Source organism: Nocardia flavorosea NBRC 108225 (assembly GCF_001613385.1).
Lineage (GTDB): Bacteria > Actinomycetota > Actinomycetes > Mycobacteriales > Mycobacteriaceae > Nocardia > Nocardia flavorosea.
Genome location: NZ_BDCG01000012.1, coordinates 286,231 through 343,901, shown reverse-complemented (window position 1 = coordinate 343,901; position 57,671 = coordinate 286,231). Strand labels below are relative to the sequence as shown.

Here is a 57,671-nt window from a genome sequence, read left to right as displayed (position 1 = left end):
GCCCAGCCGGTGATCTCGATACCGGCGGCATGATCCACCGACAACCACCCCGGGCCCAGAATGCCCATGACCACGCAGACCACGCCGAGGACCAGCACGTATTCGTAGCCGTCGCGCATCACGAAGAATCCGTTCTTCCGGTGCGCCAGCAGGGCGGCCACCAGCATCACCGAAATCACCGCCGCGGCGGCCAGCGGGGTGAGCAATCCGAGGATCAGCAGCACACCGGCCCCGATCTCGGTGATCACGCTCAGCCAAGCCTGCAGCACACCGTTGCGCAGCCCGAGGCTGCTGAACCAGCGCGCGGTGCCGGCGATCTTGCCGCCCCCGATCCAGTGGTTGACCCCGTGCGCGATCATGGTCGCACCCACGACCAGCCGCAGCAGCAACAATGCGATATCGGTGACGTCCATGTGTTACCTTTCCGGCGCCGCGGCGCCGCCGTCGAATTGCAGGGTGGGCCCGGAGAAATCGCCGGCCTGCCGCGCGAGGAGACATTCCTCGGCGAATGCGAGCACAGACAGATGGTAGGCCGGTGCCGTCCGGCCGAGGCTGATGTTGTGCCCGGTATTCGGCTGCCGGTTCACCACCACCCGGCCGGCGGCGGTGAACAGCGCCCCTACCGCCGCCATTTCCGCCGGATCATTACGCCAGACGCGTTCGTGTTCGCCGAGGGTGTAGCGCACCGGGATACGGATATCCGGTGCGAGCCCGAGGAATTCCCGGGCGGCCCACTCGTTGAGAGCGGTCACTTCGAGGGCCGATCCACGCGCGGAGACGCTCCCCCCGCCGAGGACGTCCGTGGCGTAGAGCCGCGACGGACTCCAGATCAGTTCCCCGACTCCCGGCGGTCGTCTACTGGGTTCACGACGGGCACCCCAGAGCAGTTCGTGGGCCACCGGCTGGTGCTGCCGCCCGGTCCCGGCCAGCTCCAGACCCAGCAGGTCGGCGCCACGGCCGGCTGCCGCCATCCGGACGGCCAGCTCGCAACCGGCCGAATGCGCGAGCAGGAAAACCCCCGCGCCACGCGGTGATCCGCCGAGCAGCGTATCGATCGCGCCATACATCAGATCCACCCGCCGGCGCGGATCCGCCAGCCGGTCGGCATAGGGCCCGGAGCTCCGGAAACCAGGCCGGTCCAGTGCGAGCATGGTGTAACCGAGTCGCTGCCCGGTGCGCAGCAGGGAGAACTCCGGATGCCCCGGGCAGTCGAAATACCGGGAGTCGACCGCACCCCCGTGCAGGGCGACCACCACCGCTCGCGGTGTACTCGCCTCGGCCAGCAGCCCGGACACCGGAATTCCGTTGACCTGCGGCACTTGCGCGACCACCGGGAGCGGGCCGGCGGCATCTGCGGGGGCGAGATCGGAATCGGTCAGGGTCATCGCGTACTCCGCGGCGTGGTCGCCGGATACCGGACGATCGAGTTCACCGGAGATACCGGCGCGATGAGGTGTTCACCGGCCGGTACCAGGTGTTCGGGGAGCGGCGTCCGGCGTTCGGCGGGCGGCGTCGGCGAATGCCTCGCGCGGTGGCTCCCCGGATATCCGGCCCCATCGTCGCCGGGGTGGTGTTCGTGCCGCCGTGCCTCGAGCGCTGAGTGCCGGCATCGGCCGGGTGGTATGTCCTCACGCGGTGCCTCGCGCATCCCGACTGTGCTGCCTATCGGGGTAGCGCTCGGTTCCGGCGCCCGGGTGCCGCGGGAGTGCGTCCGAATTCCCGTCGCGGTCGGACCGATCGTGGTCATCAGGATGGGCTCCGCAACAACATGGCACCACCCGGAGTCAACCCGCCACTGGAGACAACCGCCACCCGCGCATCCCGGACCTGCCGCTGCCCGGCGGCGCCGCGCAACTGCACGATCGCCTCGTGTAGCAGCCCCATCCCGTGGGTGCGGCCGTGTGACAGTTGCCCGCCGTGGGTGTTCAACGGCAGGATCCCGTCGCGGGCGATGTTCGTCCCGCCGTCCAGGAAATCCTTGGCCTCGCCGATCTTGCAGAAACCCAGTGCCTCGATCCAGGACACGCAGTTGATGGTGAACCCGTCGTACAGTTCGGCCACATCGACATCGTCGGGTCGCAGATCGGTGCGGGTCCACAGGTGCGCGGCCGGGCCGAGTACCTGCGGTTCGTGGGTGAGGGTGCTCTGATCCCATTCGATCCGCTCGATGATCTGGGTGCCCACGGCCTCCACCTCGATCCCGGGCACCGGCAGGTCCGCGGCGGCGTCGCGGGCCGAGACGATCACCGCGACCGCGCCGTCGCACGGCACATCACAGTCGTAGAGTCCGAACGGCGTGGTGATCGGCCGGGCGCCGAGGTAGTCGTCCATGGTCATCGGATCGCGGTAGACCGCGCTCGGATTCAGTGCGGCGTTCGCCCGCTGGTTCAACGCGACCCAGCCCAAGGTTTCGCGGGTGGTGCCGTAATCGTGGAAATGCCGCTGTGCCTTCTGCGCCAGCGTATGCGCGGCGGAGGTGGACCCGAACGGATGCATCCAGCTGGAAGTGCGGCCGCCACCGGATACAGGGATGGTGCCGCGTTTCATCAGCTCGTTGAAGGTGGCCTCCCATACCGTGCGGTAACACAGCACATGGGTGGCCAGACCGGCGTGCACGGCGAGCATGGCCGCGATCACCGAACCGCCGGGCCCGAAGGTCTCGATTCCACCGTTGTGCCAAGTGGGCCGGATACCCAGCGCCGATTCCAGTGCGGTGACCCCACCCTCGCCGAAACCGCCCAGATTGCCGCCACCCGGATACGAGGACAAGCCGTCGATATCGTCGAGGGTCAGCCCGGCATCGGCCACCGCCCGTTCGCAGGCGTCGACGGTGAGCTCGAGAGGCGGCCGCATCAGCCGCCGCCCGATATCCGACATCCCGATTCCGGTGAGAACGACACTGTCCTCGAACTTGTCGCGGCGCAGCATCGGCGTCGCCCGCTGACCGAATTCGGCCGGTGCGATCTCGTCGACCGGCAGCGGCGCCGGTTCCGGCGGCTGCCCGGTGGGACGGAACAGCGGCAGCCATACATCGTCGTCCTGCTGGAATACCACTTCGAGCCGCATACCGAGGTGAAGTTCGCCGGGGTCGCATTCCACGATATTGGTGGTGAGCCGGACCCGGGGGTCGTCTTCGAGTGCCACCGTTGCCACCACATACGGAGGCGGCAGACCTGGCACCGCGAACCGGTGGTTGACCGTGAAGGAAGCCAGTATCGCCACGCCGGAGACCACACGCGGCGCGAGTTCGCGACCCCGGCAGTACCGGCAGATCGGCTGAGGTGGGTGGATCAGCGCCGAACAGGCCCGGCACTCCTGGATCCGTAGCCGGCCGTCGGCGCCGGAGGTCCAGAAGAACTCGGTGTCCAGGGACAGCAGCGGGAGCGGCCGCCCCGAACGCGGTGCCGGATCGTCCCCGTTCGTCGATGCCATATCGCCTCCTCGTATCACCGGTGCGCGGCGCTTCCGGCCGGTGATCTCCTCGTGGTGCCGTGACCGTGCCACCCGACGCGGTCACGGAGAGTCCGTGGTGGTGCCTACGGTGCTCTAGATCTGCGCGGCGTCCTTCCGGACGGTGACGGGTTCGGCGAGTCGTTGTTCATCGCAGACCGTCTGCAACTTCTCCAGCGTTTCCGCCAGACCCGGACCGAGTGGCTCACCGGGAGTGAACGTGGCCGGAAGGTGACGCATGCCCTGAATGACCGCGATCGTCTCGTAGTGCACGGTTTCCTCCGGGATACAGCGGAAATCCGGTATCCGGTCCAGCACCGCCAGCAGCATTCGCTTGTACACCGCGCGGGCTACATTGGACCCGATGCACCGGTGGATCCCGAGTCCGAAACTGAAGTGCCGATTACCCTTTCGGTCCAGTACGACGGTATCGGGTTGTTCGAATACCGCCGGATCGCGGTTGGCCATCGCCCAGGACAGCCACAACCGTTCCCCTTCGGCGAACCGGGCCCCGGCCAGTTCGATATCGGTAGTGAGGGTCCGGCCGTCTCCCGGTGCCGGGGTGAAGTAGCGCAGGAACTCCTCGGTCGCCGAATCGAGCAGTTCATCCCGTTCCCGGCTGAGGGTTTCGCGCTCGGCGGGATGTTCGGACAACCATTCCAGCGAATGTGCGGTGAGCGCGGTGGTCGTGTCGAAACCGCCGCCGATCAGCAGCCCGAGCATGCCCAGGATCTCGATATCGGGCAGGGGTTCGCCGCCGAGGGTTGCTTCGGTGGCCAGCGCGTGGACGAGGCCGGGCCGGGGGTGCTCCCGGATCTCGACCAGGTTGGTGTACATATCCAGGCCCATTTCCTGGTGTAACCGGTGCACCCGCTCGTATTCCGGGGAGTCGGGCGGGGTGTAGACCGTCGCGTGTGCGGGCTCGCTGTACACCGCCCAGTTGCGGAGCGGGATGCCCAGCATCGCCAGGGTCAGAACCGCGGGCACGATATTGGCCAGGTCGTCGACGAAATCGATACGCCCGGTGGCGATCTTCTCGTCGAGCGCGGCCCGCACGAGTTCGTCGACGAACGGGATCCAGCGCTGGACAGCGGCGGGGGAGAGATACGGGTTGAGCACCGACCGTAATTCGCGATGTTCGGGATCGTCCATCTCGAGGATACCGTTGCGGATGGCGGACTCGTTGGCCGACGGGATCGTGATGCCCTGGTACCCGCGGCGCACGCCCTCGATATCGCGGTCGTTGGAGACATGCGGGCAGCGGGCGAGCTCGAAGACTTCCCGATTGCCTGCTGCCACCCAGTAACCGTCGTGGTTGTCGGTCCAGGCGATCGGGCAGTGCTGATGCATATGCTCGGTGATCGCCTGGAACGACTCCCGGTAGCCGGGTGCGTAGCGGTCGAAAGGGAAATGGGGCCGGCGACGGCCGGTGGATTCGGTGGCGGACATCGGATGTCCCCTTGTCCTGCGCGGTCTACTCGGTGAGCGTGATGGCGCGCTCGGGGCAGGAGTGCACTGCTTCGCGCACCTGCTCCTCTTGATCGTCGGCGACATTCTCGTCCACCGGCGACGAGTGGCCGTCGATTTCGCTGAGTTCGAACGCTTTCGGCGCGATCATCGCGCAGAGAGTATGTCCCTGGCAGCGTTCCTGATCGACATGGACCTTCACGGTGTCACTTCCCTTCGAGTGCGGTCGGCGGATTCCGAGGGCTGATTCAGGTGTTGCGTCCGCCGTTGACGCCGATGATCTGGCCGGTGATGTAACCGGCCTCTTCGGAGATAAGGAAAGCGCAGGTGGCGGCGATATCCTCGGGTTTACCGATGCGTCGCACGGGAGTGCGCTGAATATGGTCCTCGACCGTGCCGCCGAGCAGCCCGCGCTCCTCGGAGCCGCGCAGCATCGGGGTGTCGATGAATCCTGGAGGGACCGCGTTGACGGTGATACCGGACGGGCCGAGCTCCAGCGCCAGCGATTTGGTGAGCCCGTTGACCGCGGATTTCGACGAGACATAGTGGGTCATGAACGGCTGCCCCGAATGTGCGCTGGAGGAGGAGATGTTCACGATCCGGCCCCAGCCGGCCTCGATCATATCCGGCAGCACCGCTTGGATCGTATGGAAGACGCCGTGCAGGTTGACTTCGATGACCCGCTGCCATTCGGCGAAATCGATGTTCTGAAAACGTTTGAAACCGTCCACACCGGCCGCGTTCACCAGGACGGTGACGGGTCCCAGTTTCTCGCGGATGGCGCCCAGCGCTTCGGCCAGGCTGCCGGGGTCGGTGACATCGGCCCGGTAGGCGGAATCGTCGTCGGCGGAGGCATTGCGGTCCAGGGCCGCCACGTGGAAGCCGTCGCTGCGGAGCCGCTGCGCGATGGCCAGTCCGATGCCCGAGGCACCGCCGGTGACAACTGCGGTTTTCACGCTGGCCTCTCCTCTCTCGCGCCCAGCGGCGCAAGAACATGCATTCCGAATACGAGAACCGTACTCTCGGAAAGATCGACTGCGCAAGATCCGGGCGATCCGCGCCATCCGGTTGCCGGTCGGTTGTGTGCGGGATATCTCCAGCTCATCGAATCGACCGCGCGAGCCTATTGTCAAATGTACTATTCTCCTGAAACGAGAATGCTATTTCCACAAACTTCGAGGAGGCGGGATGTCAACGCAGGAAGAGGCGGTGACTGCCACCCAACGGCTGCTCATCGACGGGCAGCTGATCGAGACCGGGCGCACCCTGGCCTCGCTCAATCCCGCGAACGGTGAGGTGGTCGGCCATGCGCCCGAAGCCGGTGTGGCCGAGGTCGACGCCGCTGTCGCCGCCGCCCGCCGCGCTTTCGACACCACCGACTGGTCGACGAATCACGAATTCCGCGCGCGCTGCCTGGAACAGCTGTATCAGGCGTTGCAGGACAACGTGGAGGAACTGCGCGCCCTGATGATCGCCGAGGTCGGTGCGAGCTACATCCTCACCAAGGGCAACCAGCTCGAAACCCCGTTCGAGATCGTCAAATACTACGCGGGGCTGCTGAAGGACTACGCCTGGACCGAGGACCTCGGTCCGGTCGAGATCCGTGGCGCACAGCATCAGCGCTGGGTGGAGAAGGAAGGCGCCGGGGTCGTCGCGGCCATCGCCGCCTACAACTACCCCTACCAGCTGGCGTTCGCGAAACTCGCGCCGGCGCTGGCCGCGGGCTGCACCGTCGTACTGAAGGGCGCACCCGATACGCCGCTGATCACCCTCGCGCTCGGCGAACTCATCGCGCAGCACACCGATATCCCGGCCGGTGTGGTGAATATCCTGGCCGGCTCCGAAGTGGCCGTCGGCGAACGGATGACCACGCACCCCGACGTCGACGTCGTATCGTTCACCGGATCCACTCCGGTCGGCCGCAAGATCATGGCCGCCGCCAGTGCCACCCTGAAGAAGGTGTTCCTCGAGCTCGGCGGGAAATCCGCGGCGATTCTGCTCGACGATGCCGACTACAACCTGGGCGCCATGTTCGCCGCATTCAGTATCTGCTCGCACGCAGGCCAGGGCTGCGCCATCACCACCCGGCTGCTGGTACCGCGCGCCGACCACGACAAGGTCGCCGAACTGGTCGCCGCGAACCTCGCGAACATCACCTACGGTGATCCGGCCGACCCGAAGAACTATATGGGCCCGCTGATCAGCGAACGCCAGCGTGACAAGGTGCACGGTCTGGTGGAACGCGCGGTCGCGGCCGGTGCCACTCTCGTGGCCGGTGGCGAGAAGGTCGACCCGGGCTACTTCTACACGCCGACCCTGCTGGCGAATGTGGATCCGGACAGCGAGATCGCGCAGGAAGAAGTGTTCGGCCCGGTGCTGGCGCTGATCCCGTACGACGATATCGACGATGCCGTCGCGATCGCCAACAACTCGATCTACGGCCTGTCCGGCGGTGTTTTCGGTGCCGACGCCGAACGCGCCCGTGCGGTGGCGCGGCGGATCCGCACCGGAACCTTCAGCATCAACGGTGGCAACTACTTCCACCCCGACGCGCCGTTCGGCGGTTACAAACAGTCCGGTGTCGGCCGCGAAATGGGCGTCGTCGGGATGGAGGAATTCATGGAACGCAAGACCTTTGCCGAGGTGCCGGCATGACGGAGGCGGTCGCGCAGCGTAGCCACGTAGGCCCCTCGCCCATGCCGGAAGGAGGCGCCGCATGAGCAAACCGCTGGAGGGGATCACGGTCCTCGAGGTCGCCATGTACGGGTTCGTGCCGTCGGCGGGCGCGGTGCTCTCCGACTGGGGCGCGAACGTGATCAAGGTCGAGCATGCGGTCACCGGCGACCCGCAGCGCGGGCTACGGCAGATCGGCAAGTTCAAGGTCGAGGGCGACCTCAATCCGAATATCGAGCACGCCAACCGCGGGAAACGCAGTATCGGTGTCGATATGTCGGTCGCGGGCGGGCGCGAGGTGATCTACGAGCTGGCGAAGCAAGCGGATGTTTTCCTCACCAGTTTCCTGCCGTCGGCGCGCACCAAGTTCGGTATCGACGTCGACGATATCCGCGCCGTGAATCCGCAGATCGTCTATGCCCGGGGCAGCGCGCTGGGTCCGCGCGGCCCGGAAGCCGACCGTGGTGGCTACGATATGACGGCCTTCTGGTGCCGCGGCGGTGTCGCCGCCACCATCACCCCCGAGGGCACCGACGGAATGATCTCCCCGCCGGGCCCCGCGTTCGGCGACACCATCTCGGGTACGAATCTGGCCGGCGGTATCGCCGCGGCGCTGCTGAAACGAGAACGCACCGGCGAACCCTCGATCGTCGATGTCTCCCTACTGGGCAGCGGTTTGTGGTCGTTGGGTCACACAGTGGCCCTGTCCGCGTATCAGGGTGAGCCGATGATCGCACCGCCGCCCGGTGCGCACGGCGCCATGGCGAATCCACTGTCCGGACTGTACAAAACCGCCGACGACAGGTATCTGTCGTTCGTCATGTTGCAACCCGGCAAGTTCTGGGCCGATGTCTGCCACCACATCGACAGACCGGATATGGCCGACGATCCGCGGTTCGCCGACGCCGCGCAGATCGCGGCCAACACCGCCGCCGGCGTCGATATCCTGCGCGAGGCCATCGCGGGCCGAACACTCGCCGAATGGACGAAGAAGTTCGCGACCCTGAAAGGTCCTTGGGCGCCGGTCCAGGACTCCCATCAGGTCGGTGCGGATCACCAGATCCGCGGTAACGAATACATTCTCCCCGCCGGCGAACTGGAGCTGGTGTCCAGTCCGGTGCAGTTCGACGTCACGGCACCTGAGTTGCGACCGGGCCCCGAATTCGCGGCCCAGACCGAGGAGGTCCTGCTCGAACTCGGCTGGGACTGGGACCGCATCATCGAGTTGAAAACCAGTGGAGCCGTAGCCTGATCCGGCAACGGGACGATGACGTGGTGCCGGACGTGTATCCGGTACCACGTCGGTCCGCCGGATCACTCCGGGGCGTGTTCCGGCGCCAGTGCGGGGCCGCTGATCGCGCACTGCGGTAGGCATTCGACGGAGTCCAGGTCGGGTGCGTGCCGGGCCGGGCGTAGCAGCACTGCCGCCAGGAGTGCGCCGGTGAGCAGCAACCCGGCGCAGATCCACAGGGCAACCGCGAACCCCGAATCGAAGGCCGCGGGATCGTCCAGCGCACCGGAGAGGCCGGCCAGACCGGGCAACGCCGCCACGGCGAGCAGTTGCGCCGTCCGGGCGACCGCGTTGTTCACGCCGGAGGCGATACCCGCCTCGCTCGTCGATACCGCCCCGAGCACTGCCCCGGTCAGTGGCGCGACCAGTACCGAGAGCCCCAGGCCGAAAACGAGCACTCCGGGCAGGATGTCCACCACGTAGGCCGCGTCCGGGCCGATCCGCAGTAGCAACACCAGTCCGGCTGCCGCGATGAGCGGCCCGAGTGTCATGGGCAGACGTGGCCCGTGGCGCTGGGACCATCGGCCGGCCGGCGCCGACAGCAGCAACATCAGGAGGGTCACCGGAACGGTGGCGGCACCCGACAGCAGCGGTGAGTATCCCGCCACCAGTTGCAGCTGGAGGACCAGCAGGAAGAACACCCCGCCGAGCGCGGCATAGACAGCAAGCGTGACGAGGTTGGCCACGGTGAACACACGCGAGGCGAACAGCGCGGGCGGGACGAGCGGGTGATCGCTGCGGACCTCGATCGCAACGAACGCCGCCAGCAGCAGCCCACCGGCGCCCACCAGCAGCGGGGCAGTGTCGATCAGCCCGAGGGTCAGCGCGCCGAGCGCGGCCGCGATCACCACAGCGCCGGGGATGTCCAGCCTTGTCGCCGCGTCCGGGTCGCGGCTCTCCGGCACATGCCGCAGCGAGACCAGAACCACCACCAGTACCAGTGGCACGTTGATGAAGAAGATCGACCGCCAGCCCGCCGCATCGATCAGCCAGCCACCGAGAAAGGGGCCGAGCGCGCCCGCCACCCCGCCGAACCCCGACCACAGCCCGATCGCCGCGCCCCGATCGCGATCGTCGATGGAAGCGGAGATCAGCGCGAGACTGCCCGGTGTGAGCATTGCGCCTGCCACGCCCTGTAGTACCCGGGCGGCCACCAGCATCTCGACCGTCACCGCTGCGCCGCACAGCAGCGACGCCAGCGCGAAACCCACGGCGCCGGCCACGAATACCTTGCGCCGGCCGAACCGGTCGCCGAAGGAACCGCCGAGCAGGATGAACGAGGCCAGCGTGAGGGTGTAACCGTTCAACGTCCACTGGAGTCCGGCGATATCGGTCTCCAGCGCCTCGCCGATGCGGGGCAGGGCGATATTGACGACCGTCGCGTCCAGTGACGCCACCGAAGAGCCGAGAACGGTGGCCAGCACGATCCAGCGACCGGACGACGACCGGAGTCGGGGCAGCTCAGCGGGGATCATCCCAGTGAAGATAGGCGGTCGTACGGGTCGGGCCCGTTCGACACTCGGCGCTGCGGTCGAGGCCTGGAGAGAGCCCTGCCCCGTCTGCCTAGGCTGCCTGGTGGGCGGTTTTCCGGCGCCGCACAGGCTGCCGCGGCCGGGCGACGAGGGCGCTGCTCAACGGTGTGCGCAAGGCGACCTCTACCACCAAGAGGCTGGCGGCCAGCACGATGAGCGTGAGAATCGCCGATCGCAAGCGCGGGATGGGGTCGAGCATCCAGTCCACCGGCAGTACCCGGTACACCACGTCGATCATCATCGGATGCACCGCGAACACACCGAATGCGCGTAGTGCGCCATAGCTGACGATCCGCCCGACCGGGCCGTTGCCGCTCCCGCGGCGATCGTTCCACGCCATCCCCACCAGGTACAGCAGGACCAGGGCTCCGACGAACAGTGGCAGGAACTGGGGGTTCCACGGCGAGGAGTGGCGTGTGGAGTCGATACCGGCATCCGCATCCCGCAGATGCCCCACCAGGCCGTACGCGCAACCGAGCACGGCCACTCCGACGACGACGGGCATATTCGCGCGGACCCAAGCGTCGATACGCTCGAAATGTACCGCGAGCAGGGCGCCGATCACCGCGAACAATGCGTACATCGGGAAGGCTTTCCACAGGTGCAGCTGGGGACTCCAGCCGAGCACCGCGGTCGCGCCGGGCCAGTCGAAGAACATGAATATGCCCAGTTGCAGCGTGACGGCAGCGGCCAGCAGTTCCAGATGATGGCCGGCGGTGCGGTGGATCAGCCACTGGAGCGCCGGGAACAGTAGATAGATCTGCATGGAGATGAGCAGGAAGTACAGGTGATACCGGCCGTCGCCGGTGAGGATGCTGCCCACCGAATCGCGGGCCAGCTCCCCGGCGCCGGGCATCGGGGTGGAATCGTCCCACCAGACCAGGAAGACCGTGTAGAGCACCGACCACACCAGATACGGCAGGACGACCTGACCGAAGCGCCGTCGCCAGAAGACACCGGGCGAGACTTTGCGACCGGAATAGCCCAGGAACAGGACGAAAACGGTGATCGCGACGAACCCGTACCGAGTGGTGTGCCCCACAGTGGCCAGCAATCCGCTGCCACCGGCGACATCGGGAGTGGTGCCGTGCGTATGCGTGGCGACCACCAGGGTGAAAAGCGCAACCCGCATGAAATCGGCGGTGTGATTGTACGGGCGGGTTGTCGGTGGCGATGCCTGCGTTGTGTGTGCGTCCGTCCTTGCGAGCGTGTCGACCACGAAAAACCCTTACCCATGCTTATGAAACGCGACCTGTCTACCGCATCGGTGTACCCACCGACAAACCCGGCCCGCCCCCCGGAACGGTGCCCGTCGAGTTCCATGGTGCCTGCCGGGCCGCTCGCCCCGGAGGGAGTCGCGCACCACCCGGGATACCGTGCCCGTCGGTGAGGGGCGTCCCTACTGTGTTTCGCGCCCGAGAGGGAGTGCTCACGGGATGCCCGCCGACACCTCCGGTGGCGGCACTGTCGGGGCAGCGGCGTGGTGCCGACGACCTGCGCAGGGTTCCGGGCCCGTTGTCGGTGTCCGATACAGTGGAGAACAGGTGAGACAGGGAGGGCACACGGTCGGCGGACGGCAGGGCCTGGCCGCCGCCGAGGCGGGGGCCCCGGCCGCGGGACGGACCGATCGGCTCCACACGGGTAAGGGAACGGTTGGTCATGGCTGCGTCGCATTCACTCGGACCCACGCCTGGGCCGGCCGGAACACCCGGTCGACTCGGTGCGGTGGCCGGCGATGTCACCGCGGTATCGGCCGAGCCCCGGCCCGGCGCGAAATCGGCCACGGCCGCCGCCTATCGCGCGGACCTGGACGGTCTGCGCGGAGTGGCGATCGCGCTGGTGGTGGTCTTCCACATCTGGATGGGCCGGGTCTCCGGCGGTGTGGATGTCTTCCTGGTGTTGTCCGGCTTCTTTTTCACCGGTCTGCTGTTACGCCGGGCCGGTGGTACCGGGTCGGTAGAGGTGTGGTCCATCGTGCGCCGGACCTTGCGGCGTCTGCTGCCGGCGCTGGTCGTGGTGCTCGTCGCGGTCGTGGGCGCCGCCGTGGTCCTGCGTCCCTACACCCAATGGGCGGATATCGCCGAACAGACGGTGGCGTCGCTGTTCTACTACCAGAACTGGCAGCTCGCGTGGACGTGGTCGGATTATCTGGCGGCGGACCCGTCGGTGAGCCCGCTGCAGCATCTGTGGTCGATGTCGGTGCAGGGGCAGTACTATCTGGCGGCGTTGCTCGTCGTAGCGGTGGTGACCGCGTTGTGCCGGCACCTGGGCTGTCTCGGGCGGGTGCGGGCGGTACTGGGCGCTGTCATCACCGCGGCCGCGGCCGCGTCGTTCGTGTATGCGGCGTACGGTACTGCCACCTATCAGGGCTGGAACTACTACGACAGCTTCGCCCGGGGGTGGGAGCTGTTGGCCGGCGCGGGCCTGGTGCTCGCGGCGTCGATCCGGTCACCGGCGCGACCGTTGCGGCATGTACTGGCCTGGTCGGGACTGGCCGGGGTCGTCGGATGTGGATGGCTGATCGTCGACGGCGCAAACCGTTTCCCGGGACCGGCCGCACTGTTACCCGTCGGCGCCTGTCTGGCGCTCATCCTGTCCGGTACCGGAGTCGCCCCGGAGGACCGGCCGTGGCCGAACCGGATCCTGGCCGCCCCGGTGGCACGCAAACTCGGCGATATCGCTTACCCCCTGTATCTGTGGCATTGGCCGATCCTGATCTTCTACCTCGCCTACCGCGACCAGCCGCGGGCGGGGCTGGCCGGTGGGCTCGCGATCGTCGTGCTGTCGTTTGTGCTCGCCTGGTGTACGCATCGCTGGGTCGAACAGCCGCTGCGGCTACGCTCCGGGGCCGGGGCCGGGCCCGCGACGGATGCCGTGTCCTCGCGGTACCGGCGGGTGGCGGGAGTGACGGTGTCGGCGGTAGCGGTCGCGATGGTCACGGTAACCGTCGCCTGGCAAATACTCGTCGTAGACCGGGCGAGCGTGCCCAGTGCTCTCGACCCCGTCCGCTACCCCGGTGCGGAGGCGCTCGCATCCGGTGCACCCGTTCCGGAGGCCCGGGTACGTCCGAGCCCGTTGGCGGTCTCCGCCGATCTGCCGCCCTCGACAGTGGACGGCTGTATCGCCGATTGGGATACTCGCGACGTCGTGACCTGTACGTACGGCGATCCGGATGCGGAGCGAACGCTGGCCATGGCAGGGAGCTCGCATGTGGAGCACTGGCTGCCGGCCCTGCAGGTCCTCGCCGACCAGCATGATTTCCGCATCCGGACCTACCTCAAGATGGGCTGCGCGCTGACACTCGCGGAAGACGCCACCTACAAGGGGGAGGCGATCCCGGACTGCCGCGATTGGTCCCGGGACGTGATCGACCGGCTGGGGACCGATCGACCCGACTGGGTGTTCACCATCGGCACCCATCCGCGTCTGGAAAGCGGTGACGAAACACCGCCCGGTTATCTCGACGTCTGGGCGGCGCTGGCCGATCAGGGCTTGAATGTGATCACGATCCGCGATACTCCATGGCTGCGCCGCGACGGTGGTGTCCCGTACCGGGCCGGTGATTGTCTCGCTTTCGGCGGGACGGCGGCCGGTTGCGGGATGCGCCGCATCGATGCCCTGGACGAGATCAACCCCGGTCTCGAACCTGCGTCGTATTTTCCGAATGTCTTCCCCATCGACCTCAGTGACGCCGTATGTACGGATGATCTGTGCCCGGTTGTCGTCGGAAATATTCTCGCCTACCACGACGAACATCATCTGAGCGCCAGTTTTTCCCGTTCCCTGGCCGGGCCACTCGGGCGCGCGTTGCATCCCCTGCTCGCCTGGTGGTGACGGTGTCCGGGGGACTGTGCGGATCAGCTGTCTTCGCAGCCGATCCCGTTGCCGTCGCGGTCCAGATCGTATTCGTCGGGGCCGATCACCCGGACCCGCCCGGTGTACTCCGGCCCGTTACCGCTGCCGCCCGCACAGTCGACGTCACTGGTGACGGGGACGCAGGGCTCGTAGGAGGAGTGACATTCCGCGGGCTGGGCTGCGGCGGGCTGGGCGATTACGGTACCGGCGGCGGCTAAGGCGAGTGCGGTCGTACCCAGCAGGGCGAGTGTTCTCATGGCGTCTTCTTTCAGAGGGGTTGACGAACGGCAGGAGTTTCGCACGGAAGTGTCCCGCGGGAGCCCGTTTTATACGGAATAGAGACCTATAAAACAGGCCGTTATCGAATGCTTACGGTTTTGCCGCGGTCGTCGCTCTTGCGGGGAGACGGTGCGCGGGTGAGGGTGTTGTTCCGGCGAATTCCCCGACGATCTGGAGGTCGGCCCATGGAAACACCGCAGGTCAAAGAATTATTCGATCCGGAAACGGAGTTCGGTGCGCGGGTGGCCGCCCGCCTGGACAAGGAAGAGATCGTCTGGCTGACCACCGTCGGTCCCACCGGTACCCCGCAACCGAACCCGGTCTGGTTCCACTGGCAGGCGGGGTCCTTCCTCATCTTCAGTCAGCCCGACCGGCCGAAGCTTCGCAATATCGCACTCGACCCCCGGGTGGCGCTGCATTTCAACAGCACCGGATCCGGCGGCGATATCGTCGTGTTCGGTGGCTCCGCCCGGCTCGAACTGGCGACCGACCCGGACGAGGTCGCGGCCTATCTCGACAAGTACCGGGATGGGCTGGCGGGCCTGTCCATGACGGCCGAGCAGTTCCGGGCCGAGTATTCGGTGCCGATCCGGGTGGTTCCCGACCGTTTGCGAGGTTTCTGACTCGTTGCGAACCGCCATCGCAGACCGGGCTGCCTGGACGAGGGGGGTGATGACCGTGCCGTTGCGGCCCGCAGTGGCAGAACGCACTTCCCGCCGGGTTGCGGTCCGTTCGCTACACCAATAATGTTCCGACACAGGAGATGTCCCAACTGAGACAAATTCTGGTCTGTTGTTGTTGCTTTCATTGGAGTTCCAAGGCCTTGGCCAAGTCCCTACCGTCGCCCGAAACCGGCACTGTCGGCTGCCCGTACTCCGCCCCCGCCCGGACCGGTACCCCGCCGCGTGTCGCGCTGTACACCGAGGAGTACGCCGCCGACCCGCATCGTTGGTTCGATCAAATGCGTCGTAGGCACGAAACTCTCGCGCCGGTGGAGTTGGCGCCCGGTATTCCGGCCACGTTGGTGATCGGATACCACACCGCCATTCGAATCTTCAATGACCCCGAACATTTTCCGGCCGACGCGCGTTCGTGGGAGAAGGCCGTTCCCGCCGATCATCCGCTCATGCCCATGATGGCGTGGCGGCCCAATGTGATGCGTAGTACCGGACGCGAGCACGCCCGGTACCGGCAGGCGATCACGGCCGCTCTCGACGGGGTCGATCTGTTCTCCATGCATCAGAACGTCGAAGCGGTCGCCACCCCGTTGATCAACGATTTCTGTATGGACGGCAAGGCCGAACTCATCGGCCAGTACGCTTTTCCGCTGACCTTTCAGGTGCTCAACGCCATGTTGGGATGCCCGCCAGATCTCGGGCAGTACATCGCTGCCGGTATGGCCGCCATGTTCGAAGGCGGTGCCGCCGCCACCGAAGCGGATGCCCAGATCAACGAAGCGCTCTTGGAGTTGGTCGCACTCAAGCGCGCCGAACCCGGCCGTGACGTCACCTCTCGTCTGCTGGCGCACTCCGCGCAGCTGCAGGACTCGGAGATGGTGCACCAGTTGGCCGTGCTGTACGGGGCGGGTATCGAGCCGCTGACCAATCTGACGGTCAATACCCTGCTTCTCATGATCACCGACCCGCGGTTCACCGGCGCATCGTCTTCCGGCGTGGCACCGACGACCCGGGATGCGCTCAACGAGCTGCTCTACACCGACCCGCCGATGGCGAATTACTGTCTCAGCTACCCGAGGCAGCCGATCATGCTCGACGGCGTATGGCTGCCCGCCGACCAGCCGGTCCTCATCGGAATGTCGGCCTGTAACAACGATCCGGCGATCCACTCGGGCGAGTACACCGACAACAACGCGCATCTGGCGTGGGGGTCGGGCCCGCATACCTGCCCGGCAAGGTCGATTGCCTATATGGTTGCCCAGAATGCGATCGATCAGCTGCTCGACGCGCTTCCCGAGGTGCAGCTCGCCTGCCGGCCCGAGGAGCTGCATTGGCGGCCGGGGCCTTTCCACCGCGCGCTGTCGTCGATGCCGGTGAGGTTTCCGCCGTCGCCACCGCTGGGGCCGTGACGTTGCTGCGGTGTGGCCGGAGCGGGCTGCGCCGTGGGTGATTCACGACCGCGAGTGATTCACGTTGGAGCTGTGGGAGATTCACGCTGACGCGAGCATACCGCCCCGCGAACCCTTGTGGACGCATGTAAAAGTTACGCAACGTATGCCGTCGCGTCGGAATTAGTTCGGACTCAGGCTGGAACTGTTATAAAAATGTCAAGGATAATGCTGGGGCCTCGCGCTGTCACCAGGGCTATCCTAGAATTCTTTGTGGCGCTAATGATTTCAGTTCCGTAGGACCGCTCCGTATCCGCTCTCTTACCAACCACCGCCGAATCCCGTTGATTCGGCCACGCATCGGCAGCACTGTCGTTTTTCGGGCATGTTCGGCTAGCCGGTGACTCTAGCAGCGCGCAGAACTTGCCGCATCGCCCCGAGGAGGATGTCGTGGCTCAGCCCGTTTTCCTGGACGTCAGGCCGAGTAAGGAACGCATATTAACCCGAGCATTCGAACTCGCGCAAGAGGATCCGGCGTTGGCCGAACGATTGATGCGTGTGAACGAAGTAGCCCGGGGAATCAGAACGGTGGAAGTGTGGGTTACCGACGCCTGTAACCTGCGGTGCAAGGGCTGCTGGTTCTTCGAACACGATATGGACAAGCAGAGCGTCGAAATCCGCGATCTGGGGACGATCCGCGCATTTGCCGAAGATCTCCGGGACAACAAGAGGATCACCAGCACACTGCTGATCGGCGGTGAACCGGCCCTCGTCCTGGACCGGGTGCGCGTATTCGCGGAGACGATTCGCAATGTCACGGTGGTGACGAACGGGACGCGGCCGATTCCCTACGACGGGCTGGAAGACCTCGCCATCGCAGTATCGCTGTGGGGTGGGGGGCCGGTCGACGACGAGTTGCGCGGTTACGGCGTCAACGGCCGGCGGATCACCGGGTTGTTCGACAAGGCATTGCGCACCTACACCGGTGACCCACGGGCCACCTGGGTCTACACGCTCAGCGAAGCCGGAATGCCGTACCTGGAACGAACTGTCGAGGCCATCGCCGAAAACGGCAACCAGATCAACTTCGGTTACTACAGCGACAACGGCACGGACCCCACTGCCCGGCTACACAACGAAGAACGGGCAATCGAGGAAATGACCCGGATGCGCGAAACCTACCCCGATACGGTAATCGGCGACCCGTACTACTTCCGTACGCTGGTCACCGGGCGTACGCATTGGGGCACCTTCGGCGCCGAAACCTGCCCCAGCATCAGCAACGATCATCCCGCGCATGCCAAACGCCTGACCGAGGGGCATCCGATCGTCGGCCGGTTCAACGCGTACCGGACCGACCAGAGCGTCCAGTACTGTGCCACCACCGGAGACTGTGACAACTGCCGGGACAGTCAGGCCGTATGGAGCTGGTTGCTCGTCAACATGCACCGGTTCCTGGGCGATCTCGACCATCTGAACACCTGGGTGAATTTGGCCGAGAACTTCTACCGACAGTACTACTGGTCCAGCTACCACCCCGCCCGGCAGGTCACCGCTCAGCCGGCTGCCGGCGCATAGGGGCGGGTAGAGACCGATCATGGCAGCAATGTCTCTGGAAAAGGCACGGCTCTTCTCCGATGTCCTTCGTGGCGACCCGGGCGCGCGGATCCTCTGGGCCCGCCCCGGGGCCGACCGGCACAAGGAATACGAGAAGGTCCGTGCCCGGGGCGCTTTGGCCACCAGTCGCCGTGGCCTGCTGTTCACCGCCTCGCACGGACTGTGTCAGCAGGTTCTCTCCGGTGGCGACTTCGGCCCGGCGCCGATCGGTGCGTCGGCACGCCGGCGCAATGCCGCCGGCGATGTGACGCTCGTCCATCCGGTCGACGACTCCTTTCTGAAACTCGAACCGCCCCGGCACACGGAATTGCGGGCCCTGGCCGCGCCGACATTCCATCGGCGCGCGCTCGCCGACCTCACGCCGCGGATCGAGAAAAGTGTCGAACACTGCCTGAACGAGTTACCGCGCGGCGGGGTCACCGACCTGATCACGAACTACGCCGAAGCCGTTCCGATGGCGATGATCTCGCATATTCTCGGCCTGCCGCAGACGGACGCTCCGCGCTTCGCCGCCTGGGGAAACGTTCTGGCCTCGTTGCTGGACGGGGCCAGAACAGCGCAGGAGCGACAGCGTTCGCGAGCTCTCGTCACCGAGATGACTGCGTACTTCAAGGACCGTCTGGAGCAGGCCGAACCGCGGAACGCCGGGCTCATCGCCGGTCTGGCACAGCAATGCCCGGCGCAGCTGAACCTGCGCGAGGCCATCGCCACCTGCAGCATGTTGCTGGTGGGTGGTTTCGGTACCACCACACATCTGCTCGGAAACGCGCTGCACATGCTGTTACGGCAGCCCGGTCTGCATCCGGCCGACGGTGATTACACGGCGGTCGTCGAAGAGTCCCTGCGTTACGACACCCCTGTCCAGTACGTCGTCCGAGTCGCCAAAACCGATACGCGGCTGGCCGGTCGGGCCGTCACCGCCGGAACGCCGATCGTGCTGCTGCTCGCCGCCGCGAATCGTGACCCGGAAATCTTCACCGACCCGCACGTATTCGACCCCCGACGCCGGGAACCGCACCGCCACCTCACCTTCGGTGCCGGGATCCACTTCTGTATCGGTGCCGCCCTGGCCCGTGCGGAAGCGGCCATCGCCGTCCGGCGATTCTTCGAAAGATTTCCGGACGCACGTATCGCGGGAAAGACCGAACCTCTGCAATCGCGCGCGTTGCACGGGTTGCGCGGGCTGCCCGTCGTCCTCGGCAGCTGAAGCCGATCACCTCCGTTCGGTGTCGTGCAGATAGCGCCCGAGCAGACCGGCTGCGACCAGCATCGCGACTCCGCGCGCGGTGAGTGTGTGCTGCCAGCCGTCGAGCGCGGCGGCCAGGGCAGCGGTGCCACCGGCCGCGCGGATCTGTTCCACCACGCCGGCGATATGGGTGAGCCCGTAGCCGCCGCGCCGCAGCAGATGGGCGAGTTCGGCGTCGCGGATATCGGGTGCGTGGAAGACCCGGTATCCGGTCGCCGGGTCCCGGGCGGGAGTGAGAATGCCGGCGGCTTCCCATTTGCGCAGGGTCGCGGGGGTGACGCGGAGATGATGGGCGAGTTCGCCGACAGTGCGGGCGGTGGGACCGGTGGCGTGGTCCGCGGTGTTGACGGTGGTCAGATGGCCGATCGCCTTTCGTACCGCGTCGAGGGTTTCGCGGTCCCGCAATAGCTGGTGGTGGCCTCGATCGATGAGTTCCAGAGCGGTGTCGAGGTCGCCCTCGTGGAGCCCGGTCATGATCCGGCCGGCGAGAGCGTGGCCGTAGGCGGTGACCAGGGCCAGGTAGGCGCGCAGGGCCGCGGCGTGCGCTTCGGTATAGATGCGATAGCCGCTGGCAGTGCGCTCCGCGGTGGGAATGAACCCGTTTCGTTCGTAGTTCCGGACAGCCTGCGTGGACAGTCCGTGCTCGCGGGCCAGATCGGCCGGGCGCAGTGTTTTCACCGTTTGAGACTATAATCTTCTGGACTGCGTAAATTACTGCGAAAGTCTCAACCGGACTTTCAAAGATACGATCGAAGAAATGAACTTCGATACGGATATCTTCGATATCGGCGCCGCCGAGCTGCTGGGATTCGGTGAACCGACCCACCTGGAACCCGCTTTCGCCTGGACCCGCAACGAGTTGTTTGCCGAGCTGACCGGTCGCGGCTTCCGATCGATAGCGCTCGAAAGCGATCGCGTGGCCGCGCTCGTGGTCGACGACTACGTGCGGCACGGGGTCGGCACGCTCGACGAGGCCATGCGGGCGGGCTTCTCGCACGGTTTCGGCGAGCCGGAGGCCAACCGGCAGCTGGTGGCCTGGATGCGGCAATACAACGAGGACCGGGCCACCGGAGAACGTGTGGCATTCCACGGCTTCGACGGGTCGATGGAGACCATGAACGCGCCGAGCCCGCGCCGGTATCTCGAATACGCCCGCGACTACCTGGGGCTCGATTACGACGTGGCCGGTCCGGCGGGCGCGGACGAACGCTGGCACCGCACGGAAGCGGTCATGGACCCGGCCGAATCGCCCGGCGCCACGCGCGAGGCGGACGTGCTCCGGGTACTGGCCGACGATATGCTCACCGAGCTCTACGCGCGTGCACCGGAACTGGTGACGAAAACCTCGCAGGCCCAGTGGCTCCGGGCCGAAACCCAGCTGACGGCCGGTCTCGGGATGCTGCGGTACCACCGGCAGGCAGCGCAACTCGCCGGACAGGAGGCCCGGTGGACCCGGATGTGCGCCACCCGTGACGCGCTCATGGCCCGGAACCTGCTCGATATCCGGCGTATCGAGGCCGGACGGGGGGCGACCCTGGTGTTTGCCCACAACCTGCACCTGCAGCGCAATACGAGCCGGATGCGCCTGGGCGATATGGATCTGGAGTGGTCCAGCGCCGGCGCCGTTGTCGGGTCGTTGCTGGGACCCCGGTACTCCGTCGTGATCGGCAGTCTGGGTCGTGACGACACCATCGGTATGCCGGAACCCGACGCCGGCACCTACGAGGGTTTCCTACAGCGGCGGGCCGCCACCCGAGGGTTCGTAGCGCCCTCCGAAATCTCCGCCGCCACCACGCGAACCGACCACACTCCGGCCCACGGTTATTTCCCGCTCGACCCCGAGACAGTGAACCGGGCCGATGCGATCCTGCATATCCACGACGGTGCTGTTCATCGAGGAGGGGCGCCGGAATTCCGATAGGTCTCCCTCGGCCGGTACTCGGCGCCCGGCTGCTCGGCACCTGAGACTTCCCGCGCATTCCGCGGCGCGCGGCCACGCATGGTGTGGTCGCGCGCCGGCACCTGCCGATCACCTCGACACGGTCATCCGCCGGGGATCCTGCTGCGATCGCGTACCGGCCGGTCCGCATGATCGACCCGCGACCGCGGAGCGTCTCGGAACCGGCAGATCCCGTTCCGGGCTCCAGGATTCCGAACCGCTGTTCGTGGAGGTTCGTCCACCGAAGGTTCTGCCGAACCGCGACAACGACGACACCACCGACAGGCTCGTATCCCGATGTAGGCAGCCCGTACCCGCCGGCTTCCGAGGTCGGCCCGGTCGGTGCCGCCACTCGCCACTCGCACCGAGGGCCGGTTCAGCTCCCGAATGCCCCCGGTGTTTTCAGCGGGCGAAGGTTGCGGCGTGGGCGGCAGCGGTCAGCCGGACGAGATCGGCGGCATCGGCGTCGCCGAGGACCGCGAACGCCGGGGCGATCAGCGTATCGGTGATCGATTCCGCCTGCTGCCAGCGCGCGCGGATATCGGCGGTGGTCTCTTCGAAGGGTTCGGGCCAGCCGTACCAGCGGGCCTGCCCGGGGCCGTCGTTGAGCGGCGAGCCGGAGACCAGGACGGCCTGTAGCGGAGTGATACCGGATGCGCGCACGGCCATCAGGTGCAACCCGCCGCGGAGTTCGCGCAGGACGTGCGCGAGTTGCATGACTCGCGCGGCGGGGTCCGTGGGCAGGGGCATCGCCCGCCAGCCCGCGAACAGCGGCGCCCCGGCGGGGTCGGCTGCTTCCGCAACGGTTTCCATGAGTGTTGCGAGGCGCGCTGCGTCCTCGAACGCACCGAGTTTGCGGCGGCCGAATTCCTGGCAGGCCAGTGCGTAGCGTTGCGCGGCTTTTTCGGCGGGCAGCGAAACCGATTCCCATGCGGCGCGGACCGAATGCCCCGGGAAGAACCCGAACGCCGCGGTGACGACATCGGCATCCACCTCGCCGAGCACACCGCCACGGCCGCGGGTGTAGGGGCCGAAGAATTGGTCGATCCCGGTTTCGGTGGCGTAGGTACGTGCTTCCCGGGAGAACATGAATCCGCCGCCGAGTTCCTGGATATGCTTGTTCACCGTCGCGCCGATCGACATTCCGGGCTCCTTCTCATGTAGGCCTTTTCGGTCACGGTAGCGCGTTCTTACGCTGTACGGAAGGGCTGGTCCGGCGCGGATTCCCCGGTATGGCAGGAGTCTTCGGACCGGCGTGTGGACAGCGCCGGAGGCCGGCGACCCCGGTTCGGCGGAAATCGGCTGGGGCACCGATTCGACCGGCCGCCCGGGGCCAGTGCCTCCCGGGCGACCTCATCCCCGGCCACGGCATGTGGTCCGGTCGGGAGTGGGGGCCTGGGTCGTGGAGATCAGGCGCGGTGCGGCCGCGTAGCCGGAATACAGCTCGACGGAATCCAGCGACCGCCACACGGCCACCCTCCCGGCCCGCTTCCACGGCAGCGCCAACGACCCACTGCTGGCGGCGCTGGCCAGGCAGGCCGGCGACGAGGTCCGCGAACTCGGTGAGTTGCGGGCGCGGGCGGCCGCGGATTGCGGTGAGTGCTCCGTCTCTGTCGTTGCCGAGGCCACCGGGTGAGTGGCTCTCGCCCCCGGAAAGCCGGGCCATCGTGGGCGTTCCGGTCGTCCGGCGAGATGAAGCCCAGCAGTTCCGTACGATCGCCGCCCGTGCCCGAGGCTCGGTCCCGGCGCCCGCGTCGTGCTCGCCGACAGGCCGGGAGTGTGTCCGGAACCTGGTGCGCGAGCTGCTTGCCGGCCGGGCGGTTCGGCGCGACGGGTGAAAGGCGTACTACCGGATTATTCCCCTACCTGCGGCGTCGCCGAGGTGCGGGCGACAGGGTCGGCGTGGGCGCGAAAACGTGCCGGCCGCTTGGTCGCGGAGTCGCGGTCGACTGCGGTCGCGCGCCGGCGCCACGGTCGGATACCTGCGCCGGGACCTGTAAAAGGGCCACGGGCCGATTTCCGTGGGTGAGTCGAGTCAGACCAGGGCGCTTCTGTTCTGTGCGTAGGCGATGACGTCCTCGGTGTAGGCCGGTAGCTCACGGCCGGCGAAACACGCCCGGAGGTGTTCTACGGCATCGTCGAGCTCCGGGCCCGGCCCGCGGTCGGCGAGCAGGACGACGATCGTCTCCCAGGTGCCGATGTGCAGATCTGCTCGGGCGAGCAGCTCGTCGAGGTAGCGGTCCGGTTCGACCAGTTGCAGGGCGCGGCGTGCGCAGGCGTGGATCCGGCGGGGGAGTTCGGCGCGAATAGTGTCGATATCCGATTGCAGGACATGCCCGTCGGGCGCGGATCGCAGGCTCCACGGCCCGGCCGGTTCGCTGGAGACGTTGCCCGTCGTGAGCAGATCGGGGCCCGTGGCCTGTTCCAGTGGTATCGCGGGTAGGCCCAGCCGGGAATTGCGCCAATTCCCGAACTCCCACCACGCGGCCGGTGTGGCAGTCAGGTGCAGGTCGAATCGGAGTACCTGGTGCCCGTCGGTCCAGGTGCGGGACGCCCGAGTGCGCCCGACGGCGGCGACACCGCCCGGTGCGATACGTATCCAGCGCGGATCGCTGCCGTGGAATCCATACGGTTCCAGCAACTTCTGCGTTTCTCGCAGTAAACGGCGCAGCGCCGGATCGGGTCGGACCATCCCGGCAGATTATCGAGTGGGTCCGACAGGCCACCAATGCGCAGCTCACCTGCCCGGCTACGGCAGCCGCCGACCCCCGGATCAGTGGTGACCAGGGACCGGCGGCCGGCGTGAATCCGCTGCGGAGAGGAGATTTCCTACCCGGATGAGCTCGCGTACTTGGCGGCGTAGCGATCCGCGTATTCCTGGCGGGTGGTGGTGGACAGGTCGACATCGGCGCCCTTGGCACGCAGCGCACCGACCGTGGCTTCCTCGCGGGCCTGATGAGCGAAGGGGTCCCAGTTCAGGAAGCGGCAGGCGTTCTGCCAGGTGATCTTGTCGATATCGGAATCGTCGGCGCCGGCTTCCTCGAGCTCCTTCAGGACGAACTCCGGGGCGCCCGGCCACAGCGAATCCGAATGCGGGTAGTCGCATTCCCAGGCGATATTGTCGATGCCGATCTCGTGCCGGAGTTTCAGCGAGGTCGGGTCGGTGACGTAGCAGGCCATGACATGCTCACGGAAAACCTCGCTGGGCATCTTTCCACCGAAATCGCGGCGCAGCCAGCGCTGGTTGGTGTAGTGCCGGTCGGAGCGGTCCAGGAAAAACGGGATCCAGCCGACACCGCCCTCCGACATTGCGACCTTCAGCTTCGGGTAGCTACGGAAAGCCGGGCCCCACAGCAGGTCCTGCACGCCGATCAGCGAAATGCTGGGCGCGAGGACCATGAGGTTGTCGATCGGCGCGTCCGGGGCCAGTTTCAGCACGCCGAACCCCTGGCCGATGTGCAGGTTCATGACGGTGTCGTTATCACAGAGCGCCTGGAACACCGGGCCCCAGTAATCGATATCGTGGTAGCTGGGCAAACCGTCGATATGCGGCAGTTCCGGCATGGTCACCGAGCGGCAGCCCTTCGTGGCGAGCCTGTTGATCTCGTCGACGGCCAGCTGCGGTTCCCACAGCGGCAGGATCCCGATCGGAATGAACCGGCCCGGGTAGGCGCCCGCCCATTCTTCGATATGCCAGTCGTTGTAGGCGGAGATCATCGCGACGGTGATCTCGTCCATCCCGCCGCGGCTCAGATGCCCGGCGCTGAAGCCGGTGAAGGTCGGGAAGCACATGGAGCCGAGGACTCCGTTGGCGTCCATATCGCGGACGCGGTCGTGGATGTCGTAGACCGCGGGCCGCATCTCCGCGTACCCGGCGGGGTCGTAGCCCCATTCTTCGGGAGGCCAGGAGACGACCGCGTTCAGGCCGGTGACGCCGGTCGGCCGGTCCCGGTAGATCCAGCGGTCGATGCCCTTGTCGTCCACGACGACCTTGGGCACGTACTCGGCGTACTTCTTCGGCACGTGGTTGTCGAACATATCGCGCGGCTCGACCACGTGGTCGTCGATGCTCACCAGGATCATGTCGTCGATATTCACCGGATTCCTCGCTGTTCATGGTCGACGCCGGGCGCGCCCGGGCTGGGAGAGTAAAAATCTCCGATTATGAGAATTGCGCTCTCGGCTGTGTTCGACGATACACCGCGGCCGGTGCCGGGTCGAGACGATCGGAGCGGATCGTGGAAGTGCTCGGGCGTGCTCAGCGCAACTGGTCCTTCATCACCTTGCCGGTGGCGTTGAGCGGAAGCTCGTCGAGGAAGGCCACCGACCGCGGGACCTTGTATCCGGCCATTCGCTCCTTGGCCCAGGCGATCAGATCGGCTTCGCGGACCGCTTCGCGCGTCACCACGAATGCCTTGCCCACCTGACCCATTCGCTCGTCGGGGACACCGATCACGGCCGCCTGGGCGACCGCCGGATGTTCCAGCAGGAATCCCTCGATCTCGGCGGGATAGGCGTTGAATCCGCCCACGATGTACATATCCTTCTTGCGCCCGATCACCTTCAACCGGCCGCCTTCGTCGAGACTGCCCAGATCGCCGGTGTGCAGCCAGCCGTCGGCGTCGATCGCCGCGGCGGTACCCTCCGGATCGTCCAGATAGCCCTGCATCACGCTGTACCCGCGGATGAGCACTTCCCCGTCGTCGGCGATACGCAGTTCGATGCCGTCGCAGGCGGTGCCCGCGGTGGTGGCGATCTGCTCGAAGGTGTCCCCAGGGCGGGATGCGGTCGCCGTACCCGCTTCGGTGAGCCCGTATCCGGTCATGATGGACTGGAAGGGCAGTTCCTGGCGGATACGGCGGATCAGGTCGACCGGGATATCGGCAGCCCCGGTGACCGCGGCCCGCAGCGACGAGATATCGCGTGTGCCCTCGTACTCGAGCAGGGAATGGTAGAGGGTCGGCGCGCCCGGAAGCATGGTGACCCGTTCCTTCTCCACCAGCTCGAGCACCTTGCCGACATCGAACACCGGCACCGGCAGCATCGTCGCGCCGCGGATCAGCGAGGAGACGATGCCCGCCTTCAGCCCGAAGGTGTGGAAGAACGGGTTCACCATCAGATAGCGATCGCCTTCGCGCAGATCGGCCAGATCACACCATTCCGTATAGAGCCGCAGCGTCTGCAGATGGTTCATCATCACGCCTTTGGGGCGCCCGGTGGTGCCCGAGGTGTAGATGATGTCGGCGATATCGGTGCCGGCCACTTCGCATTCGAGCGGTGCGCCGCTGCCGAGGAAATCCGATTTCAGATCGAAGACCGCAACTCCGGGCGGCGCCGGATAGTCGGCGCCGAGGAAGCCTTTTTGTACGAGTAGCGCTTTGGCACCGCTGCGGCGGATCACATCGGCCGCTTCCTCGGCCTTGAACCGGGTGTTCACCGGTACCAGTACGCCGCCCGCGGTCATGAGGCCGAGTGCCGCGATGATCCATTCGGCGGAATTGGGTGCCCAGAGGGCCGCCCGGTCGCCTTTGCCGATCCCGGCTTCGGCGTACGCGCCCGCGGCCCGCCGGATGCGGTCCGCGAGTTCTGTATAGGTCAACCGCAGGTCCCCGTCCACCACCGCTTCGGCGTCACCGAAGCGGTCGGCGGTGGACAGGGCCAGCTGCGGGATGGTTTCCCAGGTCATAAGGTTTGCTCAGACCTTCAGCAGCCGTGCCAGGTTGCCGCCCATGATCTTGGCCTGCTTTGCCACCGGCATGTCCTTGATCTCGTTGATGTAGCGCGCGGGCTCGGCCAAGCCCTCCGGGTGTGGCCAGTCGGAGCCGAACAGCACATGGTCTTCGCCCATGACCTGCGACAGGCGTTCCAGGTCCTCTTCCCAGAACGGGCTGACGTAGAGGCTCCGTTTGATGGCCTCGATCGGATCGCGGAAGCCGAAGCCCTCCGGCGCCTTCTTGTAGACATCCGACAGTTGCTGCAGCAGCGGCTCGAGCCAGGCCGAACCGTTCTCGATCACGGCGATCTTCAAGTCGGGGAAGCGGTACAGCGCGCCGTGGCAGACCCAGGAGGCGACCGCGTCGGTGACTGGGCGCCACTGGTTGGTCATGGCGAACGTATTGGTCTGGAACGGCAGCATTTCCGCATCGCTGCCGTCCCATTCGGCGTCGAAACGCGAATAGCCGCTATCCGAGGAGTGCATGGTGACCAGCGCATCGAGTTCTTGGACGCGCTTCCAGAACGGATCGAACTCCGGCAGTGCGAACGAGCGCATGCCCTTGAACCCGGGTACCGGCGCGGGGCGTACGAGGATGGCCTTGGCGCCATGCTCGACGACGGCCCAGTTCAGCTCGTCGATCGCCCGTTCGACGATCGGCAGGGTGATCACCGGAACGGTGAAGATCCGGCCGGAGTGCACGAAGCTGCCGTCCTGGCCCCAATCGTCGAGCATCCAGCGGTTCAGTGATTCGATCACCGCGTGGATCAGTTCGGGGTGGTGGCGCATCCGCTCCTCGACCAGGCTGGCCAGGGTCGGGAACATGAGTGCGCGCTGCAACTGGAGGTCGTCCATGACCTTCAGTCGTGCCTCCGGGTCGCGGAAGGCGTCGATCGCCTTCATCGACTTCCCGAAGATCTCGCGCCGGCTCTTGCCCTCGGGGTTGCCGTGCTTGAAGTAGTCCTCCATCGCGCCCGGGCGCGCGACGACCTCGAAGGTGGGATTGGGGATGTATTCGCTGATCTGGCCGAGCACCGCGATTTTGGTGCGGCCGTTGATCTCGACGTACTGGATGGCGCCCTTGTATTTCTCGGGCAGGTGCCGGGTGAGCGCCTCCTTGGTCTCGTAGAGGTGGTTGTCCGCGTCGAAGAGCTGGTAGGGCAGCTCGACTTTACTCATGAAATCCTCCTTGGCTATTTACGAGAATCGTATTCTCATATAGGTTCGGTCGCAATGGCCTCGTTGCCGGACCTGACGGCTTCGTCGTACGCCGCGGCCAGTTCGCGCCGGATGACGAACTTCTGAATCTTTCCGCTGGGAGTCCGCGGGAAGTCGGTGACGATATGGAGTTCCTCCGGCCATTTCTGCTTGGCCAGTCCCGCCTGCGCGAAGTGTGCGCGCAGTGTCTCGATATCGGGTTCGGCGTGCCCCGGCAGGCAGCGCACCACCGCGGCGGTGCGTTCTCCCAGTCGCGTATCCGGGACGGCCACCGCCACCCCCTCCGCCACGCCGGCAAGTGTGAGTAGCACCTCTTCCACCTCGAGGGCGCTCACGTTCTCCCCGCCGCGAATGATGATGTCGGATTTGCGGTCGGTGATGGTGAGGTATCCGTCCGCGTCGACGATGCCGATATCGCCGGTGTGGTACCAGCCGTCGGCGTCGAACGCGCGGGCGGTGAGGTCGGGGTCGGTGTAGCCCAGGCAGAGATCGGGTCCGCGGCTCACGATCTCACCGTCCTCGGCGATGCGGAACTCCACGCCGGGCAGTGCGTGACCGTCGGTGAACAGGCGTTTGTCCGCGGGTTCGGTGGCCAGCGAGCCGGTGATCGACGGGTGTTCGGTACTGCCGTACGAACGGAAGACCCGGATCCCGAGGTTTTCGAGCCGAGTGCTGACCGCGGCCGGTACCGCGGCGCCGCCGAGTCCGGCGTAGCGCAACTGGGCCAGGTGTGCGGGGCGGTAATCGGGATGGTCGAGCAAGCTGGTGATGAAATAGCTGACCCCGCCGCCCACGCAGATGTTCTCGGTGGCCATGAGCTCGAGCACCCAGCCCGGGTCCCAGATATCGAGCAGATGGATCGGCGTACCGTCGAGCACCGGGATGAGCAGAGCATTGAGCATGCCGATGAAATGCCCGACCGGGGCAGAGGTGAGCTGATCGCCCCGGTCCGGCGGATACATCCCGGCCAGCTGCCGCACCTCGTAGGCCAGAGTGTTGTGACTGTGCACGACCCCTTTGGGTGCCCGGGTGGTACCGGAGGTGAAGGCGATACAGGCGGGGCTGTCCGGATCGGTGGCCAGTGTGCCGGTCAGTGGTTCGGAGTCGAGCAGATCCTCGAAATCCCGGCCGACCACACCCACCACCGGAACAGCGGAGCACAGTTGCGGGTCGAATTCGTTCTGGCCGAAGCGTTCACAGGTGACGAACGCTTTCGGGCCGACCGCGCCGAGGATGTAGCCGAGCTCCTTGCGGCCGTAGAAGTGCGCGATCGGCACCACTGTGGTGCCCAGTAGGGCGCAAGCCCAATAGGTGGCGGCGGCCTCCATCCAGTTCGGTAGCTGGAAGGCCACGGTATCGCCGGGGCCCACCCCGCGCCGGTGCAATCCGGCCGCCAGCCGCCTGGCGGTCTGCTCCACGTCGCCGAAGGTGCCGGTGTACGGGCGGGTGTGCGAGTGCACCACGAAGGTCGTATCGGGGGATGCCGCGAGACCGCGGGCGAGGAGTTCGCCGAGTGTTTCATCGGTCCACCAGCCTGCTTCGCGATAGCTCCGGGCCAGCTCGGCGGGAACCCGGCGGGTGGGGAGGCCGGGTCCGGTAGCGGAGTGTGACCGTGTGGGGTCTTCGCTCGTGTGCCATGAATGCGGCATATATCGAACTCCCGATCCGAGCGCCGGAAACCAGCGGAAAGTATATGGTTCTCTATGTAAGAGAATCATATTTCCGTCGAGGAGAACAAGTCGTGATCGAGCTCGAACTGGCGGACGGACTGGCCGTCGTCACCATCAACCGCCCTCACGCTCGCAACGCCATCGCCCTGGACACGATGGACGAGCTCGGTAAAGCGATAGACGGAGCGGCGGGTGCGCGGGCGCTGGTGATCACCGGTGCCGGCGACAAGGCCTTCGTTTCCGGCGGCGACCTCAAGGAACTTGCCGCGCTGCGAACCCATGAGCAGGCCGCGGCCATGGCGAACAAGATGCGGCAGGTATGCGACAAACTCGCCGGATTTCCCGGGCCGGTGATCGCCGCTCTCAACGGGCACGCGCTGGGTGGTGGGGCCGAGGTGGCCGTCGCGGCCGATATCCGGATCGCGGCGGCCGATATCAAGATCGGGTTCAATCAGGTCGCGCTGGCGATCATGCCCGCCTGGGGTGGGGCCGAGCGGCTGATGCGGCTGGTCGGGCGGAGCCGGGCGCTGTTGCTGGCCGGTTCGGGCGAGATTCTCACGGCGCCCGACGCCGAACGGCTGGGGCTCGTGGACCGGGTCCTGCCGCGCGCGGAATTCGACGCGGGTTGGCGTTCGCTGGCCCGGGCTCTGGCCAACCCGTCCGCCGGTGCGATCAAACGAGTGGTCGACGGCGCGACGCCCCAAGAGGCGGTGGATGCCTTCGCCGAACTCTGGGTCGCCGATGCTCACTGGGCAGCGGCGGACCGGGTGATGAACCGCGGTAAATGATTTCGGTACGTCTACTGCTCGGGTTCGAGGAGGTCGATCTCGCGTTCGGCGAACGCGAAGGTTTCGGCGTGCCCGGCGGTCATTCCGAGCGCCTGCTCGAGCACCACCATCCGCGCGGCGCTGGTCATCAGCACCGACAGCACTTCGGCGGGAAAGCGGCTGGTATCGACCCCGTAGTCCGCGAGCATCCGGCCCAGAGCCTCGGTCTGGGCGGCGCGGAACTGTTCGGAGTAGCGCACAACCTCGGCGCGGACCGCCGGTTTCTGGTTGGCCAGGCCGACGAACTCCATGGTGAAGCGCGCCGCGGTGGCATCCGTGCTGAACTCCCACAGCGCATGCAGCGGACGTTCGGATTTCAGGACCTGTGCCAGTGCTTCGAGACCCTGGTCGGCGCGGCGCCGGAACAGCTCGAGGAACAACTCGTCCATCGAGCGGAAGTAGTAGTGCACCAGTTGCGGTTTGAGTCCGGCGTGTTCGGCGATGCGCCGGGAGGTCACGGTGGCCCATCCCTGTTCCAGCATCAACTGCTCGGCGGCGTCCATCAGGACGGTGCGATTCTTGGCATCGGGTGCGCCGAGCCGGCGGGGTGCTGACATGGTCGTGTCTCCTCCTGGATATCCGCGCGGCCGAGGCGGTCTCGTGATCACCGGGGATGGTATCCCGCGAGCGGCGACTGTTGACGGCCGCGTGCCGACCATGCTAAGCATGTGCTCAGCATCACATCTGAGCGGTCGCTCAGCAAGGGGCCGTTCCGTATCAACCGGTGATCCGCGCTCGAGCGCCTATTTCTGCTGACAACAGGAGGTTCCCGTGACCGATTTCGATACGGTCGACTACTTCACCGACCCGGCGCTGGTGCCCGATCCGCACCCCTACTACGACCATCTGCGCGCCAAATGCCCCGTGACACGCGAACCCAACTACGGCGTGTACGCCGTCACCGGCTACCAGGAAGCCAACGACGTACTGCGCGATTCGGACTCTTTCTCCTCCTGTATCGCCGTCGGCGGGCCGTTCCCGCCGCTCCCGTTCACCCCCGAAGGCGAGGACATCACCGCGCAGATCGCCGCGCATCGCACCGAGCTGCCGATGTTCGAACATATGGTCACGATGGACCCCCCGGAGCACACCGACGCCCGATCGCTGCTGAACAAATTGCTCGTTCCCTCCCGGTTGAAGGAGAACGAGGAGTTCATGTGGAAACTGGCCGATAAACAGCTCGACGAATTCATCGACGACGGGAAATGCGAATTCCTCGGCGCCTACGCCAAGGTCTTCACGCTGCTGGTGATCGCGGACCTGCTGGGTGTTCCCGAGGAATATCACGAAGAACTGCGGATCAACCTGGCCGGTGGGCCGACCGTGGGCTCGATCGACAAGGAGATCGTGCCCGTCAACCCGCTGGAATGGCTGGACAACCTGTTCAGCGAGCTGATCTCCGACCGGCGGCGCAACCCGTGCGACGATGTCCTGACCTCGCTGGCCGGCGCGAAGTACCCGGACGGGTCGACGCCCGAGGTCACCGAGGTCGTGCGCACCGCGACATTCCTCTTCGCCGCGGGACAGGAGACCACCGCCAAACTGCTGGGCAGCGCCATGCAGTTCCTGATCACCCGCCCCGACCTGCAGGACGCGCTGCGCGCGGACCGCAGCAAGATCCCCGTCTTCATCGAGGAGACCCTGCGCATGCAGGCGCCGGTGAAAAGCGGTTTCCGGCTCGCGAAGAAGGCGGTGGAGGTCGGCGATGTGCCGCTGGCCGCCGGTGATCTGGTGATGATCTGCCCCGGCGCCGCCAACCGCGACCCGCGGCGTTTCGAGAACCCGCACGAATTCGATCTCGCCCGCCCGAACTTTCGCGAGCACATGGCATTCGGCCGCGGTGTGCACACCTGCCCGGGTAGCCCGCTGGCACGGGTGGAAGGCCGGGTATCGCTGGAACGGATCCTGGATCGGATGCTCGATATCCGGGTGGATCCGGAAAAGCACGGTTCCGTAGACGACCCGGTATTCCAGTTCGAGCCGACCTTCATCCTGCGCGGCCTGACCGAGCTGCACATCACCTACACGCCGAACTCCTGAAACACCGTACGCAGCAACGTAAAACGGCAGGTGTGCTGCCGAAACGAGAAAAGAGGAAGTCATGACCGGACGGGTCGAAGGAAAGGTCGCGTTCATCACCGGCGCGGCCCGCGGCCAGGGCCGCAGCCATGCGGTGCGGCTGGCCCAAGAAGGCGCCGACATCATCGCCATCGATATCTGTAAGCCGATCGACACGGCCGAGATCCCCCCGGCGACACCCGCCGATCTCGCCGAAACCGAAGAACTCGTCAAGGCCACCGGTCGCAAAATCGTCACCGCCGAGGTCGACGTTCGCGACGCCGACGGCCTGAAGGAAGCCCTCGCCGAGGGGGTCGGAAACCTCGGGCGCCTCGACATCATCGTCGCGAACGCCGGCATCGCCAGCGGCGGCGACACCCTGGCCGAAACCGCCGAGAACGTCTGGCAGGAAACGATCGATATCAACCTCAGCGGTGTGTGGAAATCGGTGAAAGCCGGTGTCCCGCACATCCTCGAGGGCGGCCGCGGTGGTTCCATCGTGCTCACCAGCTCGGTCGGCGGCCTGAAGGCCTACCCGCAGACCGGTCATTACGTCTCCGCAAAACACGGGGTCGTCGGTCTGATGCGGGCCTTCGCGGTGGAACTCGGCCAGCACATGATCCGGGTGAACTCGGTGCACCCCACGCACGTGAGTACCGCCATGATCATGAACGAGAAGACGTTCCAGATGTTCCGCCCCGATCTGGAAAACCCGACCGCCGACGATATGGCGCCGATCTGCCAGATGTTCCACACGCTGCCGGTGCCGTGGGTGGACCCGATCGATATCAGCAACGCCGTGCTGTATCTGGCTTCCGAAGAGGCCCGTTACCTCACCGGCGTCACGCTGCCGGTCGACTGCGGTTCGATGCTCAAGTAGGACGTCACAACCCTGGTGGACGCTCGCCGGTACCCGGCTGCCCCGCAACGTCCGGCCGGTACCCCGTGCCCGGCCGGACGGGAGGCTGCCTCGCAGCGGTGTGTTGCCGGTCCGACGGCATCGGAGCTCGCCGGCCGGAGCGGATCCGGTGGTCCGGACTGCTGGGGAATGCTCGGTGCCGACGAGCTGCGCATACATCCGCAGGCAGAGCCTCCGGCGATCGGCGCTCGGCTCGGATACAGACCGAGCGCACCGAATCGGCTCACCCGGCGATATCCCTGTGCGAGGATCGGCTGTTATGAATGCCGCGCGTGCGGGTCGGTGGGTAGTCGCCCTGGGGGTCATGACGGTCGCGGCCGGCTGTGCGTCCGCCGAGCCGGCGCCACCTCCGGAACTGGGCACCGAATTCACCCTGTCGGGCGGTGATACCGCTGTTCTGGATGCGGGCCGGGTGACGGTGCTGTTTCGCGATGTCCCCGAGGACAGCCGATGCCCCGCCGAGGTGAACTGTGTCCGGGAAGGCGACGCGACGGTGCTCACCGAGGTCACGGTGGACGGTGCGCGGTCGGCCCATGAACTCCATTCGAATCCGCAGTTCTCCACCGAAGTGCGTACGGGCGGTTACCGGATCGCGCTGCGGTCGATGCAGCCGGCGGGGTCGAGTAGCGAAATCCCCTTGCCCGACTATCGAGTGAACCTGCTGGTCACCCGGGAATGATCTCGTTCACCCCGTGAGGGGTGGTATGGCAGGCGGCTACGATATGGGCATGTCGCGTCGATCCGTGGAACAGCCCGGACTGCCCGAGTACATGACGTGGGAGGAACTCGAACAGCTACCGGAGGATATCGCCCGGCAGATCGAACTCTGGGACGGCCGGGTGGTGTGGGTTCGCAGGGGGCCTGCCGAACACCAGGAGTTCACCAACCTGTTGTGGAGCGGCCTACGCCGATGCGCCCGTAGCGAGATGGACCGGAACCCCGAGCAGTGCTGGCGGGTACACACTGAAACAAATATCTTCTTCGGTCGCACAGGCAAGTCCGATTTCGTCACACCGGATTTCCTCGTCGCCCGCTGTCTCGCCGAGCCCTATCAGGACCTTCACGGCGATGATGTGCTCCTCGCGGGAGAAGTGCTCTCGCCGTCGAATACCAAGACGGATATGGATGAGAAGAAGTCGCGGTACGCGAAGGCCGGGATCCCCTGGTACTGGGAGGTGACTCTGGCTCGCGAGGAAAGCGCGATCGCCATGATCCGCGCATTCGCGCTGGAGGTCACCCACGGCCGGCTTCCGGCCGGTGTCCATCCGCTCTACCCGGCCAACTACCTGCTGATCGGTAAATGGACGCCGCAGGATTCCGAGCGGATCACCACCGATTTTCCTTTTCCCATCGATATCTCCTGGCCGGAACTCGCTTTCTGATCCGGTCTCCACGGCAGTTCACTCGCCGGGCAAGGCACGGCGCATTTCGGTGACCGCTATGCGGGCGGCCTCGGCGATCGCGGCATCGACGGCGGGGACCGCGGGATCGGCGCGCGCGGCGCGGGTGAACACCGCCACCGCTACCGGGTACTCCTCGGGAAATTCGACCACGGCGATCTCGTTGCGAATGATCCCGATGGTCCCGGTTTTCCCGGCCACTGATACTCCGCGGTGCGGGAATCCGGCCGCGATCCGGTGCGGCCAGACCTGGCGGCGCATCACCGCTTGCGCGAAAGCTGTTTGTTCCGCCGACACCACTTCACCGCGCCACAGGGCCGACAGCAGCCGGGTCATCTCCTCCGGCGTGGTCGCGCTCGTGTAGGCGGGATCGTAGGCGGATACCGTCCACGCCTCGTCGTTGTCGGCCAGCGCCGCGAAAGCTTCCACCGTGCTGTGGGTATCGGTATCGGAGATCAGGCCGCGCTGGATATCGGCGGTGCCGCCGACCAGCCGGGTCCGCAGGAGCCCGAGCGATTGCAGCAGGTCGTGCACCTCTGCGAGACCGATCTCGCCCAGCAGCAGATCTGCCGCGGCATTGTCGGACAATGTCATCATCGAGGTCGCCAGATCGCGGCGGCTCATGGTGACCGGATCGTGCAAGGCGGAGATCCCGGTGGGGCCGGGGGTGCATTCGGCAGGGATGAGGGTGAGCCGTTCCAGCGGGTCGATCCGGCCGGCGTCCACCGCGCGGCAATACGCGAGCAGTAGCGGAAGTTTGTACACCGAGGCGGTCACCACCCGTTCGGTGCCGCCGATCGAGACCTCCGCGGCGCCACCGTCACACCGCCTGGCATGCAATCGGCCGGTGCAGCCCGCATCGGCGAATACCGCGTGGATCCGCTCGGCGACGGTCACCGTACTCGTTCCCGGTACAGCACGCTGTCCAAGGCATCGGCCTGTTCTTCTGCCCCTGCCCGGTGGATCACCCGGCAGCGCAACGCCACCGCCTGCGGTGCCATCCGCAACCAGGCGACGCCCGGGATATCGGACGGTGGCGTGGTGGTGAGACCGAAACTGGTTCCGGCGGCCACTGCGGCGAGTATCGAGCGATCGTCGTGCACGGTGACCGTCGGCGCGTCGAGCCCGCGCTCACGCAACAGGTCCCGGACCGTATCGGAGGCCGGGGGATTTGCGGCGCGCGGATACGCCGCATAGGTGAGGTCGGCCAGCATCGGAAACACCGGGCGTTCGGTCGCGGCGCTGCGATGTTCGGCGGGCACCACGATCCAGCGCGGTAGTTTCACCACCGGTCCGGCCTCCACACCGTCGACCAGTGCCGGATGTTCGATCACCGCCACATCACACAATCCCGACCGCACCGCCGACACCAGGTCGACCGTGGCGGCCACTGTGGTGGACACGGCGTCACCGCTGTTCTTCTCGGTGCGTAGCGCGGTCACACAGGCAGTGAGGATCCGGTCGGCGAGCGCAGTGGTGGCGCCCCAGTGCACCGTGCCGCGGGTACGGGCGATCCGCTGCGCCTCGGCCAGCAGCCGGGCCGCGTCGTCGACCAGCAGCCGGGCCCGCGGCAGGAGTTGCCGGCCGGCCGCCGTGAGTACCGCGCCCTGCCGCGTGCGGTGCACGAGTTCGACTCCGAGTTGGGTCTCCAGTCGCCGCAAACCCTGGGACAGCGGCGGCTGGGTCATATCGAGAACTGTCGCCGCGCGTCCGAAATGTCCCTCGTCCGCGATGGCGACGAAATAGCCGAGGTGGCGGATGAGGTCCATAGCCATATTGAACCAGCGTCCCGACCGGCCACCGTCCAACTGCGGTTTCAGCGCCGGTTTCGCGGGCCGAAACCCTGGTTCAGCTGCTGCTATATCTGTTGCGTATCGTGTGCGGGAGTGTCGGATATTGGCGACCGGCCACGGACACGTGTGTGCTGCCGATGTGAAACCGATCCGATCAGAATTCCGCGTTCCGCGCCGATCGCTGGTGGCCGTCCTGGCCGTCACCGCGTTCGCCGTCACCGCATGCGGTTCCGATCCGAGCGAGCCCAGCACATCGACACCGGCCACGATCAGCCCGCCGGCCGTCGCCGACCTCAGCAATACGCTGATGGAGATCCAGGAACGCCACGATGTGCTGTTCGGGATTGCCGCCTACAGCCCGACGGGCGCACGGACCTTCGAGTGGAATGCCACGGACCGGTTCGCTCTCACGTCCACCTTCAAGGTGTACGCGGTCGCCGCGCTGCTGCGCCTCGCCGAACGCGGGGAAGTGGACCTGAACGAGCAGGTCCCGATCCTGCGCTCCGATATCGTGATCGCGTCACCGACCACCAGCTACCGAGCCGGTGAAACCCTCAGCTGGTACGACCTGTGCCAAGCGACCCTTGTACGCAATGACAACACGGCCGCCAACCTCATCCTGCGCCGCATCGGTGGTCCGCCCGCGGTCACCGCCCTGGCCCGCACGCTCGGCGATACCCAGACCAGGCTGGACCGCTGGGAACCCGCACTCAACGAAGCCCTCCCCGGTGACACCCGTGATACCAGCACTCCCGCCGCATTCGCCGGCGGTCTGCACCGGCTGGTCCTCGGTAATGCGCTGATTCCCGAGCACCGGCGGATGCTCACCGGCTGGATGCGTTCGAGCGTCACCTCGGGTGAGCGGATGCGCGAAGGCCTGCCGGTCGGCTGGGTCGCGGCCGATAAATCCGGTACCGGCGCCTACGGCACCGTCAACGATGCCGGTGTGGTGTGGAGCCCCACCGGAACCTCGGTCGTCCTGGTCATCTTCAGCCGCTCGACCATCGGCTACCCCATGGCCGCTCCGAGCGATCAGGCCATCGCCGACGCCACCACGGCCGTCCTGGAGACCGTGACCAGCTAGTGCCCGGCGCCGCCAGGGGAGACCGGGGCCCGGCCGGGGACCGATTCCGGTGTCCGTGACTTCTCGGCCGGGCCGGATCCGAAACGCAACGTGACCTGCTCGGTGACCGGCCGCGCGCGGCAGGCCAGTACCCGACCGCGCGTGATCTCGTCGCCGGTGATCGCCAGCAAGGGGTCGGGCTCCATTTCGGCGTGCCCGTCGGCGACGACGGCGAGGCAGGTTCCGCAGGAGCCGCCGAGGCACGAGTACGGAAGGTCTTCGCGCTCGTCCAGTGCGGCGTCCAGGATCGTCCGGTCCCGCGGCATATCGAATTCCAGAGGTTCGCCGTACCCGGCCAGGGTGACCCGGCTGGTCGCGGACCCGGCGACGGCCGGCGGACGATGCGGGGTGCGGGTGTCGAAGAGCTCCACCTGGATACGTGATCCGGGAACGCCTCGTGCGTGTAGGGCGTCGACGGTTTCGGTTACCAGTGTTTTCGGCCCGCACAGAAACCAGCGGTCGGCGTGCTGCCGGGCGATATCGGCCGCCGCCATCCGCCCGGATCGGTACTGCACGCCGGAATCCTGCGCATTTCGCGGATGCTGCCGGGACAGGTAGTGGACGGCCCGGAGCCTCCCGGGGTAGCGGTCGCACAACTCACGCACGGACCGCGCGAGCATGATGCCGGCGCGGTGGCGGCTGCCGTAATGCAGCGTGAAAACGCTGTCCGGTTCGGCCTCCAGTACCGCGGCGATGATAGCGACGATCGGAGTGATCCCGGAACCGGCGGCGACCGCGGTGTACTCGTGGCAGGCGGTGGGGTCTAGCTCGGGAGTGAAAACTCCCGACGGTTCGGAAACATACAATGCCGGCCCCGTGATGCGCTCGTCGAGGACATACGACGAGAACGCGCCACCCGGTTGCCGTTTCACGGCGATACGCACCCGGCCCGCCCCCGGGGCATCGCACAGGGAGTAGCTGCGGCGGACCGGTTCGCCGCAGCGGGTGCCGCGGATCACCAGATGCTGTCCGGCGGTGTAGGTGAAACGGCTGCGCAGGTGCGCGGGGATATCGAACTCGACGATCGCACTGTCGCCGGTATCGCGGACCACCGAACGCACCACCAGCCGATGGAAACCGCGTGCGGGGCCGTGCGGCAGCGGGTCGAACAGCGGCGCGGGCCGTGTATTGCGGTCACGGGGGAGCCGGAGCACAGCGGCCGCCGCGAGCGTGCCCGCGGCGAGCGCCGCGCGTCCGGCCGGTGCGGGCCGCAGTAGCGTCTCCGGGCCGTCCAGCAGACCGGCGATCCGGGCGATGCGGGTGCCGATCGCCGCGTCGCGTTCCCCGATGGCCATGGCGACCCCCGCCAGCGCGCCGAGCGCCCGCAGTGGTTTCCGGCCCGCCGCATCCACATGTGGCATCGCCAGATCGAACAGTTCGGTGATCCGCCAGGCGTCGTCGATCGTCCGGGCGACGGCGCGGAAGTACCGACGGCGCAGGTCGTGGTCACCGATGGCGAGGACTTCGCCCAGTTGTCGCGCCTGCAGCGCCGAGACGGTCATTCCCTGCCCGAACGCGGGGCTGAAACTGCATACCGCGTCACCCAGCACGAGTAGTCCGTCCGGAAACCTGGTCAGCCGCTCGTAGCGGCGTCGCCGGTTGGCCGGATACCGGTAGGTGGCGATATCGCTGAGAACCTCTGCGCCCACCAGTGCTTCGCGCACATCCCGGGGCGCCACCGACGCGGCGAAACGCCAGAACCCGTCCGGATCGGTGGGCGGGTGGTCGCTGCCGTAGCCGATCAGCGTGAGGATATGCGCGCCGTCTTCCACCGCGAACAGGGCCAGCCCCCGGGCCGGGTTCTGGTTCGCGATCACGATCTCCTTGTCACCGCCGACCGAGCGGGGCGGTAGTCGCACGTATCGGCTGGCGTACTTCATATCGATCCGCACACCGTGTTCCGCGGGTCGCTCGTAGCCGAGCCCGGTCAGCCATTCGTCGACCGGACCGTGCCAGCCCAGGCAGCCGACCACCAGGTCGGCATCGAATTCCCGCCCGTCGGCTGTGCGCACACCCGTGACCCGGGCGCGGCCGGTATCGAAGAGCAATCCGGATACCGCGGTGTGGTCGACCAGTTCCACACCGGGGAGCGCGCGAACCCGGCCGCGTACCCGCCATTCGAGAAATGGGCGGCTGGCCTGGAGCAGCGAATATCCGGCGTCGGCCTGACGGAGAGTGTGCCCGGCCACCGTCATCCGCATCTCGGTGAGGGATCGGCATTCGACCGCGCCGTCGGCGAGTAGTTCCGCGGTGATGCCCGGGAAGAGCTGCTCCAGGACGAGTCGCCCCCGGGCGAGCAGTGCATGGACGTGGCGGCCCTGGGGGACTCCGCGACGGTCCCCCGGGGCCGACAGGTCGTCGCGTTCGAGTACGACGACTTCGGTGAAATGTTCCCCAGCACCCGGGCTGCCAGTAGACCGGCCATACTCGCGCCCAGTACCACCGCCCGGCCCCGGGCCGCCGTATTGCCGGTCCTCGACATCTGCGCCTCCGTCGTCATCGTCCTGAAATCCCAGGGCTCGGCTACGCGGCCCGTTCTGAGACTGATCGTAAAATTAGTCTCAGTAGGTTGGGTGAGGCAACCCCCATCGCGGCAACCCAAGGTAGAAAGACCTATGACCTCTTCCACCCGATCGTCGGACGAGCTGCTGGAAGCCGCCGTCGCGCTCATCGCGGAAAGCGGTTTGGACGGCCTCACCCACGGTGCCGTCGCCGCGCGCGCCGGGGTCTCGCGCGCGACCGCCTATCGAGAATTCGGAGACAAGGACGGGCTCGTCTCCGCCGTGGGCCGCCACGAAGTGGCGAAGATGGTGGCCGCCGCGTTTGTCGCGATCGATATCACCGCCGGTGCCGCAGAAGTCGTTCGGGCGGCAACACTTTTTGCGCTGAACTACCTACGCGGCCATCGCGCGTTCAACTACCTCCGGATGCACGAACCCGGCTGGTTGCTCACCCTGGCCATCGCACACGAGGGAACACGGCTGAATCTGGTCGAAACCGTGGCCGCCTTCGCCGAACCGTTCGTCGCGGCCGGTGACGAGGCAGCGCTCGCCCTGCCTCCGCGTCGAGCGGCCGAAGTGGTGGTGCGGACGGTGTTGTCACACGCGCTGATCCAGGACAGCGCCCTCGGCGACGAAGAAGTCGCGCGCACAGTGGCCCGCGCGGTCACCCGCTGAGGCTCACTCCTCGACAGCGAGTCCGACCGCCGCGGCAAGCGCCGGCGCCAGGTCCAGTAGTTGCCCCGGTGTGACGAGTGCACCTCGCACCGACTCGACCCCGTCGGCGATACCGATACTGTGTGCGCGCCGGAAGTCGACCTTTTTCAGCTGCGCATTACGCACCGTCAACGCCGATATCTCGGAGCCCGGGAAGCTCACTTCCGACAGCTTCGCGCTCCCGAAATCGACATGCCGGAGCACGCAATCGACGAAACGGACCTTGGTCAAACGGGCATTCCGGAAGTTCACCGAGTCCAGTTTGCAGTTGTGGAAGACCACGCGGCGCAGTTCGGCACCGCTGGCCTCCACCCCCGACCAGGCCCCGTCGATCACCTCCGCGTCCAGCCATGCGGCATCCGGCATATCCGTACCGGTGAACCGGACACCGTGTAGCCAGACATCGGCGAACCGGGCGCCACCGGCCACACCGTGGTCGATATGCACCGCGCGGAAGGCGCACTGGCCGAACACCGTATTGCGGAGATCGGGATCGGCCGCAACCATATCCTCGAACCGGGCGCAGTCGTACTCACGCTCGACGTCGAGGCCGCCGACCGGCTCCAGCCATCGCGCAAACGGTAGATCTGCCAGTTCCCGTGGCATTCCCCTCCTTTGCCGGTGACTGTGGTTCCTACGCCGAGATGGTCCCACTGTAGGGGGTCGCGGATACGCGGCCGCCGGTACCCGGTGGACCCGGCTTGCGCTGTTTCGGCGTCGATGTGCTGACCGCTGCCGCAGCTGACCTCGTATGGATTCCTCCGGCGCGTGGCCGGCGCAGGCGGCCGGCCGGTCGCACATACTCCTGGCCCCCGGCACGCAGTCGGAGTCGGAGTCTCCGGCAGTCGGCGCAGACCCGCCGGGTATGCCGCCGATCGCCGGCATAGTGCCTGATCTACGCGGTGGGGACCACTGGGGCGATCTGGTCGGAGTCGTCAATTTCCTATATGGAGAATGATATTCTCTCCACTGGTGGCCCCGGTGTCGATATCGGTTCTCCGGGGTCTTCGAAAACGGTCGTACTCAGGTGGATATCCCATGCTCGCACGTATCCTTACAAAGATTGCAATACTTATTGCGCTTGCTTGGATGGAGCGTTAAATTCCTTACAAGTCCTCGACATGGAGGCGGATCAGCGCTAGCGGCCGGGTCGGTTGGGAGTCAGTCGGAATGTTGCAGCAAGAGGCTCGCTATCAGGGCGGCCGATCGATCGGGGTCGCGGCGGGCTGGAGTCAGTGGCGGATCACCCCGCCCAGCCGGCTGTTCGGGGCCAACGGGTTACGGACCGGGCCGGACGGGCGGATCTATATCGCCCAGGTGACCGGGAGTCAGATCAGCGCACTCGATATCGATACCGGCGCGATCGAAACCATCAGCGCCAAGGGCGGCGATATCGTCGCGCCCGACGATTGCGCGTTCGACCCGGACGGCAACCTGTATGCCACCGAGGTGATGGACGGTCGCGTGAGCGCCCGCAACGCCGACGGCACCACTCGCTTGCTGCGCGCGGATCTGCCCAGCGCCAACGGCATCACGGTGTATCAGGGCCGGTTGTTCGTCAACGAATGCCGGCCCGGCGGCCGGCTCATGGAATTGCCGCTCGACGGTGGCGCGCCGCGCATCCTGCTGGAAAACCTGGAACAGCCGAACGCGATGGAGGTGGGTCCCGACGGGTTGCTCTATTACCCGGTGATGGGGCTCAACGAGATCTGGCGGATTCATCCCGACGGTGGCGAACCCGAACGGGTCGCCGGGGATCTCGGCGTACCGGATTCGGTGAAGTTCGATGCGGACGGATGCATCGTGTCCACCCAGGTCGCCTCGGGGCAGGTACTGCGGATCGATCCCCGCAACGGCGAGAAAACCGTCCTCGCCCAGCTCACTCCGGGCCTCGACAACTGCACGCTGGTGAACGGCCGGTTGTTCGTCTCCAACTTCACCGGCGAGATCACCGAAATCCGCGCCGACGGCACCACCCGCACCACGCTGCCGGGCGGGCTGAACTGGCCGCTGGATCTGACCGTCGGTCCCGACGGGACGCTGTTCGTCGCCGACGGCACCTACTTCTATACGGTCGGTCCCGACGGGCTCGAAACCCTGGGCATGCTGTTCAGCCCGGGGTATCCGGGCTTCGTGCGCGGTGTGACCGCCGCCGGGCCGGGTGAATTCCTCGTCGCCACCGCAGGCGGCCAGATCGCCCGGTGGCGGCCCGCGAGCGGGGAGAGTGAATTCCTGGCCGGCGCCGAAGCGCCGCTCGATCAGTTGTACGGGATCGAAGCCGGACCCGGCGGAAAGATCGTGACCACCGAATTCGGCACCGGCCGGGTGCTCGGGGTGCGCGGTGACGGCGGAGTCGAGGTGCTGGCCACCGGGCTGGACAAGCCGATCGGTATCGCGTTCACCGCGGACGGCACCTGCCTGGTCACCGAATCCGGTGCGGGCCGGGTGGTCTCGGTGACCGCCGGGGGAGTGGACACGGTGGTGGACGGTCTCGACACTCCGCAGGGCCTGCTCATTCGCGGATCGCAGCTGCTGATCGTCGATTCCGGTACCAAGAACCTGGTCGCGGTCGATCTGGAGACCAAAGCTCGCGAGGTGCTCGCTTGGAATCTGCCGGTGGGCGCGCCGCCCGGCGTGACGCCGAAACCGCTGCTGGGTATGCCGCCGTTCTCCGGACCGCAGGGCCCGTTCGCGGGTATCGCGGCCGGCCCGGACGGAACTCTGTATATCGCCGCCGACGCCGAGGGCAGTGTGCTCGCATTCCGGAAGGACGGGTGAAACAACCATGACACGCGAATTCTTCGGCCTCGACGGGCGCGTGGTGATCGTGTCCGGCGCGGGCGGCGGCGGGATCGGCACCGCTGTGACGCGGCTGGCCGCGCAGGCCGGGGCGACCGTGCTCGGGGTCGGGCGGGGCGCGGAGAACCTGGCGAAACATGTGGAACCGCTGGCGAACGAGGGGCTGAAGGTCGTCCCGGTGCAGGCCGATGCCGCCACCGATGAAGGTGTGGCCACGGTGCTCGAGGCCGCGCGAAAGGCCGACGGGGACCTCTACGGCCTGGTCAATATCGCCGGCGGTGCCGCACCCGCCACCTGGATGCCGGCCACCCGGGTGACGCGTGAGGACTGGCGGGCCCTGTTCGCGCAGAACCTCGAATCGATGTTTTTCATGAGCCAGGCGGTGGCCGCGGAGATCAAAGCGGCCGGCCGGGCGGGCTCGATCGTATCGCTGTCGTCGATCAGCGGGATGAACACCGCCCCGTTCCATATCGCCTACGGCACCGCGAAAGCCGCCCTCGTCGCCGCGACCCGGACGCTGGCGGTCGAACTGGCCCTCAGTGATATCCGGGTGAACGCGATCGCGCCCGGTGTCACCGAAACTCCGGCCTCGGGAACCTATGTCGACGAGGACGTCGAACGCGATCGCACCGCGATCGCGATGGGCCGCCGCGGCCGGCCCGAAGAGCAGGCCGGTGCCGTGCTGTTCCTGCTCTCCCAGCTGTCGTCCTATATCACCGGGCAGACGATCCTGGTCGACGGCGGGCTCAACCTGAAATGGACCCATCTGGGCGCGGACAACACCTCACTGTTCCTGAAGGACGAGGGCTTCCGCGCCGCCATCACCAGCTGACCACCGAAATGCATTGCACCGACACCGACTGTCCCCGGACCCGGGGTGGGAGAACGCCATGAGCGAGCGCAGCGAGCGACCGATCGACACAGCCGAGCCCTCGCTCGGGCCGGAGCGAAGCGGAGGCATGAGCAAGACTGTCGACGATATCGCCACGAACACCGAACCGCTGTCCGCGCCGATGACGATCGGGGTGGAGGCCTACCTCAGTCCCGAATACGTGAAGGCCGAACGCGACAAGTTGTGGCGCAAGGTCTGGCAGCAGGTGGGCCGGGTCGAGGAGATCCCGCGCGTGGGCGATTATCTCACCTACGACATCCTCGACGATTCGATCATCATCGTGCGCACCGCCGAGGACACGATCCGTGCTTACCACAATGTGTGCGCTCACCGCGGCCGCAGACTGGTCGACACCCCGCCCGGCGAGCGCAATGCCAAGGGACAGAAGAAACAATTCGTCTGCGGATTCCACGGCTGGCGGTACGACCTCGAAGGCCGCAACACCTTCGTCCCCGAACGCGAAGACTGGCCCTGCGGGCTCACCGAACGCAACGACGGACTGGTCGACGTGCATGTCGATACCTGGGGCGGCTGGATCTTCGTCAACCTGGACCCGAATCCGTCGGAAACCCTGCTGGAATACCTGGAGCCCGCCGCGTCGCTGCTCGATCCGTTCCAGTTGCAGAACATGCGTTACCGCTGGCGGCGGTGGCTGGTGTTCGACTGCAACTGGAAGGTTGCGCTGGAAGCCTTCATGGAGACCTACCACGTGCCCTACACCCATCCGGAGTTCATGAACTTCGGCATGTTCCTGGGTTGGGCGCGGGCCCAGGGCAAACACAGCAATATCGGCTACGACGCCCCTAAGGGCCAAGAAGAGAGCCAGGGCAAGATCCGGCTCGGCCACGGCCCCGACGCCCGCAAATCCACGATCGAACTGCAGAACTTCACCTGGGAGAACGCCAACACCAACACCACCTGGACCATGGTGGAGGCGGCGCGGCGGCTCACCGAGGAACTACCGGAGGGCACCCCGGCACCCGAGGTGATGCAGCACTGGCTGGCATCGGCGCGCGCCGCGGACGAGAAACGCGGCGTCATCTGGCCGACCGTTGCGCCGGCCCAGGTGGCGGCGGCCGGTACCGCATGGCAGATCTTCCCGAACTTCCAGATCGGGCACGCGGTGAACAATATGCTCTGCTACAGCGCGCGACCCTACGGCTACGACCCGGACAAATGTATTTTCGAGGCCGCGGTCTACGAACTGTTCCCGGAAGGCGAAGCGCCGGACACGGAATGGATCCACACGCCACAGGACGATCCGGGCTGGCGCACTGTGCTGCCACAGGATTTCGACAATATGGCGGCGGTCCAGCAGGGTATGAAAACCGCCGGTTTCACCGGCCCGAAACCGAATCCGTATCGGGAGCGCAGTGTCGTCAACCTGCATCACAACCTCGCGAAATACATGGGCACCGGCGCACCGCGTGACCTCACCTGACCCGGCGCCGCCGGCTCGATCCAGCACCGAGGAATCCGAATGAACAACTGCGCACCCACGCAGACCCCCGATATCGACCATGCCGCGTTACGGGCCAGGTATCTGGCCGAACGCGATAAGCGGCTGCGATCGGAAGGGCAACAGCAGTACGTCGCCAGCGAGGACGGGTTCGCCGAGGTTTTCGAAGGCGATCCCTACACTCCGGTGACACCGCGCGAACCCATCACCGAGGAAGTCGATGTGGTGGTCCTGGGCGGGGGATGGGCCGGTTTGACCGCAGGCGCGCGGCTCACCCAGGCCGGCGTCGAGGATTTCCGGATCATCGAGCTGGCCGGCGATTTCGGCGGCGCCTGGTACTGGAACCGCTATCCCGGTATCCAATGCGATTCCGACGCCTACTGCTATCTGCCGCTCCTCGAGGAAACCGGGTACATCCCGACCCAGAAGTACGCCTACGGTGACGAATGCTTCGAGCACGCCCAGCGCATCGGGAAGCATTTCGGACTGTACGAGAAGGCGATCTTCTCGACGATGACGAAATCGCTGGAATGGGATGAGACGCTGCGGCGCTGGCGGATCGGTACCAATCGCGACGACCGGATCCTGGCCCGGTTCGTCGTCATGGCGCAGGGTCCGTTCAACAAGCCGAAGCTCCCCGGTATCCCCGGTATCAACGATTTCACCGGGCATACATTCCATTCGGCCCGCTGGGATTACGCCTACACCGGCGGTGATATGCGCGGCGGTCTCACGGGGCTGGAGGACAAGAAGGTCGCGGTGATCGGGACCGGTGCCAGCGGGATCCAGATCATTCCGCATATCGCCCGGTCGGCCGAGCATCTGTACGTTTTCCAGCGGACCCCGTCCTATATCAACGAACGGGGTAACGTTCCGACCGATCCGGAATGGGCGAAATCGTTGCAGCCGGGCTGGCAGCTGGAACGGCGCCGCAATTTCCACACCGCCGCGTTCGAGGCGTTCGCGCCCGGCCAGCCGGATCTGGTATGCGACGGCTGGACCGAGGTGAGCCGGAATGTGCAGGCCTACCTGGACGAAATCGACGGCTGGGCCGAGGTGACCCCGGAGAAGTTCATGGAGATCCGCGAGATCCAGGACTACCGGGCCATGGAACGGGTCCGGCAGCGGGTGGACGAGATCGTCGAGGATCCGGTGACCGCGGCCGCGCTCAAACCGTATTACCGCTTCCTCTGCAAGCGACCCTGTTTCAACGACGAATACCTGCCGGCCTACAACCGACCGAATGTCACCCTGGTCGACGTATCGAAGACCAAGGGCGTCGAGCGGATCACCGCCGCTGGTATCGTGGCCGGCGGTGTGGAACACGAAGTGGACTGCATCATCTTCGCCAGCGGATTCGAAATCACCACCGATCTGGACCGCCGCTACGGTATCCACCCGTTCACCGGCCGGGACGGGCTGTCGCTCTACGAGCATTGGGCGAACGGCTACCGCACTTTGCACGGCCTCACCAGTAACGGTTTCCCGAATATCTTCTTCACCGGGTTCGTGCAGGGCGGCGTGACCGCCAGCACCACCGATATGTTCGATCAGCAGGCCACCCATGCCGCCTACATCATCGGTGAAGCGCTGAACCGGGACGCGAAAGTCGTGGAACCGACCCCGGAGGCCGTCGAAGGATGGTGTACCACCATCAAGGAAACCGCCGTCGACAACAGCAATTTCCAGCGCGAGTGCACGCCGGGTTACTACAACAACGAGGGCGAGCAGAACATCCGATCCCATCTCGGAGAGCCGTACTGGCCGGGCTTCTACGCCCTGGAGGAGCTGCTGCAGGAATGGCGCGGGACCGGCCGCCTCGAGGGTCTGGTGCTGGGCGAATGAGCGAGTCAGGCCCGGAGGCGGTAGCGGAGCGTGGCCCCGTAGGGCCCTCGCTCATTCATGGTGGGCAGAACATGAGCGAATCAGGTCCGGAAAAGCGGTTCGACGGCCGGGTGGCCGTCGTGACCGGTGCCGGTCGCGGGCTGGGGCGGGCCTATGCCCTGATGCTCGGCGCGCGTGGTGCGAAAGTCGTGGTCAATGATATCGGCGGAAGTATCCCGGGCGGTGATGTCGATGCCGGTGTGGCCGGTGCTGTGGCCGCCGAGATCCGGGATGCCGGTGGGGACGCGGTGTCGAATGCCGATTCCGTGGCGAGCCCGGAAGGCGGACGCGCGATCATCGACACGGCCCTCGACACCTATGGTCGCGTCGATATCCTCATCCACAACGCCGGCAATGTCCGTTATGCGCCATTGGCCGAAATGTCCTACGAGGACTTCGATTCCGTGCTCGACGTGCATCTGCGGGGCGCATTCCATGTGGCGCGCGCGGCATTCCCGGTGATGCGCGACGCCGGTTACGGCCGGGTAATCCTCACCTCCTCGATCGGTGGACTGTACGGCAACCGGAACGTCGCGAATTACGCTGTCGCCAAGGCCGGCGTGATCGGATTGTCGAATGTGATCGCGCTCGAGGGCGCCGAACACGGGGTGAAATCCAATGTGATCGTGCCCGCGGCGGTGACCCGGCTGGCCGACGGCCTGGACACCTCGAAATATCCGCCGATGGAACCCGAGCTGGTCGCCCCTGCGGTGGGCTGGCTGGCCCACGAATCCTGCACGGTCAGCGGTGAGATGCTGGTCGCGCTGGCGGGGCGGGTGGCACGGGCCTATATCGCGGAAACCCCCGGCGTCTACCGGCCGCAGTGGTCGATCGAGGACGTCGGCGAACAGATCGACGACATACGCGAGACCACCGATTCGTGGTTGCTGCCGGTGGTGCCGTCGGCGCACAGCGACCATATCGGCCGGAGTTTCGCAATGGCCACGGGAGGACAGTGAATATGGCGGTCAAGGTTTACGAACGAATTCTGGACCTCTTCGAGGCCGAAGGTATCAATACGATTTTCGGTATCCCCGACCCGAATTTCGTGCACCTGTTCCATCTGGCCGACGAACGCGGCTGGAATGTGGTGTCGCCGCACCACGAGGAATCGGCCGGATTCATGGCCGAGGCGGTCTCCCGGATGACCGGTAAGGCCGCCGTCTGTATCGGCACCCTCGGGCCCGGTATGGCGAATATGGCCGGTGCGATGATGTGCGCCAAGGTGGAGAATTCGCCGGTGATCTTCCTGGGCGGGCAGCGCGCGCGGATCACCGAACAGCGGGTGCGCCGCGGGCGGATCCAGTTCGTGAAACAGTCCGGGCTGCTGGAACCTTCGGTGAAGTACGCGGCGAGTATCGAATACGCCGACCAGACCGACGAGATCATTCGCGAAGGCCTGCGCAAGGCACTGACCGGCGTACCCGGCCCGGTGTACATCGAATACCCGTCGCATGTCATCCAGGAAGAGCTCGATGTTGCGGACCCGCTGCCGCCGCACCGGTACCGGCTGGTCGGCCAGACAGCCGGTCAGGACAAGATCGACGAGGCCGCCGAGCTCATCCGTCAGGCGAAGCAGCCCGTCCTGCTGGTCGGGCACGGGGTGCACACCTCCCGCGCCGGTGCCTCGGTGAAGGAACTCGCCGATCTCATGGCCTGCCCGGTCGTGCAGACCTCGGGCGGTACCTCCTTCATCGACGGCCTGGAGGACCGCACCTTCCCGTACGGGTTCTCGCCGTCGGCGGTGGAAGCCGTCGTGCAATCGGATCTGTGCCTGGCCATCGGCACCGAACTCGGCGAACCGGTGCACTACGGCCGGGGCCGGCACTGGCTGGAGAACGAAGCCCTCCGGAAATGGGTCCTGATCGAACAGGACCCCACCGCCATCGGCGTCAACCGCCCCATCGACGTACCGCTGGTCGGTGATCTGCGCGCCGTCGTACCCCAGCTCATCGCCGCCCTGAAGGACACTCCGCGCACCGCCACCCCGGAACTGGCCCGGTGGATCGAACAGGACGCCACCCGGCTGGCCGAACTCGCCGAATCGGCGCCGTCCGGAATGTCGCCGGTGCATCCGGCCCGTTTAATCGTGGAGGCCACCAGGGATTTCCCCGCCGACGGAATCCTGGTCCGCGACGGCGGCGCCACCACGATCTTCGGCTGGACCTACACACAGTGCAAACCGCACGATGTGATCTGGAACCAGAACTTCGGGCACCTCGGCACCGGCCTGCCGTACGCGGTGGGCGCCTCGGTGGCCGACGGCGGTGAACGACCGGTCCTGCTGATCACCGGCGACTCCTCGTTCCAGTTCCAGATCGCCGAACTGGAAACCGCCGCCCGGCTGAACCTTCCGCTCGTCACCGTGGTCGCGGTCGACTACGCGTGGGGTCTCGAGGTCGGCGTCTACAAACGCACGTTCGGTCAGGGCTCGCGGGAAACCGCGGTGCACTGGAGTAAAGAGACCCGCCTCGACAAGGTCGCCGAAGGTTTCGGCTGCTACGGCGAATACGTCGACACCGACGCCGAGATCGCCCCCGCCATCGAACGCGCGTTCGCCAGTGGAAAACCCGGCGTCATCCACGTGGCGGTGGATCCGAAGGCCAATTCCGAGGAAATGCCGAGCTACGACGAGTTCCGCACCTGGTACGCGGAAGGGATGCAGTGATGCGCGGATACCTGAAGTTCTATATCGGCGGGCACTGGGTCGAACCGGCCGGTGGCCAGACCTTCGACGTGGTCGACCCCGCCACCGAAGAAGTTGCCGGGAAGGTCGCGGCCGGCTCGGCCGCGGATGTGGACGCAGCCGTGGCCGCGGCGCGCGCGGCCTTTCCGGTCTGGGCCGCGAGTACGGTCGCCGAACGGCTGGACCTGTTCCGGGCCATCGGCGCGGAATACCAGAAGCGCACCCCGGATCTGGCGGCCGCACTCACCGAGGAGATGGGCGCTCCGGCCGGACTGGCGAACGGATTCCAGGTGGATCTGGCGGCGGGCCATCTGCAGCAGGCGATCGGGATCCTGGAGAACTACCGGTTCGAAGAACAGCGTGGCGCCACGTTGATCGTGAAGGAACCGATCGGAGTCTGCGGGCTGATCACGCCGTGGAACTGGCCGATGAACCAGATCGCGGTGAAGGTTTTCCCCGCGCTGGGGACCGGCTGCACGATGGTGCTGAAACCGTCCGAACGTTCACCGTTCACCGGGCAGATCTTCACCGAGATCCTCGCCGCCGCCGGTGTACCGGCCGGTGTGTTCAACCTGGTACAGGGCGACGGCCCGGGTGTCGGCGTTCCGCTGTCGCAGCATCCCGAGGTCGACATGATCTCGTTCACCGGATCCACCCGCGCCGGGGTAGAAATTTCTCGTAACGCGGCACCGACCGTGAAACGAGTGACCCAGGAACTGGGCGGCAAAGGCCCGAATATCGTCCTCGACGACCCGGATTTCGCCACCAATGTCGGCGCGGGCGTCGGGAACATGATGGGCAATTCCGGCCAGACCTGTAGTTCACCCGCGCGAATGCTGGTTCCCGGCACTCGGATGGCGGAGGCGATCGAGGCCGCCCGCGCCGCTGCCGAAGCGATCACCGTCGGTGATCCCACCGGTGACGTCGCGGTCGGTCCTGTGGTCGCCGCCGCACAGTTCGAGAAGATCCAATCCCTGATCCAGAAGGGAATCGACGAGGGCGCCACTCTGGTAGCCGGCGGCCCCGGGCGCCCGGACGGCCTGACGAAGGGCTACTACGTCAAACCCACCGTCTTCGCCGATGTCACCAACGATATGACCATCGCGCGGGAGGAGATCTTCGGTCCGGTGCTGGTGATCATCGGCTACGACGATATCGACGATGCCGTCGCCATCGCCAACGACACCGAATACGGTCTCGCCGGGTTCGTCGCGGGCCGTGATCTGGATCAGGCCCGGGCCGTCGCCCGGCGCCTGCGGGCCGGCTCGATCACCATCAACGGCGGGTTCGATTTCGCGGCGCCGTTCGGCGGTTACAAGAAGAGCGGTAACGGCCGTGAATGGGGTGAAGCCGGTTTCGAGGAATACCTCGAGGTCAAGAGCATTCTCGGCTACGCCCCCGAAGCGGCCGAGCCGTTTCCGGCGACCCCGTCCGATCGAGATTCGGAGCAATGATGAGCAAAGAAACCGTACCTTCCGGGTATCTGCACCGCCCCGATTACCGGGTCGAGCTGCTGGCCCGTACCAATACGATGACCGCCACCCTCGGTGGTCGGCAACTGGCCGTCAGCGACGAATGCCTGCTGGTGGACGAACAGGATCACGGCCTGGTGGTGTACTTCCCGCCGCAGGCGGTGAACTCGGGCCTGCTCGAAACCGTCGAACTGCATACGGTGTGCCCCTTCAAAGGCGAGGCGTCGTACTGGACCCTCCCGGACAGCGACCGTCCATGGATCGCGTGGTGTTACCCGCAGCCGCACTCGCAGGTGTCGCGCCTGGCCGGCTATATCGCCTTCGACCAGTCCGTCGTCCAGGTGACGATCGGTGCCGGCCGGTACACGGGGGTGCGCTCGTGAACGCCACCCCACCGCCGGGTGCTATCCCCGAATCGTCGATGGCGCGGATGCTGGAGATCTTCGATGTCCGGCCCGACCCGGTGGTTCCGTCGCGCTATTTCGGCGACAGTGACGGGGGAGCCCGCCGGGTGGTCGACGGTAGCCAGATCCTCGGGCAGAGCATCGTTGCGGCCGGCAAGGCCCTGCCCGGCCACACCGTGCGTAACGCGCACGCACTGTTCGTTTCCGCCGCCGACCCCGATATCCCACTGGACTTCATCGTCACCCCGATCAAGGCCGGTCGTAGTTTCGCGAGCGCCACTGTGACCGCCCGTCAGGAATTGAAGGTCCGCACGAGCTGCACAGTGCTGCTGGATACGCCGCAGCCCGACCTCGTCCGCCGCGACGCACCCACCGGGCCACCGGTATCCGGCCCGGACGAAGCCCTCCCGGCCGAAAGCCTGCCGCTGCCCGGACGCGAGGTCCGAATCACAGGCTGCACCGATATCGACGACCCCGGCGAAACCGGCCCGCCGGTGGTGGACGCCTGGCTGCGCTACGACGACGTTCCGTCCCGAGACGATCTGCACCGCGCGGTACTCGCGCATTTCACCGGGCACCTCGGGATCTCCACGGCGCTGCGCCCGCATCCCGGACTGGGTACCGCACAAGCCCACCACACCCTGTCGACGGCGCCGATGGGAATCGCGGTGACCTTCCACGATCCCGTGAAGTGGGACGGCTGGTTGCGCTACCACCACGAGGCCACCTTCGTGGGGGCCGGTTCCGCGTATATTCGTGGCCAGATCAGCACCGGCAGCGGCCGGTTGATCGCCTCGTTCACCCAGGACGCGATGATTCGCGCGTTCGAACCGGGACCCGTCACCGATATCCCGGGCGCGGCGCGGCTGTAGGTCAGCGGCGCATGCTCTGGGCACCGCGGATCGCCTGCTGGGCCATGGTCGAGGACGCATTCACGATGCCGTCGTCGAACCGGTCCAGCAGCAGCGCCTGCGTCGCCGCGAGATGCGCGCAGGCCATATGCTCGGCCGCCGAGGCCTGACCGGAGGCGATATCGTCGACGATTTTCTGATGGGTGCGCACCGCGGCCAGCGCCTGCTCCCGTGACGGATACTCGCCGCGACCGGTGAGCGCCTCGGCCCACGCCTCCTCCTGTGCCGACCACAGCGCGACCAGACTGCTCACCACATAGCGGACGGTCGAATTCGGCGTGAAAGAGACCACCAGATCGTGGAATTCACGTGCGGTCTGCGTGAAGGCGACCCCGTCGTCCACCAGCCCCTTCGATTTCTCGATGTTCTCGGTGAGTACCGGCACGACCACCTCGAGGCGGTCTTCCCGGCGGGCGCATTCGGCCGCGCACATCGGTTCCAGCATCTGCAGCCCGGAGGCCAGATCACGCAAGGTCACGCGTCCGCCTTGGAGGGCGAGCCCGAGGTGGTACGCCGCCGACGTTTCGTCGGGCCGGTGCACCTCGGCGCCACCGACATTGCCGCGGCGCACGGTGACCAGCCCTTCGGTTTCGAGAATGCGGATCGCCTCGCGGATCGAGGGATAGGAGACACCGAATTCCTGCACCAGCTGGTCCTGGGTCGGCAGCCGGTAATCGTCGGTGCCGTTGAGGATACGTGTGCGCAATTCGTCCGCCACCGTCTGCGCCACCCGGTGCTGGGTGACCCGTCCGCGCCGGGGGGTCGTCACGACAGCCGCTTGCGGCCGGAAAAGTGCACCATATCCGCGAGTTTATAGCGAACCCGCTAGTTCATCAATGATTGCAATAGTTGAAAAGACAGCGTCATGGCGTGACGGGCGTCCGGCGCAGGGTGACGAGATACGCTTCGGCGGCGAGGCGTTGTGCGGCCCGGGCCACCGGCCCACCGGCGCGGGTATACCAGGCCGCGGGCCGCGAGAATGCTCTGACCACCCCGTACACCGTCGCCGTCGCGCGATCGTATTCGACCGCGAACAGTTCCTCACCCGATTCCGGATGCCCCGGCAGTGTGCCGTAGGCGAACCCGCGGCGATCGTCCTCATCCAGGACATACACCACCCGGCACGGCGCGAGCACGCCGAACCGCCCGATACCGAGCCGGACCGTGACATGCGCCCCTGGCTCGGCCCGTGGCGTCTGTGCATCGGCCAGCAGGCCCAGGCCGCGCTGCATCCGGTAGGCCAGCACAGCATCCCCGAAACGCCGGAAATCGTCCTGTCCGCGGCCGAGCGGGCGGCGGATCTCCAGGCGGTGGGAACCGGCGGGCATCGAGCCGCGGGTGGCGCCCACCTCGGAATAGGTGAAGGCCGGACTGTCGGCGGAACTCGTCACGGCACGATTGTCTCTCGCGGCCGGCCGTCGACCGTGCGCAGGGCGGTACCGAACCCGGTCGCAGAGCCGGGCGAGTACACCCGGTGTAGTCCGGGATATCGGTGGCCCTGCCCCGTATCGACCAGCTGTCGCCCGGCGGGACGGGTCAGGTGTGGTCGGCTTTGAACTTGTTCACCGGCCCCTTGTCCATCCGCACCTCGACCTGCCCGTCGGGCCGCAAGGTCACCGCGGGACGATGTTCGGAGAAGCGGCGGCTGTACAGCTCGCGGCGTTCGATGAGCACACCCTCGGGGCGGTTGTAGACGATTCCCGGAACACAGGTGAAGATCCAGCTGGACTTCTTCGCCTGGTCGGCCGGGATGATCACGGAATCCGCGCCGCTCTCGATCGACAGCGTGACCCGGTATTTGTGGAACGAACCGGTCCCGTTGTTGATCGCGGAATACGCCACCGGCACCACCGCGACGATCTCCGGCGCCAACCGCACCTCGATGACCTCCTCGGTCTGGCCACCGCCACGCTGTACATCCCCGCGGCCGCGGTCGCCGAGATGGCGCACCAGATCGCCGTACTGCGGGGCCGCCGGAATTCCCGCGGCCGGAAACGTGGCGATATGCACGACTTTTCCGTCGGACAGCACGACCAGGGCGTAGGCCTCGTAGTCGGCACCGCTGGCCCATGCGACCCGCAGCCGGACGAGCGGCGCCTTCTCCAGCAGGACCGGCCCGGCACCTTTGGTGAGCGTGACGGCCCCTTTGCTGAAATCCACGCCGGCCGACGGGGACGGGGTGCGCCCGGTTGCTGTGGGCCCCGCGGTCGCGGACGGATGGCCGGGCGCAGCGGCGACACCGGGCGGCGGGCTGCCCGGCGCGGCCTGGGCGGCTGGATGGCCGGGCGTAGCAGCGGGGCCGATCGGCGGATTGCCCGGCACCGCGGGCGCTGCCGGATGGTCGGTGTGGGCCGGTGACACCCCGGGTGCGTTCGATGGTGAATATCCAGGGGCGGCCGGCGGCGGGTATGCCGCGGGCACATGTGGTGGATAGACCGGTGTGTGGTGCCCGGTGGCCGGCTGCGCCGGATAAGCCTCCCCCGGCGGCTGCGCCGAACTGCCCGGCGCCGGTGGGGTATCTGGCGGCTGGGCGGGTGCGTCGTCGACGGTGATCCCGAAATCGGTGGCCATACCGGCCAGCCCGGTGGCGTACCCCTGGCCGATATTGCGGAGTTTCCAGCCGCCTGCCCGCCGATACACCTCGGCGAGCAGCACCGTCGTCTCCGAGGTCAGGCCGGTAATGGGGAGTTCGTAGCCACCGGCGCCGGTTTCGGTGATCCGCACGGTGAGCGGAATCGTGCCGAAGGTTCCGGTGTCCACCGAGGCCGCGACCACCATCCGGTCGGTGTGACCGGAAACGGCCGCCAGGTCGATCGTGATCTCGCCGGCTGCCAGCCGCACCGACGAGTCAGGAGATACCGGCTGGTTGTAGAACACGAAATCGGCGTCGCTGCCGACTTTCCCGTTCTCCCGCAGGCACAGGACGGTGAGGTCGATCCCGGACGGGGCCGCCGATATCCGGACCTGTCCACCTCGTAGCGCGGTATTCGCGCCCTTACCGATCATCTCGGGCATCCGCACCCCTGTCGTTCGTGGCGTTCTCGATCAGAGTAGGCCCGCAACGATCGATCGGGGAGGGGAGAGCGGTGGGTACAGGCCGCGATATTCGGGTCACCGGGGCGGCGAGTAGTCGCCACCTGTTCCGGGAGGTGCTCATGCCGGCCGGGCGCCGGGCAGCAGCGGACCCGGTTCCGGATCACACGGAGGAGTCGCGCCGCATGCGGTGCGAGCCTGGCGGGGTCCGTGGCCCGCACCGCACGGGCGGCCCTGTCGACGGGCCGCCGAGTCATCCGTCAGGAGCTCACACCGCTGAGTTCGTTCGGGACGTCCGGCAGGGTCGCCGACCCGGTCACCGCACCGGCCGCCAGGTCGATCCGGTGGATCTGCTTGGTGGCCGGATCCGAGACGTAGGCGATCCCTTCGCGGACGAACAGGGCCGGACGCGGCTGCTGCCAATCGATCGGTTCCTGCCACGAGTCGATGACATCAATGGTCCGGGTGACCGTACCGGCGGCCGGGTCGATCACGTGAATGGCGCCGTCGGTACCCAGGACCAGCGCTTCACCTTGCGGGCCGCGGGCCAGTGAACGGAAGGTGTAGCTGGTGCCCAGGTCCACCAGCCGCAGTGTGCCCTTTTCGGTATCGATCAGCGAAATGCGTTGCGGGCGTTCGAGTTCGGCGAATTCGTCGGTCTTGTAGTCGCCGAGCACGATCGGGGAGGCTTCGCTGCCGGCCTGATTTCCGATCCGGCCGTAGGCGTCCGGGCTGTCGACCTTGGTGAGTGTGCCGTCCCGGTAGACCAGGACACCGTCCT

The 57,671-nt window shown here is 66.6% G+C and carries 49 protein-coding genes (2 of these 49 only partly in view); 24 read left to right on the top strand and 25 right to left on the bottom strand.

What is annotated here, in order from left to right:
• From NFL01S_RS14545 to NFL01S_RS14520, 6 genes are all read right to left on the bottom strand, one after another.
• A protein-coding gene (locus tag NFL01S_RS14545; RefSeq protein ID WP_062975415.1) for a DoxX family protein crosses the window boundary here: on the bottom strand, positions 1 to 413 show its 5' portion. 109 nt of this gene lie to the left of the window's left edge; only the first 413 of its 522 coding nucleotides appear in the window; it begins with the start codon at positions 411 to 413; its stop codon lies beyond the left edge, outside the window.
• Positions 414 to 416: 3 nt separating this feature from the next.
• Positions 417 to 1,385 carry an alpha/beta hydrolase gene (locus NFL01S_RS14540; protein ID WP_062975413.1) on the bottom strand — a complete coding sequence of 323 codons (969 nt, stop codon included), beginning with the start codon at positions 1,383 to 1,385 and terminating at the stop codon, positions 417 to 419.
• A 361-nt stretch (positions 1,386 to 1,746) separates the two neighbouring features.
• A complete protein-coding gene (locus tag NFL01S_RS14535) occupies positions 1,747 to 3,432 on the bottom strand; it encodes a thiolase C-terminal domain-containing protein (RefSeq protein WP_062975907.1) in 1,686 nt (561 codons plus the stop codon).
• A 114-nt stretch (positions 3,433 to 3,546) separates the two neighbouring features.
• Positions 3,547 to 4,899: a cytochrome P450 gene (locus NFL01S_RS14530; RefSeq protein WP_062975411.1), complete on the bottom strand. Its 1,353-nt coding sequence runs from the start codon at positions 4,897 to 4,899 to the stop codon at positions 3,547 to 3,549.
• 25 nt (positions 4,900 to 4,924) lie between these two features.
• Positions 4,925 to 5,119, bottom strand: coding sequence for a ferredoxin (locus tag NFL01S_RS14525; RefSeq protein WP_062975409.1), 195 nt, complete (start codon positions 5,117 to 5,119; stop codon positions 4,925 to 4,927).
• A 46-nt stretch (positions 5,120 to 5,165) separates the two neighbouring features.
• Positions 5,166 to 5,873, bottom strand: a complete 708-nt coding sequence (locus tag NFL01S_RS14520; RefSeq protein WP_062975407.1) for an SDR family NAD(P)-dependent oxidoreductase — start codon at positions 5,871 to 5,873, stop codon at positions 5,166 to 5,168.
• Between the two features lie 232 nt (positions 5,874 to 6,105).
• On the opposite strand from NFL01S_RS14520, the gene NFL01S_RS14515 reads away from it, so the two are divergent.
• Both NFL01S_RS14515 and NFL01S_RS14510 read left to right on the top strand, forming a co-directional pair.
• Positions 6,106 to 7,572, top strand: coding sequence for an aldehyde dehydrogenase family protein (locus tag NFL01S_RS14515; protein WP_062975405.1), 1,467 nt, complete (start codon positions 6,106 to 6,108; stop codon positions 7,570 to 7,572).
• Positions 7,573 to 7,633: 61 nt separating this feature from the next.
• Positions 7,634 to 8,842, top strand: coding sequence for a CaiB/BaiF CoA transferase family protein (locus tag NFL01S_RS14510; protein ID WP_062975403.1), 1,209 nt, complete (start codon positions 7,634 to 7,636; stop codon positions 8,840 to 8,842).
• 62 nt (positions 8,843 to 8,904) lie between these two features.
• Here the strand turns inward: NFL01S_RS14510 and NFL01S_RS14505 are convergent, their stop codons facing one another.
• A complete protein-coding gene (locus NFL01S_RS14505; RefSeq protein ID WP_062975401.1) occupies positions 8,905 to 10,356 on the bottom strand; it encodes an MFS transporter in 1,452 nt (483 codons plus the stop codon).
• Between the two features lie 88 nt (positions 10,357 to 10,444).
• The gene (locus NFL01S_RS14500; protein ID WP_084492677.1) at positions 10,445 to 11,545 is read right to left on the bottom strand and encodes an acyltransferase family protein; all 1,101 of its coding nucleotides are present in this window, start codon (positions 11,543 to 11,545) and stop codon (positions 10,445 to 10,447) included.
• 593 nt (positions 11,546 to 12,138) lie between these two features.
• Here NFL01S_RS14500 and NFL01S_RS14495 point away from each other — a divergent pair.
• Positions 12,139 to 14,247, top strand: a complete 2,109-nt coding sequence (locus tag NFL01S_RS14495) for an acyltransferase family protein (protein WP_062975397.1) — start codon at positions 12,139 to 12,141, stop codon at positions 14,245 to 14,247.
• Between the two features lie 23 nt (positions 14,248 to 14,270).
• Here NFL01S_RS14495 and NFL01S_RS14490 read toward each other — a convergent pair whose 3' ends face one another.
• The gene (locus NFL01S_RS14490; RefSeq protein ID WP_062975395.1) at positions 14,271 to 14,525 is read right to left on the bottom strand and encodes a hypothetical protein; all 255 of its coding nucleotides are present in this window, start codon (positions 14,523 to 14,525) and stop codon (positions 14,271 to 14,273) included.
• A 207-nt stretch (positions 14,526 to 14,732) separates the two neighbouring features.
• Here NFL01S_RS14490 and NFL01S_RS14485 point away from each other — a divergent pair, with 207 nt between their 5' ends.
• From NFL01S_RS14485 to NFL01S_RS14470, 4 genes are all read left to right on the top strand, one after another.
• Entirely contained in the window at positions 14,733 to 15,170 is a 438-nt protein-coding gene (locus NFL01S_RS14485) for a TIGR03667 family PPOX class F420-dependent oxidoreductase (protein WP_062975393.1), read from the top strand.
• 140 nt (positions 15,171 to 15,310) lie between these two features.
• The gene (locus NFL01S_RS14480) at positions 15,311 to 16,633 is read left to right on the top strand and encodes a cytochrome P450 (RefSeq protein ID WP_245670693.1); all 1,323 of its coding nucleotides are present in this window, start codon (positions 15,311 to 15,313) and stop codon (positions 16,631 to 16,633) included.
• 429 nt (positions 16,634 to 17,062) lie between these two features.
• A complete protein-coding gene (locus tag NFL01S_RS14475; protein WP_063915959.1) occupies positions 17,063 to 18,190 on the top strand; it encodes a radical SAM protein in 1,128 nt (375 codons plus the stop codon).
• Between the two features lie 19 nt (positions 18,191 to 18,209).
• A complete protein-coding gene (locus tag NFL01S_RS14470) occupies positions 18,210 to 19,436 on the top strand; it encodes a cytochrome P450 (RefSeq protein ID WP_084492675.1) in 1,227 nt (408 codons plus the stop codon).
• A 6-nt stretch (positions 19,437 to 19,442) separates the two neighbouring features.
• Here NFL01S_RS14470 and NFL01S_RS14465 read toward each other — a convergent pair whose 3' ends face one another.
• A complete protein-coding gene (locus tag NFL01S_RS14465) occupies positions 19,443 to 20,153 on the bottom strand; it encodes a MerR family DNA-binding transcriptional regulator (protein ID WP_062975382.1) in 711 nt (236 codons plus the stop codon).
• Between the two features lie 79 nt (positions 20,154 to 20,232).
• Here NFL01S_RS14465 and NFL01S_RS14460 point away from each other — a divergent pair, with 79 nt between their 5' ends.
• Positions 20,233 to 21,396: an erythromycin esterase family protein gene (locus tag NFL01S_RS14460; RefSeq protein WP_062975380.1), complete on the top strand. Its 1,164-nt coding sequence runs from the start codon at positions 20,233 to 20,235 to the stop codon at positions 21,394 to 21,396.
• 420 nt (positions 21,397 to 21,816) lie between these two features.
• Here the strand turns inward: NFL01S_RS14460 and NFL01S_RS14455 are convergent, their stop codons facing one another.
• The 6 genes from NFL01S_RS14455 to NFL01S_RS14430 form a co-directional block, all read right to left on the bottom strand.
• Complete coding sequence (locus NFL01S_RS14455) at positions 21,817 to 22,557, bottom strand: SCO6745 family protein (RefSeq protein WP_062975378.1); 741 nt, start codon at positions 22,555 to 22,557, stop codon at positions 21,817 to 21,819.
• An 892-nt stretch (positions 22,558 to 23,449) separates the two neighbouring features.
• On the bottom strand, positions 23,450 to 24,106 hold the full coding sequence (locus NFL01S_RS14450; protein ID WP_062975376.1) for a hypothetical protein: 657 nt from the start codon (positions 24,104 to 24,106) through the stop codon (positions 23,450 to 23,452).
• 137 nt (positions 24,107 to 24,243) lie between these two features.
• The gene (locus NFL01S_RS14445) at positions 24,244 to 25,512 is read right to left on the bottom strand and encodes an amidohydrolase family protein (protein ID WP_062975375.1); all 1,269 of its coding nucleotides are present in this window, start codon (positions 25,510 to 25,512) and stop codon (positions 24,244 to 24,246) included.
• A gap of 160 nt (positions 25,513 to 25,672) precedes the next feature.
• Positions 25,673 to 27,100 (bottom strand): FadD3 family acyl-CoA ligase, encoded by a 1,428-nt coding sequence (locus NFL01S_RS14440; RefSeq protein WP_062975373.1) that lies wholly within the window; start codon positions 27,098 to 27,100, stop codon positions 25,673 to 25,675.
• Positions 27,101 to 27,109: 9 nt separating this feature from the next.
• Positions 27,110 to 28,306, bottom strand: a complete 1,197-nt coding sequence (locus NFL01S_RS14435; RefSeq protein WP_062975371.1) for an amidohydrolase family protein — start codon at positions 28,304 to 28,306, stop codon at positions 27,110 to 27,112.
• 35 nt (positions 28,307 to 28,341) lie between these two features.
• Positions 28,342 to 29,994, bottom strand: a complete 1,653-nt coding sequence (locus tag NFL01S_RS14430) for an AMP-binding protein (protein WP_084492674.1) — start codon at positions 29,992 to 29,994, stop codon at positions 28,342 to 28,344.
• A 92-nt stretch (positions 29,995 to 30,086) separates the two neighbouring features.
• On the opposite strand from NFL01S_RS14430, the gene NFL01S_RS14425 reads away from it, so the two are divergent.
• Positions 30,087 to 30,803 (top strand): enoyl-CoA hydratase/isomerase family protein, encoded by a 717-nt coding sequence (locus NFL01S_RS14425; RefSeq protein WP_174555686.1) that lies wholly within the window; start codon positions 30,087 to 30,089, stop codon positions 30,801 to 30,803.
• A gap of 11 nt (positions 30,804 to 30,814) precedes the next feature.
• Here the strand turns inward: NFL01S_RS14425 and NFL01S_RS14420 are convergent, their stop codons facing one another.
• Entirely contained in the window at positions 30,815 to 31,399 is a 585-nt protein-coding gene (locus tag NFL01S_RS14420) for a TetR/AcrR family transcriptional regulator (RefSeq protein WP_062975369.1), read from the bottom strand.
• Positions 31,400 to 31,613: 214 nt separating this feature from the next.
• Between NFL01S_RS14420 and NFL01S_RS14415 the strand changes: the two genes are divergently transcribed.
• The 4 genes from NFL01S_RS14415 to NFL01S_RS14400 all read left to right on the top strand — a co-directional run bounded on the left by NFL01S_RS14415 (position 31,614) and on the right by NFL01S_RS14400 (position 35,201).
• Entirely contained in the window at positions 31,614 to 32,882 is a 1,269-nt protein-coding gene (locus tag NFL01S_RS14415) for a cytochrome P450 (RefSeq protein ID WP_062975367.1), read from the top strand.
• 61 nt (positions 32,883 to 32,943) lie between these two features.
• Positions 32,944 to 33,780, top strand: a complete 837-nt coding sequence (locus NFL01S_RS14410; protein WP_062975365.1) for a mycofactocin-coupled SDR family oxidoreductase — start codon at positions 32,944 to 32,946, stop codon at positions 33,778 to 33,780.
• Between the two features lie 298 nt (positions 33,781 to 34,078).
• Positions 34,079 to 34,498 carry a hypothetical protein gene (locus NFL01S_RS14405; RefSeq protein ID WP_157116536.1) on the top strand — a complete coding sequence of 140 codons (420 nt, stop codon included), beginning with the start codon at positions 34,079 to 34,081 and terminating at the stop codon, positions 34,496 to 34,498.
• A gap of 49 nt (positions 34,499 to 34,547) precedes the next feature.
• Positions 34,548 to 35,201, top strand: coding sequence for a Uma2 family endonuclease (locus tag NFL01S_RS14400; RefSeq protein WP_062975901.1), 654 nt, complete (start codon positions 34,548 to 34,550; stop codon positions 35,199 to 35,201).
• 18 nt (positions 35,202 to 35,219) lie between these two features.
• Here the strand turns inward: NFL01S_RS14400 and NFL01S_RS14395 are convergent, their stop codons facing one another.
• Positions 35,220 to 36,116, bottom strand: a complete 897-nt coding sequence (locus NFL01S_RS14395) for a serine hydrolase (protein WP_062975361.1) — start codon at positions 36,114 to 36,116, stop codon at positions 35,220 to 35,222.
• Positions 36,113 to 36,988, bottom strand: a complete 876-nt coding sequence (locus NFL01S_RS14390; protein WP_062975359.1) for a LysR family transcriptional regulator — start codon at positions 36,986 to 36,988, stop codon at positions 36,113 to 36,115. Before NFL01S_RS14390 ends, NFL01S_RS14395 begins: the two co-directional genes overlap by 4 nt.
• A gap of 163 nt (positions 36,989 to 37,151) precedes the next feature.
• Here NFL01S_RS14390 and bla point away from each other — a divergent pair, with 163 nt between their 5' ends.
• A complete protein-coding gene (gene bla, locus NFL01S_RS14385) occupies positions 37,152 to 38,096 on the top strand; it encodes a class A beta-lactamase (protein WP_062975899.1) in 945 nt (314 codons plus the stop codon).
• On the opposite strand, the gene NFL01S_RS14380 is transcribed toward bla, so the two are convergent.
• A complete protein-coding gene (locus NFL01S_RS14380; protein WP_062975357.1) occupies positions 38,093 to 40,336 on the bottom strand; it encodes a 2Fe-2S iron-sulfur cluster-binding protein in 2,244 nt (747 codons plus the stop codon). The genes bla and NFL01S_RS14380 overlap by 4 nt on opposite strands.
• Before the next feature lie 414 nt (positions 40,337 to 40,750).
• On the opposite strand from NFL01S_RS14380, the gene NFL01S_RS14375 reads away from it, so the two are divergent.
• Complete coding sequence (locus NFL01S_RS14375) at positions 40,751 to 41,311, top strand: TetR/AcrR family transcriptional regulator (protein WP_062975356.1); 561 nt, start codon at positions 40,751 to 40,753, stop codon at positions 41,309 to 41,311.
• A 3-nt stretch (positions 41,312 to 41,314) separates the two neighbouring features.
• Here NFL01S_RS14375 and NFL01S_RS14370 read toward each other — a convergent pair whose 3' ends face one another.
• Positions 41,315 to 41,956: a pentapeptide repeat-containing protein gene (locus tag NFL01S_RS14370; RefSeq protein ID WP_062975355.1), complete on the bottom strand. Its 642-nt coding sequence runs from the start codon at positions 41,954 to 41,956 to the stop codon at positions 41,315 to 41,317.
• 564 nt (positions 41,957 to 42,520) lie between these two features.
• On the opposite strand from NFL01S_RS14370, the gene NFL01S_RS14360 reads away from it, so the two are divergent.
• From NFL01S_RS14360 to NFL01S_RS14320, 9 genes are all read left to right on the top strand, one after another.
• Positions 42,521 to 44,128: an SMP-30/gluconolactonase/LRE family protein gene (locus NFL01S_RS14360; RefSeq protein ID WP_062975352.1), complete on the top strand. Its 1,608-nt coding sequence runs from the start codon at positions 42,521 to 42,523 to the stop codon at positions 44,126 to 44,128.
• 7 nt (positions 44,129 to 44,135) lie between these two features.
• Positions 44,136 to 44,981, top strand: a complete 846-nt coding sequence (locus tag NFL01S_RS14355) for an SDR family NAD(P)-dependent oxidoreductase (RefSeq protein ID WP_062975350.1) — start codon at positions 44,136 to 44,138, stop codon at positions 44,979 to 44,981.
• Between the two features lie 127 nt (positions 44,982 to 45,108).
• Positions 45,109 to 46,482 carry an aromatic ring-hydroxylating oxygenase subunit alpha gene (locus tag NFL01S_RS14350; protein ID WP_062975897.1) on the top strand — a complete coding sequence of 458 codons (1,374 nt, stop codon included), beginning with the start codon at positions 45,109 to 45,111 and terminating at the stop codon, positions 46,480 to 46,482.
• A 39-nt stretch (positions 46,483 to 46,521) separates the two neighbouring features.
• On the top strand, positions 46,522 to 48,345 hold the full coding sequence (locus tag NFL01S_RS14345) for a flavin-containing monooxygenase (RefSeq protein ID WP_062975348.1): 1,824 nt from the start codon (positions 46,522 to 46,524) through the stop codon (positions 48,343 to 48,345).
• 71 nt (positions 48,346 to 48,416) lie between these two features.
• Entirely contained in the window at positions 48,417 to 49,343 is a 927-nt protein-coding gene (locus tag NFL01S_RS14340; protein WP_062975345.1) for an SDR family NAD(P)-dependent oxidoreductase, read from the top strand.
• Between the two features lie 2 nt (positions 49,344 to 49,345).
• Positions 49,346 to 51,052: a thiamine pyrophosphate-binding protein gene (locus NFL01S_RS14335; RefSeq protein WP_062975343.1), complete on the top strand. Its 1,707-nt coding sequence runs from the start codon at positions 49,346 to 49,348 to the stop codon at positions 51,050 to 51,052.
• Positions 51,052 to 52,524 carry an aldehyde dehydrogenase family protein gene (locus tag NFL01S_RS14330; protein ID WP_062975895.1) on the top strand — a complete coding sequence of 491 codons (1,473 nt, stop codon included), beginning with the start codon at positions 51,052 to 51,054 and terminating at the stop codon, positions 52,522 to 52,524. The genes NFL01S_RS14335 and NFL01S_RS14330 overlap by 1 nt, the downstream gene beginning before the upstream one ends.
• Positions 52,524 to 52,925: a DUF427 domain-containing protein gene (locus tag NFL01S_RS14325; protein WP_062975341.1), complete on the top strand. Its 402-nt coding sequence runs from the start codon at positions 52,524 to 52,526 to the stop codon at positions 52,923 to 52,925. Before NFL01S_RS14330 ends, NFL01S_RS14325 begins: the two co-directional genes overlap by 1 nt.
• The gene (locus NFL01S_RS14320; RefSeq protein ID WP_245670691.1) at positions 52,922 to 53,818 is read left to right on the top strand and encodes an acyl-CoA thioesterase; all 897 of its coding nucleotides are present in this window, start codon (positions 52,922 to 52,924) and stop codon (positions 53,816 to 53,818) included. The genes NFL01S_RS14325 and NFL01S_RS14320 overlap by 4 nt, the downstream gene beginning before the upstream one ends.
• Position 53,819: 1 nt before the next feature.
• Here NFL01S_RS14320 and NFL01S_RS14315 read toward each other — a convergent pair whose 3' ends face one another.
• From NFL01S_RS14315 to aztD, 4 genes are all read right to left on the bottom strand, one after another.
• Positions 53,820 to 54,626, bottom strand: coding sequence for a FadR/GntR family transcriptional regulator (locus tag NFL01S_RS14315; RefSeq protein ID WP_062975339.1), 807 nt, complete (start codon positions 54,624 to 54,626; stop codon positions 53,820 to 53,822).
• 94 nt (positions 54,627 to 54,720) lie between these two features.
• Positions 54,721 to 55,248 (bottom strand): DUF1990 domain-containing protein, encoded by a 528-nt coding sequence (locus NFL01S_RS14310; RefSeq protein ID WP_062975337.1) that lies wholly within the window; start codon positions 55,246 to 55,248, stop codon positions 54,721 to 54,723.
• A gap of 145 nt (positions 55,249 to 55,393) precedes the next feature.
• Positions 55,394 to 56,872, bottom strand: coding sequence for a TerD family protein (locus tag NFL01S_RS14305; RefSeq protein ID WP_062975336.1), 1,479 nt, complete (start codon positions 56,870 to 56,872; stop codon positions 55,394 to 55,396).
• A 278-nt stretch (positions 56,873 to 57,150) separates the two neighbouring features.
• On the bottom strand, positions 57,151 to 57,671 hold the end of the coding sequence (gene aztD, locus NFL01S_RS14300; RefSeq protein WP_062975333.1) for a zinc metallochaperone AztD. Its footprint extends 634 nt past the window's final position; the window shows 521 of its 1,155 coding nt (coding positions 635-1,155); its start codon lies beyond the right edge, outside the window; it ends in the stop codon at positions 57,151 to 57,153.

Excerpts from the sequence above, each read along its gene's own strand:
- NFL01S_RS14390 (WP_062975359.1), bottom strand. The coding sequence starts at position 36,988 with ATGGACCTCATCCGCCACCTCGGCTATTTCGTCGCCATCGCGGACGAG.
- NFL01S_RS14435 (WP_062975371.1), bottom strand. The coding sequence starts at position 28,306 with ATGAGTAAAGTCGAGCTGCCCTACCAGCTCTTCGACGCGGACAACCAC.
- NFL01S_RS14430 (WP_084492674.1), bottom strand. The coding sequence starts at position 29,994 with ATGCCGCATTCATGGCACACGAGCGAAGACCCCACACGGTCACACTCC.
- NFL01S_RS14515 (WP_062975405.1), top strand. The coding sequence starts at position 6,106 with ATGTCAACGCAGGAAGAGGCGGTGACTGCCACCCAACGGCTGCTCATC.
- NFL01S_RS14405 (WP_157116536.1), top strand. The coding sequence starts at position 34,079 with ATGAATGCCGCGCGTGCGGGTCGGTGGGTAGTCGCCCTGGGGGTCATG.
- NFL01S_RS14335 (WP_062975343.1), top strand. The coding sequence starts at position 49,346 with ATGGCGGTCAAGGTTTACGAACGAATTCTGGACCTCTTCGAGGCCGAA.
- NFL01S_RS14330 (WP_062975895.1), top strand. The coding sequence starts at position 51,052 with ATGCGCGGATACCTGAAGTTCTATATCGGCGGGCACTGGGTCGAACCG.
- NFL01S_RS14370 (WP_062975355.1), bottom strand. The coding sequence starts at position 41,956 with ATGCCACGGGAACTGGCAGATCTACCGTTTGCGCGATGGCTGGAGCCG.
- NFL01S_RS14450 (WP_062975376.1), bottom strand. The coding sequence starts at position 24,106 with ATGGTCCGACCCGATCCGGCGCTGCGCCGTTTACTGCGAGAAACGCAG.
- NFL01S_RS14345 (WP_062975348.1), top strand. The coding sequence starts at position 46,522 with ATGAACAACTGCGCACCCACGCAGACCCCCGATATCGACCATGCCGCG.
- NFL01S_RS14325 (WP_062975341.1), top strand. The coding sequence starts at position 52,524 with ATGAGCAAAGAAACCGTACCTTCCGGGTATCTGCACCGCCCCGATTAC.
- NFL01S_RS14455 (WP_062975378.1), bottom strand. The coding sequence starts at position 22,557 with ATGTCGATCGGCGCGACGGTGAACAAGCATATCCAGGAACTCGGCGGC.
- NFL01S_RS14530 (WP_062975411.1), bottom strand. The coding sequence starts at position 4,899 with ATGTCCGCCACCGAATCCACCGGCCGTCGCCGGCCCCATTTCCCTTTC.
- NFL01S_RS14485 (WP_062975393.1), top strand. The coding sequence starts at position 14,733 with ATGGAAACACCGCAGGTCAAAGAATTATTCGATCCGGAAACGGAGTTC.
- NFL01S_RS14350 (WP_062975897.1), top strand. The coding sequence starts at position 45,109 with ATGAGCAAGACTGTCGACGATATCGCCACGAACACCGAACCGCTGTCC.
- NFL01S_RS14440 (WP_062975373.1), bottom strand. The coding sequence starts at position 27,100 with ATGACCTGGGAAACCATCCCGCAGCTGGCCCTGTCCACCGCCGACCGC.
- NFL01S_RS14360 (WP_062975352.1), top strand. The coding sequence starts at position 42,521 with ATGTTGCAGCAAGAGGCTCGCTATCAGGGCGGCCGATCGATCGGGGTC.
- NFL01S_RS14500 (WP_084492677.1), bottom strand. The coding sequence starts at position 11,545 with ATGCGGGTTGCGCTTTTCACCCTGGTGGTCGCCACGCATACGCACGGC.
- NFL01S_RS14410 (WP_062975365.1), top strand. The coding sequence starts at position 32,944 with ATGACCGGACGGGTCGAAGGAAAGGTCGCGTTCATCACCGGCGCGGCC.
- NFL01S_RS14535 (WP_062975907.1), bottom strand. The coding sequence starts at position 3,432 with ATGGCATCGACGAACGGGGACGATCCGGCACCGCGTTCGGGGCGGCCG.
- NFL01S_RS14375 (WP_062975356.1), top strand. The coding sequence starts at position 40,751 with ATGACCTCTTCCACCCGATCGTCGGACGAGCTGCTGGAAGCCGCCGTC.
- NFL01S_RS14510 (WP_062975403.1), top strand. The coding sequence starts at position 7,634 with ATGAGCAAACCGCTGGAGGGGATCACGGTCCTCGAGGTCGCCATGTAC.
- NFL01S_RS14355 (WP_062975350.1), top strand. The coding sequence starts at position 44,136 with ATGACACGCGAATTCTTCGGCCTCGACGGGCGCGTGGTGATCGTGTCC.
- NFL01S_RS14490 (WP_062975395.1), bottom strand. The coding sequence starts at position 14,525 with ATGAGAACACTCGCCCTGCTGGGTACGACCGCACTCGCCTTAGCCGCC.
- NFL01S_RS14340 (WP_062975345.1), top strand. The coding sequence starts at position 48,417 with ATGAGCGAATCAGGTCCGGAAAAGCGGTTCGACGGCCGGGTGGCCGTC.
- NFL01S_RS14470 (WP_084492675.1), top strand. The coding sequence starts at position 18,210 with ATGGCAGCAATGTCTCTGGAAAAGGCACGGCTCTTCTCCGATGTCCTT.
- NFL01S_RS14305 (WP_062975336.1), bottom strand. The coding sequence starts at position 56,872 with ATGCCCGAGATGATCGGTAAGGGCGCGAATACCGCGCTACGAGGTGGA.
- NFL01S_RS14420 (WP_062975369.1), bottom strand. The coding sequence starts at position 31,399 with ATGTCAGCACCCCGCCGGCTCGGCGCACCCGATGCCAAGAATCGCACC.
- NFL01S_RS14400 (WP_062975901.1), top strand. The coding sequence starts at position 34,548 with ATGTCGCGTCGATCCGTGGAACAGCCCGGACTGCCCGAGTACATGACG.
- NFL01S_RS14380 (WP_062975357.1), bottom strand. The coding sequence starts at position 40,336 with ATGCGGATGACGGTGGCCGGGCACACTCTCCGTCAGGCCGACGCCGGA.
- NFL01S_RS14505 (WP_062975401.1), bottom strand. The coding sequence starts at position 10,356 with ATGATCCCCGCTGAGCTGCCCCGACTCCGGTCGTCGTCCGGTCGCTGG.
- NFL01S_RS14480 (WP_245670693.1), top strand. The coding sequence starts at position 15,311 with ATGTCCCAACTGAGACAAATTCTGGTCTGTTGTTGTTGCTTTCATTGG.
- NFL01S_RS14460 (WP_062975380.1), top strand. The coding sequence starts at position 20,233 with ATGAACTTCGATACGGATATCTTCGATATCGGCGCCGCCGAGCTGCTG.
- NFL01S_RS14540 (WP_062975413.1), bottom strand. The coding sequence starts at position 1,385 with ATGACCCTGACCGATTCCGATCTCGCCCCCGCAGATGCCGCCGGCCCG.